The organism is Prosthecobacter sp. Pr1, assembly GCF_057652315.1.
The window spans coordinates 1-57,671 of the sequence record NZ_JBYFBS010000004.1; the positions used below are offsets into that span (position 1 = coordinate 1).

At 58.5% G+C, this 57,671-nt stretch carries 48 protein-coding genes (1 of these 48 running past the window's edge); 36 read left to right on the forward strand and 12 right to left on the reverse strand.

The annotated features are described in order from the left end of the window. Positions 1–170 precede the first annotated feature (170 nt). Together AC24GY_RS07640 and AC24GY_RS07645 are read right to left on the reverse strand one after the other, a co-directional pair. Positions 171–1,349, reverse strand: a complete 1,179-nt coding sequence (locus AC24GY_RS07640; protein WP_422315438.1) for an aminotransferase class I/II-fold pyridoxal phosphate-dependent enzyme — start codon at positions 1,347–1,349, stop codon at positions 171–173. A 20-nt stretch (positions 1,350–1,369) separates the two neighbouring features. Continuing rightward, positions 1,370–1,849, reverse strand: coding sequence for an Lrp/AsnC family transcriptional regulator (locus AC24GY_RS07645; protein WP_397383397.1), 480 nt, complete (start codon positions 1,847–1,849; stop codon positions 1,370–1,372). Between the two features lie 79 nt (positions 1,850–1,928). Here AC24GY_RS07645 and AC24GY_RS07650 point away from each other — a divergent pair, with 79 nt between their 5' ends. After that, positions 1,929–3,281, forward strand: coding sequence for a CCA tRNA nucleotidyltransferase (locus AC24GY_RS07650; protein ID WP_487681695.1), 1,353 nt, complete (start codon positions 1,929–1,931; stop codon positions 3,279–3,281). Positions 3,282–3,474: 193 nt separating this feature from the next. On the opposite strand, the gene AC24GY_RS07655 is transcribed toward AC24GY_RS07650, so the two are convergent. Beyond that, complete coding sequence (locus AC24GY_RS07655) at positions 3,475–4,755, reverse strand: DUF1552 domain-containing protein (RefSeq protein WP_487681697.1); 1,281 nt, start codon at positions 4,753–4,755, stop codon at positions 3,475–3,477. Positions 4,756–4,812: 57 nt separating this feature from the next. Between AC24GY_RS07655 and AC24GY_RS07660 the strand changes: the two genes are divergently transcribed. Together AC24GY_RS07660 and AC24GY_RS07665 are read left to right on the forward strand one after the other, a co-directional pair. After that, positions 4,813–5,037 (forward strand): hypothetical protein, encoded by a 225-nt coding sequence (locus AC24GY_RS07660; protein ID WP_487681699.1) that lies wholly within the window; start codon positions 4,813–4,815, stop codon positions 5,035–5,037. After that, entirely contained in the window at positions 5,027–5,440 is a 414-nt protein-coding gene (locus AC24GY_RS07665; RefSeq protein WP_487681701.1) for a type II toxin-antitoxin system VapC family toxin, read from the forward strand. Before AC24GY_RS07660 ends, AC24GY_RS07665 begins: the two co-directional genes overlap by 11 nt. An 8-nt stretch (positions 5,441–5,448) precedes the next feature. Here the strand turns inward: AC24GY_RS07665 and AC24GY_RS07670 are convergent, their stop codons facing one another. The 3 genes from AC24GY_RS07670 to AC24GY_RS07680 all read right to left on the reverse strand — a co-directional run bounded on the left by AC24GY_RS07670 (position 5,449) and on the right by AC24GY_RS07680 (position 9,899). Beyond that, positions 5,449–7,896 (reverse strand): DUF1592 domain-containing protein, encoded by a 2,448-nt coding sequence (locus AC24GY_RS07670; protein ID WP_487681703.1) that lies wholly within the window; start codon positions 7,894–7,896, stop codon positions 5,449–5,451. 94 nt (positions 7,897–7,990) lie between these two features. Further along, positions 7,991–8,863 carry a subclass B3 metallo-beta-lactamase gene (gene bla, locus AC24GY_RS07675; protein ID WP_487681705.1) on the reverse strand — a complete coding sequence of 291 codons (873 nt, stop codon included), beginning with the start codon at positions 8,861–8,863 and terminating at the stop codon, positions 7,991–7,993. Beyond that, positions 8,856–9,899 (reverse strand): aminopeptidase, encoded by a 1,044-nt coding sequence (locus AC24GY_RS07680; protein WP_487681707.1) that lies wholly within the window; start codon positions 9,897–9,899, stop codon positions 8,856–8,858. The genes bla and AC24GY_RS07680 overlap by 8 nt, the downstream gene beginning before the upstream one ends. A 41-nt stretch (positions 9,900–9,940) precedes the next feature. On the opposite strand from AC24GY_RS07680, the gene uxaC reads away from it, so the two are divergent. After that, entirely contained in the window at positions 9,941–11,347 is a 1,407-nt protein-coding gene (gene uxaC, locus AC24GY_RS07685; RefSeq protein WP_487681709.1) for a glucuronate isomerase, read from the forward strand. A 6-nt stretch (positions 11,348–11,353) separates the two neighbouring features. Here uxaC and AC24GY_RS07690 read toward each other — a convergent pair whose 3' ends face one another. The 4 genes from AC24GY_RS07690 to AC24GY_RS07705 all read right to left on the reverse strand — a co-directional run bounded on the left by AC24GY_RS07690 (position 11,354) and on the right by AC24GY_RS07705 (position 15,304). Further along, positions 11,354–12,007 carry a DUF1294 domain-containing protein gene (locus AC24GY_RS07690; RefSeq protein WP_487681711.1) on the reverse strand — a complete coding sequence of 218 codons (654 nt, stop codon included), beginning with the start codon at positions 12,005–12,007 and terminating at the stop codon, positions 11,354–11,356. Positions 12,008–12,072: 65 nt separating this feature from the next. Continuing rightward, on the reverse strand, positions 12,073–12,279 hold the full coding sequence (locus AC24GY_RS07695; RefSeq protein ID WP_487681713.1) for a hypothetical protein: 207 nt from the start codon (positions 12,277–12,279) through the stop codon (positions 12,073–12,075). A 58-nt stretch (positions 12,280–12,337) separates the two neighbouring features. Continuing rightward, complete coding sequence (locus tag AC24GY_RS07700; RefSeq protein WP_487681715.1) at positions 12,338–13,696, reverse strand: exopolysaccharide biosynthesis polyprenyl glycosylphosphotransferase; 1,359 nt, start codon at positions 13,694–13,696, stop codon at positions 12,338–12,340. 150 nt (positions 13,697–13,846) lie between these two features. After that, entirely contained in the window at positions 13,847–15,304 is a 1,458-nt protein-coding gene (locus tag AC24GY_RS07705) for an O-antigen ligase family protein (RefSeq protein ID WP_487681717.1), read from the reverse strand. 327 nt (positions 15,305–15,631) lie between these two features. Here AC24GY_RS07705 and AC24GY_RS07710 point away from each other — a divergent pair, with 327 nt between their 5' ends. From AC24GY_RS07710 to AC24GY_RS07840, 27 genes are all read left to right on the forward strand, one after another. Further along, positions 15,632–16,627, forward strand: a complete 996-nt coding sequence (locus tag AC24GY_RS07710; RefSeq protein ID WP_487681719.1) for a UDP-glucuronic acid decarboxylase family protein — start codon at positions 15,632–15,634, stop codon at positions 16,625–16,627. Between the two features lie 21 nt (positions 16,628–16,648). Next, positions 16,649–18,028, forward strand: a complete 1,380-nt coding sequence (locus AC24GY_RS07715; RefSeq protein ID WP_422321668.1) for a UDP-glucose 6-dehydrogenase — start codon at positions 16,649–16,651, stop codon at positions 18,026–18,028. Between the two features lie 130 nt (positions 18,029–18,158). Continuing rightward, positions 18,159–19,001, forward strand: a complete 843-nt coding sequence (locus AC24GY_RS07720; protein ID WP_422321667.1) for a hypothetical protein — start codon at positions 18,159–18,161, stop codon at positions 18,999–19,001. Between the two features lie 16 nt (positions 19,002–19,017). Continuing rightward, positions 19,018–20,139, forward strand: coding sequence for a glycosyltransferase family 4 protein (locus tag AC24GY_RS07725; RefSeq protein ID WP_487681722.1), 1,122 nt, complete (start codon positions 19,018–19,020; stop codon positions 20,137–20,139). Positions 20,140–20,141: 2 nt separating this feature from the next. After that, positions 20,142–21,473 (forward strand): lipopolysaccharide biosynthesis protein, encoded by a 1,332-nt coding sequence (locus AC24GY_RS07730; protein WP_487681724.1) that lies wholly within the window; start codon positions 20,142–20,144, stop codon positions 21,471–21,473. Positions 21,474–21,510: 37 nt separating this feature from the next. Then, positions 21,511–22,629 (forward strand): glycosyltransferase family 4 protein, encoded by a 1,119-nt coding sequence (locus AC24GY_RS07735; protein ID WP_487681726.1) that lies wholly within the window; start codon positions 21,511–21,513, stop codon positions 22,627–22,629. 3 nt (positions 22,630–22,632) lie between these two features. Next, the gene (locus AC24GY_RS07740; RefSeq protein WP_487681728.1) at positions 22,633–23,862 is read left to right on the forward strand and encodes a glycosyltransferase family 4 protein; all 1,230 of its coding nucleotides are present in this window, start codon (positions 22,633–22,635) and stop codon (positions 23,860–23,862) included. A gap of 51 nt (positions 23,863–23,913) precedes the next feature. Next, complete coding sequence (locus AC24GY_RS07745; RefSeq protein WP_487681729.1) at positions 23,914–25,131, forward strand: acyltransferase family protein; 1,218 nt, start codon at positions 23,914–23,916, stop codon at positions 25,129–25,131. Between the two features lie 36 nt (positions 25,132–25,167). Beyond that, complete coding sequence (locus tag AC24GY_RS07750; protein WP_487681731.1) at positions 25,168–26,145, forward strand: glycosyltransferase family 2 protein; 978 nt, start codon at positions 25,168–25,170, stop codon at positions 26,143–26,145. Then, the gene (locus AC24GY_RS07755) at positions 26,132–27,037 is read left to right on the forward strand and encodes a hypothetical protein (RefSeq protein WP_487681733.1); all 906 of its coding nucleotides are present in this window, start codon (positions 26,132–26,134) and stop codon (positions 27,035–27,037) included. Before AC24GY_RS07750 ends, AC24GY_RS07755 begins: the two co-directional genes overlap by 14 nt. Before the next feature lie 60 nt (positions 27,038–27,097). Then, positions 27,098–28,306, forward strand: a complete 1,209-nt coding sequence (locus tag AC24GY_RS07760; RefSeq protein WP_487681735.1) for an acyltransferase family protein — start codon at positions 27,098–27,100, stop codon at positions 28,304–28,306. A 56-nt stretch (positions 28,307–28,362) separates the two neighbouring features. Further along, complete coding sequence (locus tag AC24GY_RS07765; RefSeq protein ID WP_487681737.1) at positions 28,363–29,172, forward strand: FkbM family methyltransferase; 810 nt, start codon at positions 28,363–28,365, stop codon at positions 29,170–29,172. Between the two features lie 38 nt (positions 29,173–29,210). After that, on the forward strand, positions 29,211–30,347 hold the full coding sequence (locus AC24GY_RS07770; protein WP_487681739.1) for an acyltransferase family protein: 1,137 nt from the start codon (positions 29,211–29,213) through the stop codon (positions 30,345–30,347). 37 nt (positions 30,348–30,384) lie between these two features. Further along, positions 30,385–31,620 carry a glycosyltransferase family 4 protein gene (locus tag AC24GY_RS07775; RefSeq protein ID WP_487681741.1) on the forward strand — a complete coding sequence of 412 codons (1,236 nt, stop codon included), beginning with the start codon at positions 30,385–30,387 and terminating at the stop codon, positions 31,618–31,620. A 6-nt stretch (positions 31,621–31,626) separates the two neighbouring features. Further along, positions 31,627–32,613 (forward strand): glycosyltransferase family 2 protein, encoded by a 987-nt coding sequence (locus tag AC24GY_RS07780; RefSeq protein WP_487681742.1) that lies wholly within the window; start codon positions 31,627–31,629, stop codon positions 32,611–32,613. Between the two features lie 289 nt (positions 32,614–32,902). Then, positions 32,903–33,325, forward strand: a complete 423-nt coding sequence (locus AC24GY_RS07785; protein ID WP_422315272.1) for an LbetaH domain-containing protein — start codon at positions 32,903–32,905, stop codon at positions 33,323–33,325. Position 33,326: 1 nt separating this feature from the next. Beyond that, the gene (locus AC24GY_RS07790) at positions 33,327–34,775 is read left to right on the forward strand and encodes an O-antigen ligase family protein (RefSeq protein ID WP_487681744.1); all 1,449 of its coding nucleotides are present in this window, start codon (positions 33,327–33,329) and stop codon (positions 34,773–34,775) included. Beyond that, positions 34,772–35,926, forward strand: coding sequence for a glycosyltransferase family 4 protein (locus tag AC24GY_RS07795; protein WP_487681746.1), 1,155 nt, complete (start codon positions 34,772–34,774; stop codon positions 35,924–35,926). The genes AC24GY_RS07790 and AC24GY_RS07795 overlap by 4 nt, the downstream gene beginning before the upstream one ends. Positions 35,927–35,936: 10 nt before the next feature. Continuing rightward, positions 35,937–37,136, forward strand: coding sequence for a glycosyltransferase family 4 protein (locus tag AC24GY_RS07800; RefSeq protein ID WP_422315220.1), 1,200 nt, complete (start codon positions 35,937–35,939; stop codon positions 37,134–37,136). Continuing rightward, positions 37,117–37,575, forward strand: a complete 459-nt coding sequence (locus AC24GY_RS07805; protein ID WP_487681749.1) for an acyltransferase — start codon at positions 37,117–37,119, stop codon at positions 37,573–37,575. Before AC24GY_RS07800 ends, AC24GY_RS07805 begins: the two co-directional genes overlap by 20 nt. Beyond that, complete coding sequence (locus tag AC24GY_RS07810; RefSeq protein ID WP_487681751.1) at positions 37,572–38,681, forward strand: glycosyltransferase family 4 protein; 1,110 nt, start codon at positions 37,572–37,574, stop codon at positions 38,679–38,681. Before AC24GY_RS07805 ends, AC24GY_RS07810 begins: the two co-directional genes overlap by 4 nt. After that, positions 38,678–40,294 carry a VanZ family protein gene (locus AC24GY_RS07815; protein WP_487681753.1) on the forward strand — a complete coding sequence of 539 codons (1,617 nt, stop codon included), beginning with the start codon at positions 38,678–38,680 and terminating at the stop codon, positions 40,292–40,294. Before AC24GY_RS07810 ends, AC24GY_RS07815 begins: the two co-directional genes overlap by 4 nt. Before the next feature lie 38 nt (positions 40,295–40,332). Next, complete coding sequence (locus tag AC24GY_RS07820; RefSeq protein WP_487681755.1) at positions 40,333–41,583, forward strand: glycosyltransferase family 4 protein; 1,251 nt, start codon at positions 40,333–40,335, stop codon at positions 41,581–41,583. 392 nt (positions 41,584–41,975) lie between these two features. Continuing rightward, positions 41,976–42,944 (forward strand): hypothetical protein, encoded by a 969-nt coding sequence (locus AC24GY_RS07825; RefSeq protein WP_487681757.1) that lies wholly within the window; start codon positions 41,976–41,978, stop codon positions 42,942–42,944. Between the two features lie 65 nt (positions 42,945–43,009). After that, positions 43,010–44,236 (forward strand): outer membrane beta-barrel protein, encoded by a 1,227-nt coding sequence (locus AC24GY_RS07830; protein WP_487681759.1) that lies wholly within the window; start codon positions 43,010–43,012, stop codon positions 44,234–44,236. A 20-nt stretch (positions 44,237–44,256) separates the two neighbouring features. After that, on the forward strand, positions 44,257–44,925 hold the full coding sequence (locus tag AC24GY_RS07835; RefSeq protein WP_422315234.1) for a polysaccharide biosynthesis/export family protein: 669 nt from the start codon (positions 44,257–44,259) through the stop codon (positions 44,923–44,925). 90 nt (positions 44,926–45,015) lie between these two features. Next, positions 45,016–47,166 (forward strand): GumC family protein, encoded by a 2,151-nt coding sequence (locus AC24GY_RS07840; protein WP_487681761.1) that lies wholly within the window; start codon positions 45,016–45,018, stop codon positions 47,164–47,166. A 795-nt stretch (positions 47,167–47,961) separates the two neighbouring features. Here AC24GY_RS07840 and AC24GY_RS07845 read toward each other — a convergent pair. Next, positions 47,962–48,672 carry a response regulator gene (locus AC24GY_RS07845; protein WP_422315238.1) on the reverse strand — a complete coding sequence of 237 codons (711 nt, stop codon included), beginning with the start codon at positions 48,670–48,672 and terminating at the stop codon, positions 47,962–47,964. Positions 48,673–49,293: 621 nt separating this feature from the next. Between AC24GY_RS07845 and AC24GY_RS07850 the strand changes: the two genes are divergently transcribed. From AC24GY_RS07850 to AC24GY_RS07870, 5 genes are all read left to right on the forward strand, one after another. Further along, complete coding sequence (locus tag AC24GY_RS07850; protein WP_487681763.1) at positions 49,294–49,926, forward strand: response regulator transcription factor; 633 nt, start codon at positions 49,294–49,296, stop codon at positions 49,924–49,926. A gap of 1,010 nt (positions 49,927–50,936) precedes the next feature. Further along, a complete protein-coding gene (locus AC24GY_RS07855; protein ID WP_487681765.1) occupies positions 50,937–51,656 on the forward strand; it encodes a choice-of-anchor E domain-containing protein in 720 nt (239 codons plus the stop codon). A 96-nt stretch (positions 51,657–51,752) separates the two neighbouring features. Then, entirely contained in the window at positions 51,753–53,258 is a 1,506-nt protein-coding gene (gene xrtU / locus AC24GY_RS07860) for an exosortase U (protein ID WP_487681767.1), read from the forward strand. After that, the gene (locus tag AC24GY_RS07865) at positions 53,255–54,736 is read left to right on the forward strand and encodes a tetratricopeptide repeat protein (RefSeq protein WP_487681768.1); all 1,482 of its coding nucleotides are present in this window, start codon (positions 53,255–53,257) and stop codon (positions 54,734–54,736) included. The genes xrtU and AC24GY_RS07865 overlap by 4 nt, the downstream gene beginning before the upstream one ends. 176 nt (positions 54,737–54,912) lie before the next feature. After that, the gene (locus tag AC24GY_RS07870) at positions 54,913–57,504 is read left to right on the forward strand and encodes a DNA topoisomerase III (RefSeq protein ID WP_422315248.1); all 2,592 of its coding nucleotides are present in this window, start codon (positions 54,913–54,915) and stop codon (positions 57,502–57,504) included. A 120-nt stretch (positions 57,505–57,624) separates the two neighbouring features. On the opposite strand, the gene AC24GY_RS07875 is transcribed toward AC24GY_RS07870, so the two are convergent. Beyond that, a protein-coding gene (locus AC24GY_RS07875) for an acyl-CoA thioesterase (RefSeq protein ID WP_422315250.1) crosses the window boundary here: on the reverse strand, positions 57,625–57,671 show its 3' portion. It continues 379 nt past the right edge of the window; the window shows 47 of its 426 coding nt (coding positions 380–426); its start codon lies beyond the right edge, outside the window — the gene reads right to left on this strand; it ends in the stop codon at positions 57,625–57,627.

The following is a 57,671-nucleotide window of genomic DNA, read 5'->3' on the forward strand; positions in this document are numbered from 1 at the left end:
TGCGTTTTGGAGTGCTCCAGTCCTCTGGAGCTTTTCGCATACCCAAGGCACGCGAAAAGCGCCGGAGGTCCGGCGCACTCCAAGACGCTCTCGCGACTCTTGACGTGCGCAGCACCACCTAGATGCGGCCCGTGCCGTATCTTGCTCACATCTCTTGACGACGTGCAGCGTTACTTCTTCGCCCGCACTTCGTTCACAAACTCCTCCATCAAATCCATCGCCTTCGCGATGAGTTCGGGAGCAGTCGCATAGCAGCAGCGCACAAAGCCCTCACCCGCACTGCTGAAAGCACTGCCAGGGACGACGGCCACACTCTTCTTCTCCAGCAGCTGAATGGCGAATTCCTTGCTCGTCAGCCCCGTGCTACGGATCTCCGGAAACACATAGAACGCGCCCCCCGGATTGAAGCAATGCAGCCCCATGCCGTTGAGCCGGCTCACGATGAGATTGCGGCGCTGCTCGTAGCTTTGACGCATGTCCTCATAGGCAGTCTCACCCATCTTGAGCGCTTCGATGCCGGCCATCTGGCTCATGATTGGAGCACACAGCATGCAGTACTGATGAATCTTCATCATCGCCTCACGCAGCGGTGCCGGAGCGCAGGCATAGCCCAGGCGCCAGCCAGTCATGGCAAAGGCCTTGCTGAAGCCGTGCAGCAGAATGGTGCGCTCACGCATGCCCGGAAACTCAACGATGCTCTTGTGCTGACGTCCGTCATAAAGCAGCTCGCTGTAGATCTCATCCGTGAAGACCAGCAGGTCATGCTTCACCGCCAGCGCGGCGATCTTTGCCAGCTCTTCATGCGGCATGATGCCACCTGTGGGATTCGTCGGGAAGTTAAGCGCGATGACTTTCGTCCTCGGCGTGATCGCCTTCTCCACATCCTCCGCCATCAGGGCAAATTCATTCTCCTCACGAGTCTGCACCACCACGGGCACGCCGTAAGCCATCTTGATGCTCGGTGAGTAGCTCACGTAGCACGGCTCATGATAGATCACTTCATCTCCCGGATTCAACACCGCACGAAAGGCGATGTCGAGCGCCTCGGAAACGCCCACCGTCACCAGAATCTCCGTCTTCGGATCATACGTGGTGCGGAAGTGCTTCGTCACATACTCGCTGATGCCGATGCGCAGCGATTCGAGACCGAGGTTCGAGGTGTAGCTCGTCTGGCCTTTTTCCAGCGAGCGGATCACCGCCTCGCGGATCGGCCACGGGGTGGGCTTGTCGGGTTCACCGACGCCGAGCGAAATGACATCGGTACGACCAATGACGAGTTCGAAGAAATCGCGGATACCGGAGCGCGGCAGATCGCGAATGATGTTTGAAATTTTGTTGTCGTATTCCATGGCCTCAGGTTCCTCTCAGATCATGGACTCACTGGCAGGCGCTCTTCATCGCCGCCACCGTTCGCGAGGAACCCGTTTTCCTTGTACGCCTTCAATTCAAAGCGCGTGGCCGTGGACAGCACGCCTCCCAGAGTGCTGAGTTTTTCGGACACAAAAGTCGCCACATCCAGGAGGTCCTTGCCCTCCACGATCACGGCCAGGTCATAGCCGCCGCTCATGAGAAAGCAGTCGCGCACCTGGTCAAATTTCGAAATCCGGCGTGCCAGACGGTCAAAGCCGCCATCACGCTCCGGCGAGATGCGCACCTCGATCAGGGCCGTCACGCGGCGGTCCCCCGCCTTCAGGCGGTCCACCACGGCGCTATAACCCAGGATCGTGCCATCCGCCTCCGCCGCGGCAATGCGGGCGGTGACTTCGGATTCGGCGAGCCCCAGTGCGAGAGCGATCTCTTTGGGGCTGCGGTTGGAGTTATTGCGGAGCAGTTCGATGAGCGGGTCCATATAAGGGGGAGCGACTGTAACGCGAGTCCCCGATTTGAACAGCGGAAAGCAGAATCAACATTGAACATTCAACCCGGCCATGGAACATCCCGGCATGCGCGCCACCGCCATCCAGATCATCGAAAAACTCACCCAGGCCGGTCACAAGGCCCTCCTGGCAGGCGGCTGCGTGCGGGACATGCTGCTGGGGCGCGAGGCCAAAGACTTTGACGTGGCCACCAGCGCCACACCCGAGCAGGTGGTGAAGCTTTTCCCCGGCGCCCAAACCGTGGGCGCCCACTTCGGCGTCGTCATCGTCCGCCTGAACCATGTGCATGTCGAGGTCGCCACCTTTCGCAGCGACGGCAGCTACAGCGACGGCCGCCGCCCGGACAGCGTCACCTACTCCACCCCGGAGCTCGATGCCCAGCGCCGCGATTTCACCATCAACGGCCTCTTCTTCGATCCCCTCACAAACCAGGTCATCGACTACGTCGGCGGCCAGGTGGATCTGCGCATGGGCCTGCTGCGTGCCATCGGCGTCGCCAAAGACCGCTTTGAAGAAGACCACCTCCGCATGCTGCGCGCCGTGCGCTTCGCCACAGTGCTCGGCTTCGACATCGAGCACGCCACCTGGGAGTCCATCTGCGGCCTCGCCCCCAAAATCAAGAGCGTCAGCATCGAGCGCATCCGCGAGGAATTCGTCAAAACAATGCTCCATCCCAATCGCGTGCGCGGCTTCGATCTCCTCGTCAACAGCGGCCTCATGGAGCAGTTCCTCCCCGAGATCCTCGTGCTCCAAGGCTGCGAACAGCCGCCGCAATTTCACCCCGAGGGTGATGTCTTCATCCACACCCGCCTCATGCTCAGCCTCCTGCCGGAGAAGGTCTCGCTGCCGCTGGTGATGAGCGTCCTCCTGCACGACATCGCCAAGCCCGCCACACAAACACTCGACGCCGACACCGGCCGCATCCGCTTCAACGGCCACGACAAACTCGGTGCTGAAAAAACCGGTGAGATCATGCGCCGCATGAAATTCCCCAACGATGTGATCGAACCCACCGTCGTTGCCGTGGAGAACCACATGGTCTTCAAGGACGTCAAAAAGATGCGCATCGCCAAGCTGCGCCGCTTCATGGCCCGCCCCTCCTTCGACGACGAACTCGCCCTGCACCGCGTCGACTGCCTCGGCTCCAACGGCTGGCTGGACAACTACGAGTTCCTCCTCGCCAAGCGCCAAGAACTCGCCAGCGAACCCATGCTCCCGCCGCGCATCATCACCGGCGCCGATCTCATCGCCCAAGGCTGGCACGCCGGCAAAGCCCTCGGCAAACTACTCACCACCCTGCAAACCCTCCAGCTCGAAGGCACCCTCAAGACCAAAGAAGAAGCCCTCGCCTGGGTGGCCCAACACGCGCCGGTGCCGGACGTGTTTGATGCGGTGGAAGAGTAGCCGCTGAAGTACGACAGACACTCCTGTCTGTCGGCCAGCGCTTCGCCAGCACCAACAATCCACGAGTCACCTCTCGCCCCGCTGCTGCAGCGGTCTGCCGGTCAGGAACAACCCGCAGACCCGGGAGATTGCGGTAGCGCTGATCGACAGACAGGAGTGTCTGTCGTACCGCGCCTTTCGCACCCCTGCCACCCTAAACCACCAGCCCCGGCAAACTCGTCCCCGTACTCGATCCAAACTCATTCGTCTCAATCCCCATGCGCTGCAGCATCTGCACGAAGAGATTGCACATCGGCTGATTGTTCTTCGGATCAAACGCCAGGTGCTGGCCATGCTTGAACCCACCCCCCGCAAACACCAGCGGCAGGTTGTGCCAGTCATGGCTGTTGGCATTTCCCAGATTGCTTCCAAAGAGCACCATGGTGTTGTCCAGCAGGCTGCCATTGGCCTCCTTCTTCGCCTTCAGCGAAGTCAGCAGCCCGTTGAACGCCTCAAACTCCGCGCGCTCGATGCGCTGCAGTTGTTCGATCTTCATCGGATCCTGGCCGTGATGCGACAGATTATGGTGCGCCATAGTCACCCCATTGATCAGCGGCACATCCCCCCTGCCCTGCACCAGCACCGTAATCGCCCGCGTGCTGTCCGTTTGCAGCGCCAGTGGGATCAGGTCAAAAAGCAGCTTCATGCGCGCGATCAGATCGGCCTCGTTTTCCACATCCGTCGGCGGCTTCGCATCCACCTTGGGCTTGGGCTTCTGCACCCACGCTTCAGACTTGAGCATTCGCTCCTCCATCTCACGCACGGAGGTGTAGTACTCATCCAGCTTCTCCTTGTCCGCCGCGCCCACACGTTTCTCAAACCGCTTCGCTTCTGCCTGCACCGTGTCCATGATGCTGCGTCCCTCCTTAAGCTTGCGCATCTGGTTGCTGATCTCACCCGGAGTTCCATCGAGGAAGAGCTTGGCGAAAACCTGCGAGGGCTTCGACTGCGCCTGCACCATCACACCACTGCGCGTGTAGCTCTGGCTGCTCTGCCCCGCCGAACTCAGCACCAGCGAAGGATACCGCGTCTCATAGCCGATCTTCTCCGCCACGAACTGATCAATCGACACCGTGTTGCGGAAACCTCCAAGCCCCGGCCCCCGCGCCGAAGTCAGCCACGTCATCTCCGACGTATGCCCGTCCGCCCCGGCCTGATCCGGATGGCAAACGCCCGAAAGCACAGTGAAGTCATCCCGATGATCTTTCAGCGCTTCCAGATACGGCGTCAGCGTGCAGCCACGCCCCGTCTCTTTAGGAAACAACGAAGGCCCGTAAATGCCCAGCGAAGCACAGGCAAAGACCATGCGCTTCGGCGGCGTAGCTGCCGCCGCACTGGACAGTCGCGGCATCATCGCCTCCAGAAACGGCAGGGCCAGCGAGACACCGGAGCCGTGCAGAAAAGCGCGGCGGGAAATGGCAGGGCGTGTGATCATGGGAGGCGGCGATGGGAGTTGAAAAGACCGGATCTGGTGGGATAATGGGAATGAGCTATGACAGCAACCTTGGAAGAACGAGTCGAAGCCCTTGAGCGAAAACTTGCAGAAATGCAGGCGCAGACTTGGTCTTCGCCTCCCGTGAAGAAGGACTGGCGGGCAACTGTCGGGTGGGCCAATAACTCCAAGCTGCATGAGGCCGCCACCAAGGCAGGCGAAGAGTATCGCCGCAGCCAAACCTACGAAAAGGAGATCGAGGCCCGTGGTGGTATTGGACACTAACCACCTGTCTGCATTGAGTCGAGATGGACCTTCTGCCGAACGGCTGACCCAGCGCCTGAATGCCGCACGCGAGGAAGTCACCACCACCGTGGTAAATGTTCAGGAACGCGTCGAAGGTTGGTTGAAAGAAGTCCATTCCACCCCCGATCCGCTTCAGCAGATTGATGCCTATCGTGAATTTTATTGTCTCATTGAAGCCTACGCAGCGTGGACAGTTTTGTCTTGGGATGAAGATGCAGCGAACCTCTCCCACTCGTTTCGCAAGCAAGGCATCCGTATCGGCACCATGGACCTCAAAATAGCCTGCATCGCCATCGCTCACGAAGCGCTTCTCCTCACTCAGAACTCCGTGGACTTTGCCAAGGTGCCTGGGCTGCGGTTTGAAGACTGGTTGGTGGATTAACATGGCTCTTACTTGCTCAAAAACAGCGGAGACTGCACGACGGCATGGACCAGTGAACGCAGCCCCGAGCCATCAGCTTTGGCCTGTTTTGCGATGGCTTCGATCGCGTCGCGATCCGCGAACTGGATACCCGCGCCCGTGCCGTAAGTGACCAGATTCCCGGCCAGCGCACGCATCACTTGATCCTGCTGATCGAGCAGCAGCTTCTTGAATTCCGTGATGCCCTGAAACTTGCGGCCATCCGCCAGCTCGCCGCTGGCATCCACCGGCAGGCCTTCCTTGTACTGCCAGATGTTCTGGCCGCGAAGTTTGCGTTTCACATTCGCCCCTTTCTCATTGGAGCGGTAGTTTTCACGGAAACCGCCAATGACATCAAAGCTCTCCAGCGCAAACCCTGGCGGGTCTATCTGCCGATGGCACGACGCGCAGCTCTCACTGTCACGGTGCTTGGCCAGTTGTTCGCGGATGGTGGTGCTGCCGCGTGTGTCTGGCTCGATGCCCGCCACGTTGCCCGGCGGTGGTGGCGGCGGTTGCCCCAGCAGATGCTTCATCACCCACGCACCACGAATCACCGGCGATGTGACCGTGCCATTCGCCGTGACCTTCAGCACACTGGCCTGCGTCAGCACTCCACCACGCACACTGTCCTTCGGCAATGACACGCGGCGGAATTGCTCACCGGCAATGCCCGGCAACTCGTAATGCTCCGCCAAGCGGTTGTTCACCATGGCAAAATCACTGTGGATGAGATTGCTCACCGGCAGGTTTTGGGTCAGCAGCTCATTAAAAAATGCTTCCGTCTCCGTGACCATGCCCAGCTTCAGCAGCATGTCGTATTCAGGATACAGCTTCGTGTCCGGTGTGGTCGCATCAATGTTGCGCAGCTCCAGCCATTGTCCCACAAAGTTGGTCACGAACGTTGCCGCCTTCGGCCCTTTGAGCAGACGCTCGGTCTGGGCTTTCAGCACCGCCGGTTGACTCAATTTTCCGGCGTCGGCCACCTGCATCAGCTCATCATCGGGCATCGAGCTCGTGAGGAAATACGCCAGCCGCGTGGCCAAAGCGCGATCACTGAGCCTGCCCGGATGCTCTTCCAAAAGCAGGAAGGCAGGTGACGTCAAAATGGCGCGCAAGCCCACGCGCATCGCCTCTTCAAAGGTGCCGCCCGCATCCACCGACTGATTGGCCAGCGCGATATAAGGTGCCGCTTCATCCTGCTCCAACGGCCGCCGAAACGCACGTGCCGCAAAGCCATTCAGTCCGCTGGCAATCGCCTGCTTCACATCCGCAGGCGCAAGTTCATAGCCGAGTTGCTTGCCATCGCGAAACTTCTTCCGCTTGTCTCCCAGCTCGGTCAGCGGCACATCCCCCAGCGCCTTCTTCAGGCTCGCAGGCGGCCACTCAGCGGAGAGCGGCCCCTCCACTTCGATCCACTGCATGGCCAGCCCGGTTCCTTTGAATTCAGCCGCCCCTGCGTTGTAGATGCTCTGCCCTTTTTTATCGCGGCCCACACGGTCGCAGTTGATCACGATGTGCTCTGTGCCATCCAGCCGCGTGGTGAATTCAAACTCACGCGGCTTGTCCGCCGGCAGCTCGCAGTAACTCAGCAGGCGCTTCTGCTTGTAGTTGTTGCTGTAAATCATGAGCGTCAGCGGCTCGCCCTCGCTCTGGAAAGCGTTGCCGGAGATCTTGATGCGGTAGTTGCCCGGACCGGGCAGGCGGCACTGCTTCAGGCCCACCAGGTAGTCCCCCGTGGTGAACATGATGACCTCCTTGTCGTTCTCACGAAACATCACACGGTGCCCGCTCTTCGGATTGGTCTTGTCCGACAAGGTGCCGGGCGGCGTGTCGAGGTTTTTGCGAATCCCCTGCTCGTTTTTGTAGCTGTAGCGCTGGTTGATCCCCACCGGCCTCTTGCTCAGCACGATGGCGGCATCCAGCGCGGCATCAGCGGCCTCCAGATACTTCTCGATTTGAAGCTGCGAAAACCGCAGCCCCTCCGCCACGGTGTCAAAACCATGCAGCGGCGTGTCCTCTGGCAGGATGTGCTTCAGCGGCAGCGAGATGCCCAGCAGGTCATGCACCGTATTCTCATACTCCGTGCGGTTCAGCCGGCGCAGCACCGTGCGTCCGTTCTTCGCCTGCTGCCCCAGTTCATAGTCACGCAGCGGCGTCTTGAGCGCCATCTGAAAGGTCTTCAACGCCCCAGCCTCAGGCCGTTCCTTCTTCGCAGGCGGCATCTCCCCTTTGCTCACGCGATCATAGATCTTCACCCACCGGTCAAAGTTCTTCCGGTCCTCCGGCTTGAACGAGAGCGCTGTCAGATCCAGCCCGCCCTTCTTCACATCGCCATCGTGGCACTCGGTGCAGTGCTGCTCCAAAAAAGGAGTGACAGGCGGCAGCGGTGCGGCACTTGCCGTACTGGCGAGGATCAAAGAAACGAAGAAACGTTGCATGGCTGAGACGAAAGAAAGCACCGATTATTGACGGTTTCGCCATGCATACGCAAGCTTTCCGCTTTGTTTCATCCGCTCCTCCCACAGGAGCCGGTCACTTCGCCTTCTTCTGTTTCTCCCATTCGGCAAGAAAGGCCGCTTCCCTGTCCTCCACGTAGCGGAGATAACCTGCAGGATCGATGAACGGATTCACGTCACTCTTGCCCAGCCGTGCATGCTTCGCCTCCATGCCGTAGTATCCGCCATGGGCTCCTAGAAACAGATCCACTGGCAGTGCCTTCAGCACACGAAAGGTCTTCTCATAATCCGTCGCGATGCCCGGGTAGTTCTTGTTGCCCACCAGCACGTAGCCGGGATTCACATTCGGACTGCCAATGATCACCGCATTCAGCGGCTTGCCGTTGTCCATCACCTGCATCGTCCACGTCGTGCAGCCGGGCGTGTGACCAGGCGTGAGATGCGCCACCAGCACCGCGTCTCCGAGTTTGACCTCTTCGCCGTCCTTCAATCGATGGTCCACCTTGGCAGGCGGAAACTGCGTGTAGTCTCCCTTCCCGATCCGCGGCTTCTTCGCACCGCCGTTTTCCACCGCATCGGCATCCTGCTCCATGACCCAATACTTCGCCCCCGTTTGCTTCACGATCTCCGCGCTGCCTGCACAATGATCCGAATGCGCATGGCTGATGAGCAGGATGCGGATGTCAGTAAATTTAAATCCCAGCTTCTCCACGCTGGCACGGATCAGCGGCACTGATTCCTCCAGGCTGCTGTTGATGAGCACATGCCCCTCCGGAGTCGTGATCAGATAGGAGGCCAGATCACGCGACCCGACATAATACAGATTCCCCGCGATCTTGTGCGGAGGAAACGGCTCCGTCCAGCTCGACGTGTCCTGCGCGGACGCCAAGTTGCAGCCTAGCAGCAGCAGGATGGCGAAAAAAATGTGAGAGCAGAGTGGGTTATTCATGGCTGGCCGTGGTTCCGAGAATCTTCATGCGCTGCTCATTGGTCAGCTTTCGCATCGAGGCAACTTCACGATGAAACGCCTCCAGATCGCCACCTTTTTCCTTCAGCAGCCGTTCAAAGCCGGGCACCATGGTGTAGTAGGTGGCCACCGTGTTGAGTCGTGCATTGTTCCAGAAACTCGGCTCATGATTGATTTTGATCCGGGCTTGGGGACTGACGTCCGCAGCTTCCTTCAGCATGTCTTCAAAGACCCGCTTTTTGGCCAGCCTCTCCGTTTCCACGCTGCGATAAGTGCGGGCATAGACAGCCTTCAGCTTCTCACGCGTGCGCAGCATCAGATGCACGGATTCGCGGTTCTTCTTCAGATGTGCCTCATACTCGCGCAGCCCGCTGAGATTCTTTTTCGAGCGCATCCATCGTCTCACCCCCTCCTGCCCGTTCGCGGTGGCAAAGGCTTCATTGAAATCGGTGTCACCGGGTATGAACACCTTGGCATGCGTCAGTTCATGAAAGATGAGCTCGGCCAGTTCGCCATCGCTGCGATGCAGAAAGGTGTTCAGCACCGGGTCCGCCAGATAGCCCAGCGTTGAATAGGCCTCCACACCGCCCACGAACACATCATACCCTTTTCTCTTGAGCCGTGCCGCTTCCACGGTGGCATCCTTCTCATCAAAAAAACCGCGATACTTCAGGCTGCCCACCAGCGGGTACCACCACTTCTTGCTTTCCGTGGAAAACTCCGGCGCGGCATACACCACCCACACCACGAAGGGCCGCTTGAGGTCGCAGTACTTGCCAAAGCTCTTCGTCGGCAGATGCAGGTCGCTGGCGGCAAAGGCCCGCAGCTCTTCGATCAATTGCAGGCGTTGTTTGACGCGCTCCGCCACGCTCGGATCCGCCAGCGCCTCGGCATTGGGCCGCGATTTGCGCCAGATTTCCGTCTGTCCGCTGATCGCCTGGGTGTAAAACTGCACCGTACTGCATGCGCACAAGCAGAGGAGGGGCAGCAATGCGAACCAGTTGCGTGTTTTCGTCATCCTGCCAGTGTAGACATGCCACCACCAACCGACAAACAGCAATGTCCTTCATCCACGACGATTTTCTTCTCTCCTCCAAGGCCGCCAGCCATCTCTACCACAGCTTTGCCAAGGACGAACCGATCCTGGACTACCATAATCACCTGCCGCCTAAGGACATTGCGGAAAATCGTCAGTTTAAGAACATCTTCGAAATCTGGCTCGAAGGCGATCACTACAAGTGGCGCGCCATGCGCTGCAACGGCGTCCCGGAAGAATTCATCACCGGCAAGGCCAGCCCCCGCGACAAATTCCTCGCCTGGGCCAAGACCGTCCCGCACACCCTGCGCAACCCCCTCTACCACTGGACGCACCTCGAACTGAAGCGCTACTTCGGCATCGACACCCTGCTGGATGAAAAGACCGCCCCCGCCATCTGGGAGCAGACCGAGGCCGCCCTCGCCAAACCGGAGATGAGCGCCTGCGGCATCCTGCGCACGCAAAAAGTGAAGGCCCTCTGCACCACGGACGATCCCATTGACGATCTCGCCCATCATCAAAAGTGCGCTGCCGATGGCTTTGAAGTCGGTGTGTATCCCACCTTCCGCCCGGACAAGGCCCTCGCCGTCCACCTGCCCGAAGCCTGGAATTCTTGGTGCGACAAACTCAGCGCCGCCAGCGGCATCGAAGTCAAGAGCTACGCCGCCCTCCTGGATGCCCTCAAGCAGCGCCACGACTTCTTCCACAGCGTCGGTGGCCGCCTCAGCGACCACGGCCTGAACTACTGCCACGCCAATTTCGTCAGCGATGCCGAGGCCGAGCGCATCTTCCAAAAAGCCCGCAGCGGCACCGCCGCCAGCGCGCAGGAGCAGGATCAGTTTGCCAGCAACATCATGCTCCACGTAGGCCGCCTCAATGCCTCACGCGGCTGGACCATGCAGCTCCACCTCGGCCCCGTGCGCAACAACAACAGCCGCCTCGCCCGCGAGATCGGCGCAGACGTCGGCTGCGACAGCATCGGCGACTGGCCGCAGGCGGAGACGCTCTCCCGCTTCCTCGACCGTCTGGACACCGAAAACGCCCTGCCCAAGACCGTCCTCTACAACGTCAACCCCAACGCCAACTACGTCTTCGGCACCATGGCCGGCAATTTCGCCGACGGCACCACGCCCGGCAAAGTCCAGTTCGGCTCCGCCTGGTGGTTCGTTGATCAAAAAGAAGGCATGGAGTGGCAGATCAATGCCCTCAGCAATCTCGGCCTCCTCAGCCGCTTCATCGGCATGCTCACAGACAGCCGCAGCTTCATGAGCTTCCCCCGCCACGAATACTTCCGCCGCACCCTCTGCAATCTCCTCGGCGCAGACGTGGAAGCCGGCCTCATCCCCAATGATGACGCCCTCGTCGGCACCATGGTGAAGAACATCTGCTACCCCAATGCCAAAGCGTATCTGGGCCTGAAGGTGTCTTGATCCAGTTCATCGCTGCTTGTATCGGCCGCGTGGTTCTCGGTGATCCTCAAAAAGCGCTTGCTTCAACATGTGGGAATACTTCCACTGTTGAAGCCAGTCGTACGCCGCGAACTGGTGGATGCAGATGATCAACCAGAACTCGAACTGGTAGCTGATTTTGGAGCACTTGTGCCGCAGCCGGCGCTGAGCCACCCACGCGCCCGGCCAGCCGCCGGCAAGTTCCAGCAGATGGAGCAGCGTCTCAGGCGTGCGCCATGCCTCCATGCGCGCCTTGCGCTTGTCGCTTCGATAAGCGGCATAGGTGATCAGAGACATGGCACCGACATAGGCCGCCAGAATCCACATTTCCCAGCCCGTCTGCCGCCACGCGTAGGCGGGCAGCGCCAGCAACGCACCCAGGAGACATAGCCTCACCAGACCGACATCCGAGACTTCACGCACCTGCACGGCATTTTGGGCGCACGGGCGGCACTGGGCATCCAGCCCCCAGTTGAAGCGTATCTCCTCACCCACTCTCGGCGTGTGGTGAAACCTGGAAAAATCACGACGATGCAGAAACAGTCGTTTGTCGCCGAACTGCAGCCAGCCAAAGCCCTTGTCCGCATGCCATTCAGCGACTCGGGCAGTGTATTCAGGCTTGCGCGTTTGGGCGGAAATCATTGTGGAGCTCACGGCTATCTGCCCCTGCATTCACCAAAGGGCAAGCCTCTCCATTTGCAGACCGCTTACTCCTTCCACCGCATCAGCAGCAGCGTCAGCACCGCACCGCTGGTCCACAGCAGCCAGCTTTCAGTAACGAGGTAGGAGCAGCCCAGCATCGCCGCCCCAAGGCCCATTTTGACCACCGACCCCACCGACTTCCCATACAGCAAGGCCCCCAGCCCAGTGGCTCCGAAGATCAGGGAGCCAAAAAAGTCAGAGGCGGAAGGCATGGGAATCGAACGAAGGTTCATTCACCAGCCTTGCGCCTCTTTGCACCAGCCAGCCCTCTTAGCAGGACTTGGCATGGAAGGAAAACACATGCAGGAAGGTCCGGGCGATGATCTCCAGATCCAGGTAGAACGACCAGTTCTGGCAGTATTCAATATCCGAAGTCACGCGGTGCTTGATCTCGCTGGCATCATCCACCGGACCCCGATGACCACGCACCTGGGCAAGTCCCGTCACGCCGGGCTTCACCGTGTGGCGCATCGCATACTGGCTGCATTCCATGGCAAACAGCACGTCGTGCTCCGCCATGTGCGGTCGTGGTCCCACCACGGACATATCACCCAGCAGCACGTTCAGGAACTGCGGCATTTCATCAATGCTCAGCTTCCGCATCAGCCCGCCACCGGTAAAGATGCGCGAGTCATTGGCACGAGCCTGCACGCTCTCCTTGCCATGGTTCACCGTCATCGTGCGGAATTTGAAAATCTTAAACATCTGGCCATCCGCACCCGAACGCGACTGCTTGAAAAACAGCGGACCTGGAGAGAACAACCGATGCACGATCCAGACACCAGCGCACAGGAATGGCAGCACCAGCACCACCACCGGCAGGCTGATGGAAATATCCAGCACTCGCTTCAGGAACCGATGCGCAGGGCTGACCAGAGGATGCTTGTGCAGACTGATGAGCTTCATCTGCGAGTATTCCGTGAGCTGCACGGATCCCATGTCCCCGACAATCGGCTGCAGATCCACCGCCAGGTGCGTGCCATGCGATTCTGCAATCACCCGGATTCGCTCCGTGCGGGCGGCATCCGTCGGCAGGCGCCAGATCAGCAGGTTCGGACGCCCATGTTTCAGGGCTTCTTCAAGGCGATGCTCCAGGAAGGACTCATGGCTCGCGTCTGTCTCCATGGCCAGCACATCGCAAAGATGAATGCCCAGCATCGTTTTGTTGGAAAACCACTGCCTCGTCGCTGCCTCACCCTCTTCATCACACACCGCGAGAATGCGCAGCCGGGGTTGAATTTTGGCGCCCAGGACCTGGAGCAGTTTCATAAACAGGATTTTTCCGATCATCAGGCAGGGCCCCAGCGTCAGCACAAACATCAGCAGCAGCTTGCGTGACACATCGTAGTTCCGCCACATGCCCATGTAGATGAACAGAGTCAGCGCCAGGAACAGCACCTGCGCAGCGCAGATGCGCAGCTTGCGGCCGTTCAGCAGCTGAAACATGTAATGACCATCGCGCGACCAGATGAGGGTGTGCAGCAGCAGTCCGATGATGCCCAGCGCCAGAAGCACCCCTTCCTTTGCCGGGGGCGACCATTGCAGGCTGAGCGTGTCTGGTGGCAACAATTGGGATATGACGAACGCTGCGATGTAGGCGCTGGCAACGGAGATTCCATCCACCAACACGAAAAAAGGTGTCCATCCTCGAACTCTTTGGCTTAGGGCGTCTTGCATGTGGAAACTTCCACCGCGCAAACCATAAATTCCAGAATGTGAGGACTTACATTCCAATCAGTAATGCTTTAGGTCACCCTCAGACAAGTGGAAGTCAGTTTCTCACTCCCATGCCCGTGTGCCTTGCTCTTTTGTATCGCGCCTCGATGTGCTGGCGGATGTACTCGTCATCGCGAGCACGCATCCCACCAGGGCAGCAAAGAGGGGCCGGATGGCATTTATCTGCAGCGGGAAATCCACCACGGCATGCAGCAGCACAGAAATAATCGCAGTGGAGAAGCAGATAAGTCCCGCCCGTCGCTCAAAAGACATCCGATAGCGACCGTCCTTTGAAAAAGCCTGTCTCAAGGCATTCACCAGGCGTCTGCCCGGCCACGCCAGCAAAAAAACAAAGAAGCAAGCCCCCGGCCAGCCCCATTCAGCGAAAAATTCAGCATAATCATTGTGCGCATGCCGCCACCGCCCCTCCTGCAACATCGGGTCCAATGGTGTATAGTGTGCAGCCACCCATTCGAAGGTCCCCGGCCCCGTACCTGTCCATCCATAATCGGTGCCGATTTGCAGCGCCATCAGAGCGGCATGCCGTCTGGCTGGATCATCAAAATGACGTTGCGAAAAGTTGTCCCAGCGCCCGAGCATGGCTCCGGCACCGCTCAGCCAAGCGCCAAGTACCAGCAGCCCCACGGCAATGAGGACAAACAAAGCCACTCTCTTCTTACTAAACGGTAAATTTTCGAAATGGGGCCTCCACACCACAACCCCCGCCACAACCAAGAGCACGACCTCAAAAATCAATAAAAAATGGCCCACTTTGGAAATAATCACAAAAACCGCGATGATCTGGACCATCACCGCAACCATTAGGAAGGCCAGTGCCATCTGCTGACGGAAGGTGCGCAGCCCATGATGCAGCAGCAGCAGGCACAGCCACACGCCCACCGGCCACGATAAATTCAAAAAAGCCGCTGTGTTGCCATGGTACCAAAACAACCCAAAAACGAATTTGGGAATGTGCTTCACCTCCCATAGCGCCGAGAGATCTGCTGAAGTTTGAAGCCATAGCCCCGCCACAGCCGTGACAAACCCTCCAAACGTCACCGCCAAGGCTAAAACATACCGGCCCGTTCGCTCAAAGGCAAAATCCAGCGCCACCACCAGCAGCATCAGCGCGGACGTTATAAAAACCATTGCCTGCACTGATATTTCTTGATCCAGTGTCCCAAACGCAAGCCACGGGCTTTTGTCCAGATCGAGAATCGCACCGCTGGCCCGGTCCACCAGCGCATGAGGGAAACTGGTGACCACCCAGCCGTACACGCTGATCAGAAGGGTGATCCACCAGACTGCCTTTTCATGTGGGCGGGGGGATCTCCATTCCAGGATCCTGGCAAGCAACCAGCAAACAAAAGCCGTGCATGCCAGCCACGGAATCAAAGCGTGCGTTGACCCCGGCAGTTTCACATTGGCCCAGGGAAGAATGCAGAGGCACAGCGCCATGGTGGCGAGAGCAAGACTGCGAAGAATGGTTGGAAGCTGATTGATCCACCAGTGTGCCTCCATTCAGGCCGCTAGGTCAAGATTCAGAGAGCTTAACTAAACTAAGACATGCCTTACCGACATCTGAACCGTGAGTGAGTGGAGTTCTTCTAATACCAGCGGATTCTTATGGAAGTTCAGAAACAGGGTGGGGGGAGCACAGACTCAACCAATGGCGGCAGCTTGTTCAGATTTACTCACTGTTCATTACAACATGCCCGCATTAATTATGAAGCTGTCTTTTGACTCTGGTATCTCAAGGGCCAATCATACACGCTTCCTTAGAACGCTCCCGAAAAATCTTCTGCCCGCTAAATTTTTTCCTCAAAACCTAAACACGAGCATTAATCCATGAAAAAACGCATTCTCATCACTGGCGGAGCCGGGTTCCTGGGCTCCCACCTCTGCGAACGCCTGCTGGAACAGGAAAACGAAATCATCTGCGCGGACAACCTCTTCACCGGGCGCAAGCAGAACATCGCCCACCTGATGAGCAATCCAAACTTTGAGTTCATGCGGCATGACATCACCCAGCCGATCAACGTTGAAGTGGATCAAATCTACAACCTCGCCTGCCCCGCCTCGCCTCCCCATTATCAATACAACGCCATCAAGACCATCAAGACCTCGGTGATGGGTGCCATCAATGTCCTTGGCCTCGCACGCCGTCTCCAGGCCCGGGTCTTTCAGGCCTCCACCTCGGAAATTTACGGTGATCCCGAAGTTCACCCGCAGCCGGAAAGCTACTGGGGCCACGTCAACACCATCGGCCCCCGTTCCTGCTATGACGAGGGCAAGCGTGTCGCTGAAACCCTCTTCTTTGACTACCACCGCCAGAACGGCGTGGACATCCGCGTCGTGCGCATCTTCAACACCTACGGTCCACGCATGCTGCCGGATGACGGCCGCGTCGTCTCCAACTTCATTGTCCAGGCCCTCAAAGGCAACGACATCACCATCTATGGCGACGGCCAGCAGACCCGCAGCTTCTGCTATGTCGATGATTTGATCAGCGGCTTCATCAAGTTCATGGAAACCGACGACTTCACCGGCCCCGTCAACATCGGCAATCCCGGCGAATTCACCATGCTGGCCCTCGCCGAGCAGGTGCTCGCCAAAGTGGACGGCAAATCCAAAATCGTCTTCCGCCCCTTGCCCGCAGATGATCCCAAGCAGCGCCAGCCGGACATCACTCTCGCTAAACAGCGCCTCGGCTGGGAACCTAAAATCCCGTTGTCTGAAGGACTCGACCGCACCATTGCTTACTTCGCCCAACTGCTCGCAGGCCCGGTGGCCAAGCAACCTCGGCCGATGAAGGCCCCGTTAAAAAAACTGACCCTTAACTGATTTACCTGTTCTAAAAACCCTATGAGAATTTGTTGCATCGGTGCCGGCTATGTCGGCGGACCCACCATGGCGATGATCGCCGCCAAATGCCCTCACATCCGCGTCGATGTGGTGGACCTCAATGCCGAGCGTATCGCCGCTTGGAACTCCGACGAACTCCCCGTCTATGAGCCAGGACTCGATGACCTCGTGCGCGGCTCCCGTGGGAAAAATCTGTTCTTCTCCACCGAAGTCAAAACCAGCATCCAGGCAGCCGACATCATCTTTGTGAGCGTGAACACTCCCACCAAGACCTTCGGAGTCGGAGCTCACAAAGCGGCGGATCTGCGCTTCATCGAAGCCGTGGCCCGCACCATCGCCGAAGTCGCTGATTCAGCGAAAATCATCGTCGAAAAAAGCACCATCCCGGTGCGCACCGCTGAGGCCATCAAGACGATTTTGGCCTCCAGTGAGAAAGGCTTGAAACATCAGGTGCTCTCCAATCCGGAGTTCCTCGCTGAAGGCACCGCGGTGGTTGACCTCACCAGCCCTGACCGCATCCTCATCGGCGGTGAGCAGACCGAAGGTGGGCTGGCCGCCATTGAGGCACTCGTCAGCGTTTATGCCAACTGGGTGCCGCGCGAGCGCATCCTCACCACGAACCTTTGGTCCTCCGAGCTGTCCAAGCTCGTCGCCAACGCCTTCCTGGCTCAGCGCATCTCCTCCATCAACAGCATCTCCGCGCTTTGTGAAAAGACCGGCGCAGATGTGGATGAAGTCGCCCGCGCCATTGGCTCCGACTCACGCATCGGGCCAAAATTCCTCAAGGCTTCCGTCGGCTTCGGCGGCTCCTGCTTCCAGAAAGACGTGCTCAATCTCGTCTACCTCTGCGGTCACTTCGGACTTCCGGAAGTCGCCGCCTATTGGGATCAGGTCATCATCATGAACGACTGGCAGAAGCATCGCTTCGCCGAGCGCGTGCTCCGCACCCTCTTCAACACCGTCACCGGCAAACGCATCGGCGTCCTGGGTTTCGCCTTCAAGAAGGACACCAACGACACCCGCGAATCAGCCGCCATCTTCGTCTGCCAGGATCTCATCGAGGAGCGCGCCAAGCTCTCCATCTACGATCCAAAGGTCGGCTCAGTCCAGATGTGCAAAGATCTCGGCATCGAAGGAGATCATCCGAATGTGGAGTTCGCCACCAGCGCCGCACAGGCAGCTGCTGGAGCGCACGCTCTTCTGGTGCTCACCGAGTGGGATGAGTTCCGCCAGCTCGACTTTGAAGCCATCTATCAGTCCATGGTGAAACCCGCCTGGATTTTCGACGGCCGCAGCCTCCTGGACCACAAGAAGCTCCGTCAGATCGGCTTCAAGGTTTACAGCATCGGCAAGCCGCTGCCTCAAGAAGTGACAGAATAAAAAGTGCGCCGGCCCGCACAGGGCCGGCAGCAGCAGCTTCCAAAGATGGAAGCCGCGTAAAGATCGTTGCAAACGCCCAGGCAGGACAAAAATCTGCCTGCCTGGGAAGCAACTTTGAGACTTTGAGTCAATGAACCAAGTCCTCTCCAAGATTGGCCAGGTAAAGGCCAACATCGACATCTCCGGCGCTGCCTCCGCGCGCTCCGCCAGTCTGCTCTGTGAACTGGTCGAACTGCAGCTCATGCAGAATGTGAAGTATCAGCTGCCGCAGTCCCTGATGCCCTTCCGCCAGAAAATCTTCTCGCACTATGGCCAGGACGGCATCCTCGCAGAAATCCTCCGCCGCATTGGCGATGGCAGCAGACGCTTCGTCGAAATCGTTGCATCTCCTGCACAGAACAACACCAACCTGCTGCTCCTCAAAGGCTGGCGCGGCCTGTGGATCGATGCTGGGCTGGCCAAAGATGAAAGCCTTTCCACAAACCTTCAAATCCTGCTGCGTGAGGGCAAATTGAAAATCAGCCGCAAGCTCGTGAACCGTGACAACGGCCGCACGCTTCTCTCGAGCCGGGGATTCGCCGAGGATCTTGATCTCATCAGCATCGGCATCGACTACAACACTCATCACATCTTCACTGAGCTCCTGTCGCTCCAGCCGCGCGTGTTCAGCGTCGCCTACAACGGCATGCTGCCGCCCGATCTCGACTGGGCCGCTCCTTATGATGCGAAAGCCGTGTGGGACGGCTCCACCTTGTACGGAGCCACGCTCGGAACCCTCAGCGCCGCAGCCGAGGCAGGCGGTTATTCACTGGTCGGGTGCGAGCTCTCCGGCACCAATGCCTTCTTCGTGCGTCATGATTTGCTCCAAGGTCAATTTTTGCGGCCTGGAGATGCGATGTTCCACTGGGAACCACTGCGCATGCACCTTGGCCAGATGCAGCGGCTTCGCAGCGCGATGCCACTGCCGGCATGATTGGAAACCGGGTCGTATGAAAATCGCCATCGCATCCCATGTGCATCCGACCGCCGTCGGTGGTCTCGCCGCCTATCAACGCGAACTCGTCGCCGGTCTGCAAAGCTTCAGCCGCATCAACGGAGAGTCACTCAGCGTGCAGCAACTGCAGATGAATCAGGATGACAACAGTGCTGACTTGAAACGGTCCCGCTGGGTCAGCCAGTTCGCCTCTCGTGGCCCGCTGCTCCGTCTCGCAGACAGTCTGAACCGTGTGATGCACCATCACCCGTCCTGGACCTTGGCCGTCAATACAGCGGATGTCCTGCACTTCATCGGCACAGGCTCGGAAATCACAGGGCATCCGCTCTGGCGCGAAGCACGTGAGGCGGAGGTCCCCTTCACCGTCTGGCCCGCATTGCATCCGGAAAATTGCGCCGAGGAAGCTTTCGACCTGCAGCTTTATCAAGAAGCAGAAGCCGTCTTTTGCCAGTCTGATCATGAGCGCGAACTCCTCATCACAAAAGGCGTCGCTGCCAGCAGACTGATCCGCTGTGGTCTGCCGCCGATGTGCCATCCGAACGGCACCGGCACACGCCTCCGCTCCAAGCTCGGCATCGGCATGCGTCCTGTCGTGCTGTTTGTGGGTCGGCGTGATGAAGGGAAAGGTTACCCGGCCCTGCTTGAAGCCTGGCCGCTGGTGATGCGCCAATGCCCGGATGCCGTGCTGCTCCTCGCCGGACCTGGCGACGCAGATGAATCCAGACTCGCCAAAATTTCGCCTGAGAGCGTTCGCGATCTCGGCTGCCCATCGGAACAGGACAAGGCAGACGCCTACGCTGCATGCGACGTCTTTTGCCTTCCTTCAGCCTGCGAATCCTTCGGGATTGTATATGTGGAGGCCTGGTCCTACGGCAGACCAGTCATTTGTGGAACCGCTCCAGCAAGCCGTGAACTTGTGGAGCATGATGTCACAGGTGTGTGGGCTGATCAACAGCCGCAGCCATTGTCTCATAGCCTGCTGCGGCTGTTGATGCACCCGGACCAGCGCCACCGCATCGGCCTCGCAGGCCTGCGGCATCAGCTGATGAATTTCACGACCGAACAAATGATCGGCGACCACCTGAAGGCATGGAAGATCACGGCCCCCAAGTACTGAGCATGGAAGCCTCCGCGGAAACAACCAACGCACCAGGCCAGGGCCTGCGCCTGCCATTGCTGAAAGGTGTGTGCATGCATCAGGTCCGCCGCATCGTGGGTCTGATCGCATCATATGCTTCGCTCAGCATCCTCAGTCGCGTCGTGCAGATGATCACGGCGTTTCTCGTCGTGCGCTCGCTTGCCAAAACTGAGTACGCCTGGTACTCGCTGGCAAACAATCTCGTCGGTGCCCTCGTGATCTTTACTGTCACCGGCATTGGCTCAGGCCTCATGCCGCTCGCGGGTGAAGTCGCACATGATCCGCTGAAGCTGGGATCCGTGCTGGCCTCGGCGCGTCGTTTCCGCGCCGCCCTGCTGTTCTTCGGTTCGCTCATTGGGCTTCCTGTCTTCATCCACCTCCTTCTGCGCAGTGGCTGCCCGCCGCTGAGCATTGCCCTGCTGGTCGGCTCCGCCATCGTCTCCCTCATGGTGAGCATCAGCACTCAGATGATCGCCACGCCGCTGAGCCTGGCACGCCGCTATAACATCCCTCAGTGGGAGAACATCCTGAGTTCCGCTCTGCGGCTGGTGTGCATTGTCTCTCTCGTCTTCGCGGGATTTGCGGACGCTGTCACGGTGATGCTCATCACCGTGCTCGCTCCACTTCCCACCGTGTGTGGCTGGATGCTGCCCAAGGCGCGCGAACACGCCGCCTTCGGGCAGCCGGCCGATCCCGCCGCCACACAGCGCCTGAAGAAGTACTTCATCATCGGCCTGCCTGCCAACATCACTCATCTGTTCGAGGCCCAGGTCGCCCTGTTCATTGTAGGCTGGCTGGGCAACATCGACAAAGTCGCTGATCTCGGGGCCATCTGCCGTGTGGCATTGATTCTGCAGATTCCACTGGCGGTCGCCTCTGGCATCATGCTGCCACGCATGTCCACGGAAAAAAACATTCAGCGCCTGTGGAAGATGTGGACAGGCAGCAGTCTTCTTTCCGTGGTCATTGGCGTCGTCATCGTGGCCTGCGGCTGGCTGCTGCGCCATCAGCTCCTCTTCCTTCTCGGCCCTGGATACGCAGGACTGGAAAACGAGCTCGTCCTCTATCTCGGCTTTCAGGCTTTCTCGTTCTTCGCCACCGTGACCACCATACCGATTCAGGCCAAAGGCTGGGTCCGCCACTCATGGGTGCGCCCAATCGCGGTCTTTGGCTCCCAGGCTTTGGCCGCATTCGTGCTGGATCTTTCCACCGTCAGCGGTGCCATCGGCCTCATGTGGGCGGGCTCCTTGGGCAACATGCTTTTGGACTCCTTCCTGCTCTTCAATGGCTGGCGTGGACGCGCCAGCATCTGACCCACTCCGTCGGAAATATTTAATCCCCGGTTCAATCATGCGCATTGGATTCAACGCTTCTCTCTTTGGTTCCCCCGAAATCCGTGGCTGGACTCGCTACGGTCTCAACCTGATCAACGCGCTCGACCGCGAAGGCCACGAGATCACACTTTTCACGCCCTACGCCATCAACCAGGAGATCACCTCGCGGTTGTCTCCAGGCGTCCGGATCGTCCACACCCAGACCCCGCGCTACTGGCGCTGGCTGTCCATGGACCTGCCCAAGCTGCTGAAGCGTGAGAAGATCGAACTCTTTCACACGCCTCATCACTTCGGACTGCCGCTCAACTCCCCCTGTCCCACGGTCGTGACCATCCATGACGCGATCGAAATGCAGGACCGCAAAATGCGCTTCTCTGATCTGCGGCAGATGAGAGTGCTGCCAAACAAGATGGACCATTGGCTGACTGAAAAGGTGGCGCACCAGGTGATCACAGTCAGCCAGTACAGCCATGACCGCATTGTGGAGCAGCGTCCGCATTGGCGTGGCCGGGTGCAGGTCATTCCCAATGCCGCCGATCCGCTCTTCAGCCCTTCCTTCACCCCGCTGCCGCAGGAGATTCAGGACAAGTTGAATGAGGCACCTTACTTCTTCTATGTCGGCGGGTTTGAGCAGCGCAAAAATGTTCCCTTCATGCTGAAGGCCTTCGCTGAATCGAATCTGGACAGCACTCGGTTGGTGATGGCAGGCGGCATCGCCACACACGAGTCCACTTTGCAGCCCCTTATCAAGGAGCTGAATCTGGAATCACGCTGCCTGCTGCTGGGACGCGTCGACGATGCCTGGCTCCCGGGCCTTTACGCCGGTGCCCTGGCCTTTGTTTACCCCAGCCTTTACGAAGGCTTCGGCCTGCAGATTTGTGAAGCCTTCGCGATGGGCTGCCCGGTGATCGCCGCAGATGCCACCAGCCTTCCCGAGGTGCTCGGCCCAGGAGGCGAGACCTTCAAACTCGACACCACGCAGCAGTTGGCCGGACTCATGAAGCGCATCGCCTGTGACGAGTCCTATCGTGATGATTTGAAAAAGCGCGCAGTGACGCGCTCCGCGACTTTTAGCTGGGACGAAACAGCGCGGCTCACCGCACGAGTCTACTCGAAAATCCTCTCCCAGAACTGAACCATGAAGCTGAAGTACGTCTTCCCTGAGCCTCCCCTTCCCTTCCTGGGAGCCGCCGCACGACTCTCCCATCTCCTCCTTTCGGAGGCCATCCGCCGTGGTGTGGATGTCGAAGCCTTCATCGAGTACTTCGATGAAAAAGACGCCATCGCGATGCGCGAGATGTTCAATGCACCGAACTGCAAGCTGCGCCTCTTCTGCGCCAAATCAGTGCCCAAAACTTTCCTGCGCACCACCCGCAGCCTCTTCTGGCAGGGAGCCTTTCTCTATGACGCAGCCTTCATGGCGGCCCTTGACGAATCCATGCGCGATCCCGAAGCCGTGCTGCATCTGGAAACACATTCCGCCTGCTGGCCCGGCCTCAAACACCTCGACCGCACCGTTCTCAATCTGCATTACCTGCTGAACGCCGACATGCGTTCGGAAAAGCATCATGGACTGCGGGTGAAATGGAATCTCAATCGCGAGCGCCAGATGCTCAAGACCTTCAAATACATGGCCGCTGTGACCCCGGCGCTTGCAGAAGAAGTATCGTTGATCAACCCAGCAGCACAGCTTCACCCCGTTCAATTTGGGCTCGATTTGTCCGGCTACCCGTATGCTGCGCCATCAGCCTCGGAAGGGCGGGCATTGAACATCGGCATGATCGGCAGCTATGCCTGGGCTCCCACCCGTGCCGCCGCACGTCATTTTCTGAAGCTCTGGCCCCGCATCAAGCAGGCGGTGAAGGACGCAAGACTCTTCCTCGTCGGCCGTGGTGCTGAACGCATCCTTGGAGAGGATGCCCGGGCCGCCGATCCTGAAGCCCACGTCGTTCAAAACGTGCCGGACATCATTCCCTACTTCCGAGAACTCGACTGCATGGTCTATGCGCCTGAACATGCCTCGGGAATCAAAGTGAAGGTGCTCGAAGCCTTTGCACTCGGCGTGCCGGTGGTCACCAACCAGCACGGCATCGACGGCATCCCGGTCCGCCATCGCGAACATTGCATCGTCTGCAGCACCGACGCGGAGCTTGTCGAGGGCGTGCGTTATCTCACCGAAAACCCCGAGGCGAAAAGACAGATGACCCAAGCGGCAAGGAAGCTCGTCGAGGAAATCTGCGCGCCATCAAACGTCTTCGACCAATGGCTCGCCGTCTATGCGCAGATGAACTCACGCAAAGCGTGCGAGAATGCAAAGCAACACATGCCGGGCGCAGCGGCATCGCCCACGGGGCTCGCTGTGACTTGAATCAGCAGTCACGGCACGTTCACACTTTTAACCTCAAGCCATTCCCACATAATGAGCTCCCATCTACAAGACACTGCGGATTGTCAGTTCGCTCTGGAAGCTTGCATTCCAGCCGGGGCGGCAATCACCGCTGCTCCGGCCAGCGCGGCCCTGACTTCCCGCCTGCCATCGCTAGATGGCTGGCGTGCCCTCAGCATTCTGATCGTCCTCGGCGAGCATAACATCCACACCAAAGCATTTCCCGAAGAGCATCGTCATCTCTTCACCCAGTTGTTTGACGGGCAGCTGGGAGTGCGGTTTTTCTTCATGATCTCAGGGTTTCTCATCACATGGCTGATGCTCGGCGAGGAGCACCGTACAGGCACCGTGAGACTGAAGAATTTTTATGCACGTCGGGCCCTTCGCATCCTTCCTGTGTATCTGGTCTTTCTTGGGGTGCTGGCTGCTCTCCAGGCCTTCACCCCCTTCCACCAGAGCGCCAGCGCCTGGTTCGGCAACCTCACTTTCACGCGCAACTTTTTCTACGATCACTTCACCAGCAACCACCTCTGGTCCCTGTCGGTCGAGGAACAGTTCTACCTCGTGTGGCCCGCTCTCTTCATCTACGCCAAGCCGCAGTCGAGCTTGAAAAAATGCCTCTCGCTGGTGGTAACGACAATCGTGCTGGCGATGAGCGTCCGCTATTTCTTCAGCTTATGGGATCCAGCCTCCATTGACAAAATGAACCGGATGCAGCGGGCAATGATCGGTCCGTGGTCGTTCTTTAGCAATGCTGACACTCTCGCTATTGGCAGCGTTTTTGCCGTGCTGCTGGCTCGGCAACGTGAACTGATCAGCGAATTCCTGAGCACACGCCCACTGCTGGTTCCCGGCTGCGGCCTGTTTTTGCTCTTCGCTCCGGTGCTGCTTCATCTTGAAATCCTGCAGACCATCCCCGATTTCGCCCATCTTTGTCAGAAGGTGGATGTCGTCACCGGACGGTCCCTGCAGTCCCTGGGCTTCGCGCTGCTGATGATGCAAAGCGTCGTAGTGCCACGGCTTCCGATCTACCGCATTCTGAATCTTGGCCCGGTCATGCAACTCGGCGTGCTCTCCTATTCCATCTACATCTGGCAGCAGCTCTTCTGCACCAAGCCGGAAAGCTACGGTATTCCCGACGCCTGGTGGAACACCTACCCCCTCTGGCTGGCACCAGCACTGCTGGTGGCCGTGGTGTCTTACTACGGACTGGAGCGACCGCTGCTGAACCTGCGCCATCGCTTCCGATGAGTTCATCCTTCTTCACCCTCATTCCCACCCACAACCATGGCACATGAAATCTCAGCTCTGATCATCTGCAGTGACCGCCTCGAGGAAGTCACCCGTTGTCTGGCAAGCCTCTCCAAACTAGGCGATCAGTTGCACGAGGTGCTGCTGCTCAAAAACGCCCCGAAGCAACCCTGGCGGGACAACTGCTTCGATTCCGTGCCTGCCGGAGTTCGCAACCGCCTGCAGATCATTTCCACAGACAAGCAGGTCTTTCCCACCACCGGCCGCAACATGCTGGCGGCGCAGGCCACGGGCTCTGTTTACTTGTTCCTCGATGACGATTCCCTCGTGCTTGAGCGCAAGGGCATTGAAGACGGCCTCCACATCCTGAAAAACGAACCGACCATCGGTTCGATCGCCTACCCGCAGTCCACTGAAGATGGAAAACTGGGGCCCTACATGCAGCCGGCGCCGGTGGAGCACCCATGCTTCACCTGCGGCTTCATGACCTGCGCTGCACTGACTCGCGCAAATGTGTATCATCAGATCGGCGGTTTCCAAGATCTGCTGCAAATGGCGCACGAGGAGAACGAATTCTGCAAACGTCAGTGGGATGCGGGCTTCGCCGTTCTCTATCTTCCAGAGCGCTGCATCTGCCACAACCCCAGCCCCAATGCGCGCAACAGCCGCCAGCGTGCCAAACTGAACGCTCGCAACATCTGGTATCAGGCTGTGCTGCATGAACCAATCTGGATGCTCACGCTCAGCTTCGGACCGCGCGTCCTGCAAGGCGCGCGCTATCTCCGCCAGGCGAACGACTGGACCGATGGAGACTGGCAGCCGCTGCTCAAGGAGGCACTGGCTGACCTGTGCCGTGACCTGCCGCTCCTCTGGAAAGCACGCAAGCCACTCAAGCTGCGCACCATCCGCCGCTGGCAGCACATGAAGAAGCATTTCCCGCCTTTTAACACCACCTCCGCCAAATCAAGCCCTTCGAATTCACCCTCCACCCTCATCGAATATGCCCACTGCTAACACTGTTGTTATTGGAGCCATCAATCATCACGAATGGCCCGTGGTCGCGCCATGGATTCGCTCCCTGCGCGGCACAGGCTTTGACGGCCGTGTCGTTCTGGTGGCCTACGAAGACATCAGCGACCACGTCATTGACGCCATGCGTCGTCAAAACGTGGATGTTCGGCGCGCAAAAATGGAAATCTCCGTCAATCGCGGACGCTTCAAGGACTTTGAAACCATCCTGGCCGAGATGCCTCCTGAGACGCTGGTCATTGCCACGGATGTGCGAGATGTGGTGTTTCAAAGCAATCCTTCGCAACTGTCTGAACTTCTCAAGCCTGCCGAGGGTCTCGACATCGCCGTCAGTTCCGAAGGCTGGCGCTACTGCGATTCGGAATGGAATCTGAGCACGTTGCGGAAAGTTTTCCCCAGCTATGAAACCTCGATGCATGGTGAGGAAGTGTACTGCTCCGGAGTGATCGTCGGCACTGCTGGTGCACTGAAGCAGATGTGCGCCAGAATCTGGGAGATCAGCCGCACGGCCCCTAGCTTTAATGGCGATCAGGTGGCGATGAACATCATTTTGCGTGAACCTGCTTTCGCACATCGCGTCAATCGTCTGGATGTGCGCGATGGCAGAGTTTTTCACGCACGTGCAACGTGGCTCCGCCGCATGCAGGGAGGTTCCGTGACTGGTGAGCCTGTGTTCTCGCTGCTCACCGGCATGGCCCGTCGTGCAGACGGCAGCCTGGTGAGCGTGCTGCACCAGTACACGGAGAGCAAATGGGAGCGTCTGCGTGTCTTGATGCGCTACGACAGCCTCTGGATTGGAATCTGGTACCGGCTGACGCAGCGGTTCCGCTCTTCGGCGAACGACAATGTCTACTGGAAGACCAAGCCTGCCACCTGACTTTTCGTGTGTCGGATCCGGCAATCCAAACAATAAAAATCACCCGTTCTGCAACACTCCATGAGCCCGACAACACTTGCCGAACCACTGGACTTTCCGCCCCAGGCAGAAAAGGCCATCAGAAGCCATGCGGCGCCGGTGGCGGCCAGAGACGCGATTCTGACGCGCCTGCCATCACTGGACGGCTGGCGTGCGCTCAGCATCGTTCTCGTGCTCGGCGCCCACACTGCACTGACCACTGGTTTTCCGGAGCGGCTGGCGAAACCTTTCCATCATCTGTTCGACGGTCATCTCGGCGTGCGGTTTTTCTTCGTGGTCTCAGGACTGCTCATCACCTGGCTGATGCTGGATGAGGAACGCAAGACGCAGAAGGTGAACCTGCGCAACTTTTACGCCCGGCGTGCGCTGCGCATTCTGCCGGTTTATGTGGCGTTCCTGATTGTGGCGGGTGTCATCCAGTATTTCACCATCTGTGACCATGATCTTACAACATGGATCGCCAACCTGACCTTCACGCGCGATTTCTACCCGGGTGGAAACAACCTCAGCAACCATTTCTGGTCCCTCGCTGTGGAGGAGCAGTTTTATCTGATCTGGCCGTTTCTGTTTGTTTCGCTGGCTCCGGCAGTGCGCACGCGGATCATGCCTTTTTTAGTAGTGGCCGCCATCGTGGTGGCCTTCATCAACCGCTGCTTGTGGCAGTTTCCCTTATCGGAGTCACCGCTGTGGAGAAATCTGTTCCATGAGTGGTCCTTCTTCAACAATGTGGACTCGCTGGCGATCGGCTGCATGGCGGCCATCTGGCTGGCTGCGGACGAGCGCGGGCTGCGATCATTTCTCACCTCACGGCCACGTCTGGTGATCGCAGCCAGCGTGCTCATGCTGGTGGAGCCGTATGTCATGCACTGGATCACCGACCGTGCCTGGATGCCGGCTGGGCTGAAGAGCCTCGGCTGGGCAAGTTGGGCGGGTCTGGGCCGGACCTTTCAGTCCTTCGGCTTCGTTGCTCTGGCATTGCAAAGCATCATGCTGCCTTCGTGGGGCCTCTACCGTTGTCTCAACTGGCGCCCGGTGGCCGCGCTCGGCATGCTCTCCTACTCCATCTACGTCTGGCAAAACCTCTTCTGCGCGAAGCCTGAAAAGTTCGGCCTCACTGATCCCTGGTGGATGACCTACCCGATGTGGCTGGTCCCCACCTTCGCGGCCGCCATCCTCTCCTATCACTTCCTGGAGAAACCTTTTTTCAAGCTACGTCACCACTTCCGCTGATACACCGGCGGCGCAATCCCCCCTGTCAATCACCCTCATAAACAAAACAAACGAACATGAACACACTCAAAAAATCAGTCAGACCCGGACTCCGCCACTGGTGCCTTAACACCCACCCCAAAGAAATTGGAGCATGCGTGAAATGGGCGCTGCGCACCCGCCGGGTGGAAACGCAGATCGAAGACAACGGCGTCAAACTCTGGCTGGATCCCATCAGCCCGCTGGCGGATGCCCTGGCACAAGGCAAGTATGAAGAGAAGCTGGAAGAGTGGCTCAGATCCACTCTCGACTCCACCGGCACCTTTCTGGATGTGGGGGCGAATGAAGGCTACTTCTCCATGTTTGCCGCCACCACTCTGAAGGCTGCACGAGTGGTCTGCGTGGAGCCCAACGCGGCGCTGTGGCCTGTGATCCTGCGCAATGTGCAGCTTAACCGCAGCAGCACCTGCACACTGGCTCCCTTCGCCATTGGTGATTTCGAGGGCAGTGCGAACTTTGTCGTCCAGCCCTCCACCAACAGCGGTGCCTCTTCGCTGTGCACACGCCCGAGCCGGCTTGACCGTTTCCGCGAACGCCGCAGTGTACCGGTGGTCACGCTGGACTGGCTGATCGAGTCCAACGGCCTGAAGGAAGTCTCCGCCATCAAGGTGGATGTGGAAGGTTTCGATGAGAAGGTCATCGCAGGCGCACGGGAAAGCCTGAAACGCCGCATCATCAAATCCATCGCGATCGAGATGCACAACACGTCGGAAAGAACGCTGGAAAAGGCTGCCGACGACATCCGCAAGATGATGGCAGAAGCAGGCTACACTGAGAGACCGTCGGACAATTTCCGCTGGATCTACTTTGACCGGCCCGCCGCCTGATATCCTCCACATCAAACTTCCTTCAGACCCTTGCAGCCATGAAATCCAACGATAGCAACGACCGTTTCCCGCAACTTGATGGACTTCGTGGCCTGCTGGCTGTCTATGTGGCGTTCCACCATCTCATCATGTTTTGCGGCATTCCCTTTCTGGGCGTTGCCGCCCTGCTGGGACGCGGTGAAAAGGCCGTGCATGTTTTCATCATCCTAAGCGGCTTTGTGATTTTCCATCTGCTTCATAAATCCGGCATAGGGTGGTGGACATTCATGGTCCGCCGCTTTTTCCGCCTGTGGCCCCTGCTCGCCGTGGCGGTCATCCTTGCTTCATTCGTGGCACCGCTTGAAGTCCAGGTCTGGCAGCATGGCCCGCCGGAAACCGCCTATCGGCAGGAACGCATCATCCATTTCATGGATCACCCCGCTGCGTTTCTGACATCCACCCTGATGATCGTTCATGGGATGATTCCTGAGTTTTGGCTCCCGAACGCGCATGCAAACATTCTGCCACCGGCCTGGAGCATCGGTCTTGAATGGCAGTTCTATCTCATCGCGCCCCTCTGTCTATGGATGGCACGCAGCGGCAGGACGTGGCTCCTGGTTCTTGGCATCTTTGTGCTGGCGCTGGGGGCGGCTGGTGGCGAGCGCTGGAAGGCATGGAATGATGCCTTTCTGCCTGCCTACACCGGCTACTTTGCCATCGGTGCCTTTTGTCATGCCGCGTGGTGCCAGATGCAAAAAAACATGACCTCCGCCACGGTCGGAACCGTGGCATTCATGCTGGCGGCCATCGTCTGGTCCAAGGACACAGCGCTCATCTTATGGTCCTTCGCCCTGTTGTCCGCCCTGCCTGCCGGTCACGCCTTTGATGCGCTCATCCGGCCGCTGCGGAGTCTTCTCGCCAGCCGCTGGCTGGTCTGGATTGGTGACAGGTCGTACAGCATCTACCTGCTCCATTGGCCGCTCATGATGGTGTGTGTCTGGTGTTTGCAGGACGCCGCATGGGCTGCCCATTCGAAGTGGGCCTTGTTTGCGGTTTCAAGTCTCGTCGCGGCTCCGGTGGTGCTGATCGCGAGTCATCTGACCTACACCTTTGTGGAACTGCCGTTCATCCAACTCTCGCGCAAACTGACGCGGCGTCCTGCGGCCATTGCGGGTGCCGCGATCACGACAGCCTAGAAGCAGACTCGCACCGGGCAAATCACTCTCGAACCCCATGAAAATCGCCGTCAGCGGATATGTCTCAGCCCAGGAGGGCAGCGTGGCTTCGGCCAATGCGCTGCTGCTTCGTTCACTTCTTGAAGACGGGCACGAGGTGGACTTCTTTTCGAAGCCCTCGTTTGTCGATCCCCGCCCCTGCGTGGGCGAGCATGAGCGTTTCCGCTTTGTCTGCACTGACAACGTGGGCCCGGACCGCTTCCGCGCCAGGGTGCAGAAGGTGCCGGCTCTGGGCTTCATGGCCTGCCGTGTGGACTGCGCCACCTATGAGCGTCTGCTGCTGAAAAAGATGCGCCAGCAGCATGCCACACGCCATTATGACCTCTGCCTCTGGCTCGGTGACTATGCCCCGGGCCGTGTGAGGAATCTGCCGATGATCAGCTTTGCCCAAGGCCCGCCCGGTACGGATGCGCGGTCCATTGTGTCCCGCTTTGCTGAGATCAAGAAACTCGCAGGCCCGCGCAAGGCGCTGCAATGGCTGATGCTGGCGCGCATCCGCCTGTCGTCCATCGGCCTGCCAGGATTGAAGTACTCGGACCACATCATCGTGGGCAGCCAGCAGTCGAAGAAAACGCTGACTGAAGTCTATGGCATCGAGGAAGAGCGCGTGGACACGCTGCCTTACCCGATTGATTTGAACATGTTCCGCCCGGCAGAGGAAACGCCGGCCACGAAAGCGGAACTGCGCGTGCTGTGGCTGGGCCGCATCATCCCACGCAAGCGGCTGGATCTTTTCCTGCGCGGGCTGGAACTGGCCATCCGCCAAGGGCTGCATGTGCGCGCCACCATCGTGGGCGGCACGGGCTTCGTGCCCGGTTATGAAAAACTGATCGATTCCTTCCCTTTCCCCGACCGCCTGAGCTGGATCAAATCCATGCCCCGCACGGAGGTGCCCGCGCTGCTGCGCCAGCATGATGTGCTGGCCCAGCCAAGCGACGAGGAAAACTTTGGCTCCTCTGTGGCCGAGGCGCAGGCGTGCGGACTGCCCGTGATCGTGGGCCATACGAACGGCAACGCCGATTATCTCTGCGACCGTGACATCCACCTGGCAGACGACCGACCGGAAACTTTTGCCAGCGCGCTGATGCGCCTCGGCCAGCACCTGCCTGAGGCGCCAGTCAAATCCCGCACGGTGGCCGAACGGTATTTCGATCTTGGCCGCGTGACCAGCCAGATCACCACGATTCTCGAGAACGCACTGCGCTCCCCTTTCAAGAACCTTTCACCCGCCTGATCCATCATGGAAAAAATCGACGTCATCATCCCCACCCTGAAGCGGCCCGACCACCTGCGCCGGTGCCTGGAGGCACTGAAACTGCAGGAGAAGCAGGCAGACCAGATCGTGGTAGGCGTGCGCGCTGATGATGATGTCACGCGTGCGGTGATCGAAGAATATGAGGCCGTGCTGCCGGTGCATGCCGTGGAAGCGCGCGGCGTGGGTGTGGTGGGCTCGATGAACTCCAGCCTGAAAGAATGCCAGGCGCCGTGGATCGCCCTGCTTGATGATGATGTGGAGATCCCTCCGCACTGGCTCAGCACAATGCTGGCGCATGTGAAGTCCCGCCCGGACGTGGTGGCGGCAGGCGCCCGCGACATGCTGATGGACTACCCGGAAATGCGCAGGACCGAACCGCTGGAAGAGGACGTGGGCAATGTGCACTGGTTTGGCCGTGTGACGGGCGGACACCACCGTGGCGGCGGCAAGGCAAGGCTGGTGCAGGTGCTGCGCGGCTCGAACTGTCTTTTCAAGGGTGACTTCCTGCGCGCGTGCGGCTTTGAGAGCGGCCTGCGTGGCAAGGGCGCGCAGGTGAACTGGGAGCTGGCACTGGGCCTGCAGGCGAAAGCCCAAAACCTGAAGATGATCTTTGATCCCACCGTGCAGATCATCCACAACGTGGCTCCACGACATGATGGCGACACGGTGCATCGTGGCATTTTCAATTTCGAAGGCACGAGTGACATCGCCTACAACGAAACGTTTGTGGCGCTGAAGCATGGCACCGGTCTGGTGCGCTGGACGATCCCTTTGTGGCAGGCGCTGATCGGCAGCCATGTGTGCCCGGGACTGGCCCGCGGAGTGGATTTTGTGCTGCGTCCGAGCTCTAAACCGCGCCAGCGATTTGCGGCCACCCTTACCGGACGCCTAGGCGCCTTTAAGGCATGCCTTAGCCGCACTCAGACAACGGAGAGGTTAATGTCTGAGCAGGCAGCCACGCCAGCCCCTTGATGGGGCGTGTGCAGGGTGTCTGACCAGACTTCGGTTTTCCTACATCCCTATGCTCGCCTATCTTTTTCAAAACCGGCTCAAGCCCCGGTTCCTCAGCCCTACATGGGTGAAGACCTGGCTGAAGCGTGTGTGGACGCTGCCGAGCCTGCTGGGCTACAGCTGGCAGTCGCTGCGCTGGACCCTGAAGGGTGCGCGCATCGCACCTTCCACGGTGATCTCCAACCTGACGCTGCATGGCGAGGCTTCGAACCTGAGCATCGGCAAGGGCTGCAGCATCGGCATCACCCGCATGCAGGCCCATGCGGAGATCAAGATCGGCAACTGCGTGGTGATCAATGACGGAGTGCGGCTGATCACCGGCTCCCATGACATCAACTCCCCCACCTATGATCACGTCTTTGCGCCGATCGTGGTGGAGGACTACGCGTGGGTGGCCACGGATGCCATGGTGCTGAAAGGCGTGACCATCGGCCGCGGAGCGGTGGTGGCAGCCGGGGCGGTGGTGGTGAAGGATGTGCGGCCCTTCAGCCTGGTGGGAGGCAACCCTGCCAAGGAGTTCGGCACCCGCGGCATTGAGCGATTTGAATATCTGCCCGCGTCATGGTTTGGCCCCGTGATGGCCTGGACCGGACGCAATCCTGTGACGGCATCCACACCTGCGAAACCCGCCAGTGAGCCTGAGTGCCCGGCCGCAGAACCTCTGCTGCAATAGCATGGAATACTTCATTGCGCTTCTCATCGTGCTGCCAGCCGTGGTGCTGGCTGCGCAGCGCTCCACCTACCTGCTGGACTATGTGTTCTTTGTGTTTTCACTGAACCGCGGCATCCGCCGCCTGGTGGACTACTACATCAATGGCGCGTTCAATCCGCTATCGAGCATCAGCCTCACGCCGCTGGTTGTCAGCGCGATTCTGCTGGTGCCTGCGATGGCACGCTTTGGCCAGCTCACAGCGAGCAGCCGGAATGTGGCCACCCTCATCATGGTGGCGCTGGGCCACGGACTCGTGATCGGCTTTGTGAACGCGGGCGTCGGGGCCTTCTACTCACTGGGAGAATGGATGGCCGGCTTTGGCGCCTTTCTCTACGCGGCAACGGCACCGATCACCTCCCAAACGGCGGACCGCTGGATGAGATCCTGCGGATATGCCGCACTCATCGTGGCGGTGTACGGCTGGTATCAATACTACACGATTCCCGTGTGGGACGCCTTCTGGGTCACCGAGGTGAAGTTCGTCGGCTATCTGGGCCAGCTGAGGCCCACGGAGATGTCTGTCTTCTCCACCATGCATGAGCGCGGACCGTGCGCGAGCTTCCTGGCCTGGGCGGCGATACCGATGATCCTGAACGCCCGCTGGCGCATCATTGGCAGCTGGGCCACCGTGCTGCTGCTGCTGTCCGTGGTGGTGCTGACGCTCACGCGCAGCATGTTCATCATCGTGGGTTTGGTGGCCATGCTCCAGCCTGCACTTTCCAAAGGCAAGGGCATCGGCCGCGTCATTGTCCTGGCCGTGCTGCTGGGTGTGGGTGCCACCGTAGGCCTGCAATACATGCCGGGATCCGAGCGCATCACCAAGCGCTATGACACGATGAAGGACATGCAGAACGACGGCTCCTTCAAAGGCCGCATGAGCATCCTCACCACCGGCCTGCCCTGGGTGGTGCAGCATCCGCTGGGCCTGGGTCTGGGCAGCTCTGGCTTTGGCGCGGGGCGCATCGGCGGCGCTGGTGGGGAAAAGGAAGGCTTTTGCGACAGCGGCTACATCGAGGTCTTCAGTCAGTTTGGCTGGATCGGCGGACTGGCCTTCTTTGCCGCCATGGCGCAGATCTGGAGCGAGCTGAGCCGCCGCATCCGGCTGGGAGGGCATGACCCTTTCCTCAACACCGGACGAGTGGTGCTGGTGGGCTGTCTCGTCTTCCTCGCGGTGGGAAATGTGTTTGGCGGATTTTCCCTTTTCTGGGTCTTCCTGGGGCTCTCGCTGAACAACATGACACTCCCCTTCTCCACTCCGCAGTACTGGATGCCGGAGACCTACCAGCCCGAGTTCCAAGATCCCATGCAGGTTTGGGAAACACCTGCTCCCGGTCTCCCACCCACTGCCGAGCGTGCCACGGCTGCCGGACAAGATTTTCACTCTTCAAACCCTCACTTCCGAATCATATGAAAATCGCCTACGCCATGATCAACTGCAACCGCCGTGATGGCAGCGCGCGCGCGGTCAATGAAGTCGCTGAACGACTTGCCAAAAAACATGAGGTGCATCTCTATGCGCGAAAAGCGGAAGATCTGGACCTGTCCAACATCGCGTGGCATCGCGTGCCTGGAGTGAACTGGGCGGAGGTGATCGACTTCGGCAGCTATTACTTTGAAGTGAACCGGCGCGTACGTCCGGGACAGTTTGAAATCGTCCACACGATCGGCTGCAACACGCAGCGTGGCAATGTGGTGACGATTCAAAACATCCAGCCTGCAAAGAAGCTGATCCTCGACCGGCTGGGGCGCTCCGAGAAAGTATCGCCAGCACGCCGGCTCACGCGCTGGATGTATCTGAACGCGACGTGCGCGGCGGAAAAGCGGCTGTATCAACACAGTGAGGGGCACAAGGCGCCGATGTTCCTGCCAGTGTCACGTGGCGTGGCTGCCGAGCTGAAGAAGCATTACAACATTGGTCCGGCGCAGGTGCGCATCGTCCCCAATGCGGCGGACACTGTGCGCTTCAAACCGCTGAGCGCCGAGGCACGCAGCGCATGGCGTATGAAGCACAACGTGCCTGAGGACCGCATCATGGCGATCTTTGCAGGTGGCGAGTGGGCGCGCAAGGGACTGGACTTTGCCATCCAGGCGATGGGACATCTCAAGGATGTGCCGCTGACGTTGTTTGTGGCGGGTGATGACCCTGACCGTGCGAGATTCACCCAGATGGCACGTGATTCGGGCGCTGCCGATCACATCGTCTTTGGCGGTTTCCGCAAAGACATGCCTGAGGCCCTGGGCTCAGCGGACTTCTTCCTGTTTCCAAGCTGGTATGAAGCCTTCAGCCTGGCGACCATCGAAGCGGCCGCGTGCGGCCTGCCGGTGGTGGCGACGCGCATCAATGGCACGGAAGACTTCATCTCCCCCGGTGAAAATGGGGACTTCATCGAGCATGACGCAGCGCAGGTGGCCACGGTGCTGCGACGCCTCTGCGAACATCCACACCACCTCAAGATCATGGGCGCGAACGCACGTGAACGTGTGGAGATGAACTACACGTGGGACCGCATCGCGCAGATGACGGAAGACGCCTACCTCGCCCACCTCAACAGCTCCAACTGATTTCAAAGCCATGCATATTCTCATCGTCAGTCATTCCTCCGCCACGGCCCTGAACCAGGAAGTGTATGCCCGCGTCCAACGTGAGACGGGCTGGAAGATCACCCTCGTGGTGCCGGACAACTGGCACGACGAATTTGGCAACGCGCTGCGGCAGGAGCCCTGCAAGGGGCTGGAAGACGCCGTGATCCGCTGCGCCGTGTGGAAAAACGGCAGCATCATTTTCCACGTGTATCGCATGCGGTGGCAGCGCTTTCTGCGCGAGCTGAAGCCGGACGTGATCTACATGAACCACGAGCCGTATGCGCTGGCCACGGCCCAGGTCTGCCACGCGAACAACAGATCGATCCGGGTGCCGTTTGGCTTCTACTCATGCCAGAACATCAACAAGAAGTATCCGGTGCCGTTCTCATGGCTGGAGAAGATGGTGTACGACTCATCGAGCTTCGCACTGCCTATCACTGACCGTGTGGCGGAGGTGCTGCAGGCAAAGGGCTACCGTGGCAGGCAGACCGTGTGCGCTCTGCCGCTGGATCCTGAGCGCTACCATCCGCGGCTGAAAGCCACGCCGCCGGAACGCTTTCCGCAAACCAACGTGCCGGTGATCGGCTATGTGGGCCGACTGATCGAGCCGAAGGGCCTGCGCACTCTTGCTGCGGCGCTGGGCCGTGTGCGTGATCTGGACTGGCGCATGGTGCTGGTGGGCACGGGTGAGTTTCAGGCGGAGTTTGAAAAATTGCTGACGGATGAAGGCGTGCGTGACCGCATCTACTTCGCGGGCTATGTGCCGCATGATGAAACGCCCCGCTGGCTGGCCTCCATGGACATGCTGGTGCTGCCGTCTGAAACCCAGCCGAACTGGGAAGAGCAGTTTGGACGAGTGATCCCTGAGGCGATGGCCTGCGGCGCGGCGGTGATCGGCTCTGACTCCGGCGAGATCCCGCATCTCATCCGCCAGAGTGAAGGCGGACTGATTTTCACGCAGCGTGATCCGGCGGCGATGGCGGTGCTGCTGCGGCAGCTGATCAGCGGACCGAAGCTGCGCCGCCAGCTGGCGGAAAATGGCCGCCACTGGGTGGAGCGTGACATTTCAATCCCTGCGGTGGCGCAGAAGATGATCGAAGCATTCACCGCCGCAGCGAAGAACCCGCAGGCCGGGCAGGTGGAAAAACAACCGTCGTTTAACTCAAGCCATGCGTTTGCACAGTCCTGAACTGCTCTGGAAGTGGAGCCGCGGCCTGCTGCGCCGCGGCTGGAAACTTCCTGCGCGCATCGTGAAGACGGTGAACTTCACGCTGCACAAGTGCCTGCTGCCCGCTGAGGCGGAGGTGGGTGACGGCGTGATTTTAGAGCATTATGCGGTGGGCATTGTGATGCACCCGCAGGTACGGATCGGCAAGCGGTGCCGCATCTACCATCATGTGACACTGGCGGCGGAAACTTGGATCGGCTCTCCGCACTTCATCACGCTGGAGGATGACGTGACGATCGGCGCGCACAGCATCGTGGTGGCGCGGCCGAACACGCCTCTGACGATCGGCCAAAAATCGGTGCTCGGCGCGGGATCGGTGCTGACGAAGACCATTCCTCCTTTTGAAATCTGGGCCGGCAATCCGGCACGCAAAATCGGCGACGTCGCCCAACCATCATGATTGCACAACTTGGCATGAATTTGAAAGCCTCCGCGGGTGGAGTGGACCGCTACTTCAGCGGTCTGAACAACGCGCTGGTGCGCCAGGGTGTGCGCGTGACTGCGTATGGCTTTGGTGACTCTGAAAAAGCGGCCTGCCTGGGACCGGCGAACAAACCGCTGATGCAGCGCTGGAAGGCGGTGCGCGAGGCGGTGGTGCCACGGCGTGGCAGGCTGCTGGCGTCTCACTTTGCGCTCTATGCGCTGCCTGCGCTGCTAGGCCGACGCTGGGACGGGCATGTGGTGCATTTTCATGGGCCGTGGGCCAGTGAATCACAACGTGAAGGCGGCAAGATGCACACGGTGATGTGCAAGCGCATGCTGGAGCGTGCGGTGTACAACCGGGCAGATCGATTCATTGTGCTGTCAAAAGCGTTTCGTGATCAGCTCTGCCAGGGCTACGGCGTGGCGGCTGACCGTGTGCATGTCATTCCTGGTGGTGTGGAAACGGATGCGTTTCAGCCGCTGGATGTGGTGGAAGCGCGGCAGCGCATGCTGTGGCCGCAGAAGCAGAAAATCATTGTCTGCGTGCGCAGGCTGGCGCGGCGCATGGGACTGGAAACTTTGATCGAGGCCTTTGGACAGGTGACGGTGCAGCATCCTGATGTGAAGCTCATGATCGGTGGCCAGGGTCCGCTGCGTGAAGAGCTGGAACAGCAGGTGATGCGTGCTGGATTGTCCAAGAGCGTGGAATTTCTCGGCTTCATCCCGGAAGCCACTTTGCCGACGGTGTATGCGGCTGCGGATCTTTCGATCGTGCCAAGCTCGGCTTTGGAAGGCTTTGGATTGATCTCGCTGGAGTCACTCGCGTGCGGCACACCGGTGCTGGTGACTCCGGTGGGTGGTCTGCCGGACACGGTGGAGGGGCTGGGTGAAGACTTGGTCTTGAAAGGAACGAGCACCGAACACATCGCCGATGGATTGGGCCGGTGGCTGGACGGGACTCTGCGCCTGCCAACGCGTGAAGCCTGCCGTGAGCATGTGATGAAGAGCTTCACCTGGGACCGGATCGCCAAACAGGTGTGTGAAGTTTACCGCGAAGCAGGATGGCGCCCCCAAACATCATGAAACGAATCGCACGCATCGCACTGCTGCTCATGCTTGCCGCTGGACTGTGGCTGGCCCTGAAGCCGACGCTGGGAAACCGACGCTTCACGTTTCTGCCTTTCAGGTGGTCTGAGTACATCGACCTCATGGATTTCTGGCTGAATCTGGGTGCCTTTGGCATTCTGGGCATGACGGTGTGGCTGGCATTTGGAACGCTGGAGAAAGCATTCAGAAGCGTCTTGCTGATGACAGGATTCATCACGCTGCTGAACATTATGCTGGAGCTGGTTCAATCTTCGATCCCGGGCCGGGCGATGGACATGGCGGATGTATGGGCGGGTTTGTTTGGATGTGTGGGAGGCCTCTTTTCCGGCATGGTGTTGCAGCTGCTGAGCATCCGGAAAAAAACCGGAAGCAAGGAGCCGCAGGTGCTGTTTCTTGATCAGACAGGACGACTGGGAGGTGCTGAACTGATGCTGCTGGACATCGCCGCTGCACGCGCTGCGGACAGCGAGGTGATTTTATTTCAAGACGGTGAGTTTCGCACGGCCCTGGAAAACGTGGGCGTGAAAACGAGCGTGATCGAACTGGGGGATGAGGCATCGACGGTGGACAAGCAGGCGGGATTGAAACGTGTGCTGCGGTCCATCCCGGGCATCCTGGAACTGATACTGCAGCTTGTACAGGCGGCGCGGTCCTTTGATGTGGTGTATGCGAACACCGCGAAGGCTTTGATCATCGGCGGCCCTGCGGCGCGACTGGCAGGACGCCCGCTGATTTTTCATCTGCATGACATCATTGCGGACGGCCACTTCAGCGTGCTGAACCAGCAGGCGCTGGTGCATTGCGCGAACTTTTGTGCGCAAAGTGTGATCGCGAATTCTGAAGCGACGAAGGCGGCCTTCATTGCGTGTGGTGGTCGCGCAGAGCTGTGTGCGGTCATTCCGAACGGGTTCCGCATTCTGGCAGAACGATCGGATAAAGCCAAGGTGGAAGGCTTGCGTGAGAGTCTTGGCATTCCGGCTGGCGCCTGGACGGTGTTAATGGCGGGACGGCTGGCGCACTGGAAGGGACAGCATGTGCTGCTAGAGGCTCTGAAAGCGGTGCCTGCGGCGCATGCGGTGCTGCTGGGAGATGCGCTCTTCACCGATGAGGACCGCCAGTATGCGATGCAGCTGCATGCGCTGGCGGATGCGCCGGAGCTGGCTGGCAGAATTCACTTCGCTGGATTTCAAAAGGAGACGATGCCGTATTTCGACCTGGCTGATGTGGTGGTGCATGCCTCGGTGCATGCGGAGCCTTTTGGCCGTGTGATTGTGGAAGGCATGCTGGCGGGCAAGCCGGTGATCGCAGCGCGCGCCGGTGGTGCGGCGGAAATTGTGCAGCATGAGCAGACCGGACTGCTGGTGGATCCTGGTAGTGCGAGCGAACTTGCAGATGCCTTGAAGCGCCTGCTTAACGATTCCAAATTTGCGCACGACATCGCCCGGCAGGCGCAGCAGACAGCGCAGGACACTTACGCACTGGGAGCAGTGCAGGAAAAAATCGAATCTGTGATTCAGAAGACAGCGAGCCGTGAGTTCCGTGAGGAATCCGAGACGGCTGCAAACCACCCCATTCAACAGGCGGCATGAACACTGCCCCAAACTCCCCTACCCCAACAAACACCGTCATGAACAGCTCCCCATCCAAGCGTCGTATCGCCATCGTCCACGACTGGCTTCCTGTTTATGGAGGAGCCGAACGAGTTCTGGAGCAGATGCTCAAGGTGTACCCGGAGGCTGATGTCTTCAGTCTGATCGACGCCCTGGACGATGAGAGCCGGAAATTTCTGAACGGCAAGCCGGTCAAAACATCGTTTGTGCAAAAGCTGCCCGGCGGCAAAAAGTACTATCGTCATTGCTTCCCGCTGATGCCGCTGGCGATCGAGCAGTTTGACTTCAGCGGGTATGACATGGTGATCACGAGCAGCTATGCGTTTGCCAAGGGCATCATCACGGGACCGCGGCAGCTGCATCTGTGCTACTGCCACTCGCCGATTCGTTATGCGTGGGATTTGCAGAACCAGTATCTGAAGGAATCAAAGATGGATCGCGGGCCGCTGACGTGGTTCGTGCGCAGCATGCTGCATTTCATCCGCATGTGGGACAGCCGCACGGCTGCGGGTGTGGATGCTTTCATGGCGAATTCACGCTTCATCGCGCGCCGCATTGAAAAGGTTTACCGCAGAGATGCGACGGTGGTTTATCCGCCGGTCAACATTGAGCGGTTTGACACCTGCCATGAGAAGAAAAATTACTATGTGACGGCATCGCGCCTGGTGCCCTACAAGCGGATGGATCTGATCATTGAGGCTTTCAACGGGATGCCTGAGCGCGAACTTGTGGTGATCGGCGACGGGCCGGAACTGCCGAAGCTCCGGCGTCTTGCGGGACCGAATGTGAAGGTGCTGGGATGGCAACCGCAGGCGGTGCTGAAGCAGCATCTGGAGCAGGCGCGTGGATTTGTGTTCGGCGGCGAGGAAGATTTTGGCATCATTCTGCTGGAGGCACAGGCTTGCGGTACGCCCGTCATTGCTTATGGACGCGGCGGTGCGCTGGAGACGGTCGTGGAGAATAAAACCGGACTGTTTTTCGGAGAGCAGAGCGTTGAATCGTTGCAGGGTGCCATTGCTGAATTTGAAACACGTGAGTGGAACGCAGTCACCTGCAGGAGCAATGCGGAGCGTTTTAGCACAAAGATTTTTCGTGATCGATTCCAACAGTTCGTCGAAGGCGAGTGGGAACGGTTTGCGGCGGCGTCCACAGCGGTGGATTCCGAGGCTGAAGGACATAGGGACTGGCGGCAAAGCATGCCGCAGGAAGAGATGTTCGACGAAGTGCCCCAGGTGGTGAGGAGACAGCAGCAACTGCTGCCGGCCTGAGCGGAACGAAGGAGATGCGCTCTGCGGGCAGGCGGCTGACGTTTGCTGCGCATGGCATGACTGATGGCGGAGCCATGCCATCGAGGGATAGAATCGACAAGGAGTCCCCGGAATAGAGAATGCAGCAATTGCTGTCATTCTAAAAGGAACGGAGAGGGACTCGCCTCTGGTGGGCGGCGCTGCCATGACTGGTAAATAGAGAGCAAATGATGGCGGAGCCATGCTCTAATTCCTAGAGGCTCAGTCTATTACTTTGGATTTATTTGGTCCGGGCCTTCTCAGAAGTGGGGCTGTCAATAAGCATAGCCTTAACCAGATTTAAGCCACGCAAGCGTCTCTATGGAGATTCCTGTGCTTTATAGTTCATGATGATTCTAAACAATCGTGTTTTCATGGCAAATGACAAAGCTGAGCCGGGCACCCACCTGATAATGCAGCGTCATCCTCTTTCTTTGTGCTGGCTGCTGGTATTTCTTACTGCGGGATCGCTCCTGGCGCAGCAAGGCACCCATGTGTCGGCGCGGTTTGCGGCCGTTAAAGGAGTGGTGATGGTGTCCATCGGCGGCCTGGGTGAAAAGCAGGTACATAAGGGTGACAGTGTCCGATCTGGAGCAGTCATCACCAGTGGTGCTGAATCCGGGGCTTCGCTGAAGCCACTGGCAACGCTGCATGTGGTAATTTATCCCGACACGAAAGTGCGGTTTGACGGAGCGGACACCAATTCCGATGGCGGCGGCAGTGTGATGTGCACCATCCTTGAGGGGAAAGCCTTGTTTCACATGGACCAAGTTCCGCAAGGCCCGGAAGGAACAGCCAAAGAAACCCAGCCAGCGATCAAAGTGACGGTGGTCACGGATGAAGGTGTGATCGTCAACAAGATGGGCGGGCCGCCGGAACCGAACGACGGCACACAGCCAACGGACAAAACGACCCAGCAGATCACCGCAGCGACCTGGACCGTGCAGCACGATGAAGGCAGAACGGTGGTGGCCGTGGGCGAGGGCCTGAGCCAGGTCAGCATTGGCAAAGGAGCATCGGCCAGCGGTGGCGATGTGGCCGGACAGGTCAAGGTGCCGCAGGGTTCGGTGATCTGGCTGTTCAACCGTGGTGGTAAAATCGAGGCTGATCTGGTGGATACACAGACGGGCAAGGTCACCAGCCTCACCGGTGGCACACCTTCAGGCGATCTTCTGACCCAATCCAAACAGCAGCTGGTCACCCCCTCCTCCAGCGGCACGACGACAACGATTGGCGGAACCCCCACAAACACACCCGGCACGCTTCCGAACAACCCTTCATCGAACCCCGATCTGTCCACCCCGCAGAAACCCCTTCCGGTCGTTTCAGCCGACACCCCCTAACTCAGCCGATGAAAATCAAAAAAACAACATCCCTTCGCCTTTCGGCCGCACTGCTTGTGTGCAGCATGATGCTGCACGCCGTGAACGCTGAAGGCCAGGAGACACTGCGTGATGCAGCCGCCGGCACCCAGGCGTCGCTCGCTTCACCAGCGTCCGAAAAGGTGCTCGACACGCTCGATGAGAATGACTCCGAAGATGTCTTTCTGGATGAGTTCATGAACTACCAGATGAAGCTTCTGAAGAACTGGAAGCTGCGGGTGTTCACCTCCGGCACGTGGCGCTACGATTCGAATGTGTTTCTGCGAAACACGAATGTTGAGAGCGACACGATGTACAGTGTCAGCCCGGGCTTTCAATACTCCTATGGAGATGAGCAGGCCAAGCTGCAAGTGCTGGCGGACTACAACGCGCAGTTCAATTTCTACGACAAGTACAGCCAGCAAGACTCGCTGAACCATTTCCTGCGGCTGTCACTGTCCTACCGGATGAAGAAAACTTCGATCAAGCTTTCGGGACTCTTTCATCAAGTGACCGGCGGTGATCTGGACGTGGGCGGACAGGCATCGCGCGTGCAGTTCTCCCCGCAATTGCAGGTCATGTATGAAGTTTCGGAAAAGGTGCGCGTGGGTCTCAACGGACAGCTTCAGCGGACGCACTATGATGCACTGATCTCATCCACCACCTACCGGTTCGGCGTGTTTGCAGACTACTCTTTTTCACCCCGGTTCCGGCTGGGACTGCAGTTCAATGAAATGCTTCAAGAGGTGGACAGGACGGGCAACCAGAGCGGTCAGGATTACCTCGGCCGCCTGGAGTATGAGGCCTCCAAAAAGCTTTCGCTCACGGGTTCCGGCGGGGTGCATGTACTCCACACGACATCTGCGGGTGATGCCACGCTGCCGCTGGGAACGCTGGGGTTCAAGTATGCGGCAAGCCCCAAAACGACCCTGTATGCCAACCTGTATGCACGGGCGCAAAACTCCCCTTCTCTGGGCGGGCAGTACTTTCAGTCTGAAGGTATGCAGATGGGCATCCAGCAGCAGCTGGGCAGCAAAGTCACCATCGGCGCTGACTTCGGCTACGATTTCTCCGCCTATCATTCCTATGTCGCCGGAGTGTCGAGCACACGTAAAGACAATGTCCGATTTGCACGGCCCTGGATCAAGTACGCGCTGCAGCGTCATCTGTCGCTGGAGGTTTTCTATCAGCACACCACGAACGACTCCACCGGCGTCGGATCACAGCCATTTGCGCGTGATCTCGTGGGGGCCGGCATCACGGGCTCCTGGTAAGCGCAAACACCTCAACTTTTATGATCACACACAAGCATCTCTCATTCATTCTTGGCAACGGCTGCCTGCGTGGCCTCTGCCTGGCGCTGTGCTGTGCTGCCGCCAGCCCGGCACTGAACGCACAACAACAGGGCGCCTTTCCATCCAGCGCCCCATCCACTCAATCCTCACAAAAGAGCATCGTACCACCCGACTACCAGATTCGCGAAGGCGACATGGTTCAGGTTTCCGTGTTCGATGAGCCTGAGCTGACCGCAGGCGGCAGGGTGCGGAATGATGGGACGATTCAATGTCCGTTGATCGGTGCCGTGAAGATCCTGGGGCTGAGCCAGACGGCGGCCGCGAGGCTGATCGAGGCGGAATACCGGAAGGACTATCTGGTGCATCCGGAGGTGAACCTGTTCATTTCCCAGTTTTCCGTGCAGCGCATCACCATTCTGGGCCAGGTGCAGCGGCCAGGCTCGCATGAGCTGCAGGCGGAAAAAAACCTGACCATCCTTCAGGTGCTGGGGCTGGCCGGCGGTCCGACACGCATCGCCAATCTCAAGAAGGTGCTCGTGAAGCGCGTGGTGGAAGGCCAGGAGAGAATTTTCAAAGTGGACGTCCAGAGCATGGCGTCCGGAAATCAAACCATGATGTTTTATGTCCGTGAGGACGACGTCATCACCGTGCCTGAAAGCTTCTTTTAAATTATGCAAACAGCCCCCCTATCCCTGCACCAATCACCTCTTGTGATGCCGCAACGTCTGGGACCAGACGCTGAAGCACCACAGTCATTCATGAATCCGGCGCAGCTGGTGGACGGAGTACGCCGTCACAGCTGGATTCCCATCACGCTGGCCCTGTTTGGACTGATCCTGGGCTATGCCTACTTCAAGCGCCAAAAGCCGGTGTATGAAGCCGTCAGCGTGGCACAGTTTGGTTCCGAGCAGAATTCCCTGCTGGGTCTGAACGGCGTGAGCACGCCCGGGCTCGGGGACGAAAAATCCGTCAACACGCTTATCCAGGCCGCGAAAAGCCGTGAGGTGATCGGACGTGTGGTTACCGAACTGAATCTGACCCGGCTCGCCGGGTTTTCAGGCGGGCACCCCAACAATTCCAAAGAAGCCCGGGAAAATGCGATCTCAACCGTGAGTTCCATGGTCAGGATCAGCCTGCGCAAAGACACACGGTTGATCGACTTCACTGTGACCGGGGCCGATCCGGAACAGGTGGCGTCTTTGTCGAACCAGGCGGTGCTGAGCCTGGTGGCCGAGCTGGAAAGTCAAAAAAGCAAGACCATGCAGGGAGCCGTGCAGGCCTTGGTGGCCGAAGGGCAGCGCCTGCAGGACAAGCTGACCAAGTCAGAGATAGCGATGCATGACTACAAGCGCTCCAACCAGGCCATCTCGCTGGACGAGCGCAAAGACCTCGTGCTTACGAAATTGAAGGAACTGGGTTCTGAGCTGAACCATCAGTCCAAAGAACGTCTGACGCTTGAAACCCAGCTCAAGGCCTGCAAGGAGGAGAAGCTTCCCCGCGATGAACTGCTCAGCCTGCCAACCATCGCCAGCCATCCCAAGGTGTCGGGAATTCTCACTCAGCTCAGCAATCAAAAATCAGCGCTGGCCCTGCTGGCGGAGCGTTACAAACCCAAACATCCCAAGTACGAGTCGGTGCAGGCGGTCATCAACAATCAGGAGCAGCAGCTCACCACCATCCTTGCCGATGCGGTGCACATGCTGGAATCCAGCTGTGAACATGCCAAGGAACTGGAACGCCGGCTGCAGGAGCAGCTCAAAAAGCAGGAGTCCGAAGCACTCGACCTGGAGCAGCTGGCCGTGCAGTACAATGTGCTGAAACGTGAGATGGAGTCTGACCAGGCGGTCTATGAATCGGTCCTGACGCGCATCAAGCAGGTGGATGTTTCCAAGGGAATGGAAACGCCTCCCATCTGGGTGCATCAGCTGGCCATGGTGCCCGGGGAACCCGTCTCACCGAATGCCAAAAAAGTGGTGGGCAGCTCCACCGCCGGTGGTTTCATGCTTGGCCTGGCCATCATCGGTCTGATTGTGATGCAAGACCGCTCCATCCGCTCTGTGGAGGATGCGCGCCAGAAACTGCGCGTGCCGGTTCTTGGGATGATCGCCAATCTTCCGCATCATCCTGACACCAAAGACCAGCGTTCCAAAGAGCATGATTACTCCCAGGGGCTGACGCCTGCACTGATAGCCCACAAAGCTGTCGCTGAAAGCTTCCGCGAGTTTCGTGCCATCATTGCGCGAATGGCTAAAAGCCCGCAGACCTGCCACATGGTGGTCAGCGCCATTCCCGATGAGGGCAAGACCTTTGTGTCCACGCATCTGGCCGTCAGTCTGGCCAGCCAGGGCTACCGCACGCTGCTGATCGACATGGATCTGCGGCGCTCCCAGCTGGCCCAGGTTTTCGGTATTCCAAGCAGTCGCAAGGGTGTGATTGACCTGCTGCTTGAGGAGGCTTCCTTTGCGGAGGTTTGCCTCAGCGGTGGCATTGCCCATCTTGCCATCATGCCGGCGGGCAAACGTGTGGCCAATCCTGCCGAACTGCTTTCGACCTGCGGCGTTGAGCGGCTCAAGGACATGGCTTTTGCGGCGGGTTTTGACCGCATCGTGATCGACACCGCCCCATTGATCCCGGTGAACGACACGCTGGAACTCGGCGGCCTGGCCGACAGCACTTTCCTGGTGGTCCGGTGCAACCGCACTCCATCCGACATCATTCAGGAGGCGATCCGCAAACTGCAGCAGACGGGCATACCATTGACCGGGCTGATTTTGAACCGCCTCGCCCAGCGCACGCGGAGCTATGATTATTATTACCACCGGTCGTACTACAAGGCGGGTGAGAATGAGGAGTCCGCGCCACTGCGCCCTGTGTCACGTGGGTTTAACCCCCCGCACAAAATGAGCTGAGAGAGGTGTCCATTCGATGTGAACAGACTGTCATGATTTAAGAACGACAATAAAACACACAAGCCGTGTGCGCATTTCCAAATGAGCACACGGTTTTTTTGTGCCTGTGCATTGATGCCCGAGGGAGAATGTGATGGTCAAGCTTGGGGAGGCAACGATGCGACGCCTGCGACAAGGCTGGGACTAGCGCGCGATCACCCGCCCCTCCTTCAGGGGGGCGCGACCTTGGGTGAGCAGGAGGCGTCATGCATGACCCAGAGCTTGCTCCGCTGCGCCCTTGGCTGAGTCCTGCGGCCCTTCAGGCCGCGATGAGTGGGGCAAGGTCCATCTGCTTCCCATCAAGGCGCGATGATTTAAAAGGCTCCTGGCCTTGTTTGAAATACTTCTAGTGAGTAGCTAGGCGCACAACCCATTCATACTCTTCACTTGGAATGAGCTTCCACTTTTGCTGCAGCAATGTCGAGATGTTTGCTGCACTTACTGATCTATTATAACTATGTGAAATGATCAACCTGCTGTGGACTTGGGTGCACGTGCACCCTGGGCGCTGCGGCACGAACCCGTGCTGGGGATTTCCATTTGCGGCTTATCGGTGCTTCAAGCCGCAATGCCGGGATATGAATGACGGACAAGGGACTTCCCACCACTCTTGTGCAGTCCTTCAAGCAGAGTGCTGCTTGTGACCTTGCGGCCAGGCTCGTGCGTTTAAACCAATAGGTTACTCTCAAGCTATCATTGAGAGCAACGCTGCCACTTTACTCCGCATAAAAGATGCGGCGGACTGTCTTAGTTAGTTTAAGCGGCCTGGAAGGCCTGGTTGCCGCCGGCGAGCAGACCGTGCTCAACGCAGTAGCGGGCGATTTTTGCCCCCGAATCAATGCCTGTCTTCTTCCAGATATTGTGCTTATGAACTGAGACGGTCTTGGCGGAAAGGCTGAGATCCAGGGAAATGGCTTTGAGACTTTTGCCGTGGGCAAGCTGGAGAAAAATTTCGAATTCACGGCTGCTCAGCACTTTGTGCAGTTCTTTGCCGCCCGCCGGAAGTCTCACGGCATTTTCAGCAAAGGACTGCGCGACACTGCGTGAGAGGTATTTTTTTCCACGGAGAGCGTAATTGATGGCGGTGACGATCTCACCCGGGGGTGAATCCTTGGCAACGTAGCCACATGCCCCGGCCTTCAAGGCACGTTCAATCCAGAGGGCTTGAATGTGCATGCTGACCACGATGCAGGCAGGAGAAGGCATGACGGCGGCAAAATCCGCCAGCAGTGTCAGGCCAGAGCAGTCGGCCATCTCCAGATCAATAAGAACGACATCAAAGTTATGTCTTGATGACTGTTCGCGTGCTTTTTCCGCGCTTGTAACCACCACAATTTCAAAATCTTTAAACATCAGCCGAAGATATTGACCCAGCGTCTCTGCGAACATGGCGTGGTCATCAACAAGCATGATTTTTTTAGTAGCAGGAGTCATTGTATTTTGAGAGGAGTTGATGCTGATGAGCACCGTGATTTGAAAATAAAGCAATCAGTCTGATTGCTATGGTAGATATATTTATATGAAATATCTTATAATGCCGCTAAATTAAGTTTTATTTATTTAGCTGAACCAAGACTCCTTTTAAGCCAACGTTTAAACAGAAACACCTTCTGGATGAGGGATGGTTTAATGGGAGTTTAGAACTCCTTCGCGAAAAGTCGAAATGCTCGACTGGCTAGAAATTCACTACTCTCATAAATATTTATAGGGGAGCCTGACGTGATTCTTTGGCCCCCAGTTTATTAAGCCTCCGCTTAGGCGATTACAAGAGTGGGCTTTAATGACCAAGAAACATGGAAGTCATAGTATGTGATTGCTTTTCGAATGGTCTGAGGCAGGCCGACAACCGTGAACAACGCATGCATGCGAACCTGCTTCAGTCCCCGCACATTCCTGCCTTCCCTTGCTTATCCCATGCCTCCCTGCGTCACGAATATTTCACCCATGGCAGGCATGAAACTTTCAAGCATTCCAACTGAACATGAGACCAACCAACCCGAGAGCCATCCAGCCACTTTCACCTGAATCTGCCCCCATGGAGTCAGCCATGGGCATGATGGCAGATGAAGAGTCTTTACCCTCATGAACATGCCCAACTGTGTACTTTTTCATCCGAGCGAGTTCACGCGTTCGAGCTGGAAATTATTGCTGAAGAAAATTTTGCCTGAGTGTAAAACGACCGAGGCTTCCAATGTGGAAGAAGTCAGGCAGGCCACACACCACGGTCTGGTGAGCCTGCTGATGATGGAATTCCACCCGCGAGACATGGAGCATGGGCTGGAGGCATTGAAATCCGTGATCGCGCTGACAGGAGGAAAGCACCTGATGCTTATTTGCGGACCGCCTGCGCCGGTGACGACGAGAACAGCAATGCAGGCAGGTGCCAACGTGTGCCTGGGCTGCAATGAGTCCGTGGAAGAATTGAAGCGTGCGCTGCAAGCCGCGCTGGAAGGCGTGCCTTACATGTCGAGTGAGCTGGCCTCTGTAATGGCCAGATCCATCACTCCCGCCGGTGGCTTGCATGAGGAGGATGAGGCCTCGCAGTATGCCCTCTCCCTCCGGGAGGAAGAGGTTCTCGACCTGCTGGTTTCAGGATTGCGGCCCAGCCAGGTGGCCAGCCGTCTGGGGCTGAGCATGAAAACGATCTCAAGCCACAAACGCAATGCCCTGGGCAAACTGGGGGTGTCGAACATTCTGGAAGCTGTGAGAATCTGGATCTGAACGAGCAGACAGCCAACCCATGACGGCTCATCAGGATTGCGATGGAGTTTTGGTGCGCGGTTTCGACCTGTGTTGGGATTTATAGCGGTTCGCAAAACTCATCTGCGTTTGGCAGGCTGTTTCTTGACAGAGGATCATGGGCTTCCCTTTTGGCTTTCCTGCGTCGAGTTGCAAAGGACAGGTCGACGGGGGCTGGCTGAGAAAAGAAGGCGCCACCTGCGCTGGAGATGAGAGTGCCCAGCGCAAGGTGGGGTGGATTGTCCTCAAGCCGCCGCAGAGCGTCTCCACGCTGGCATTCCGGTCTCAGTTTCGCAAAACGCTACACGCAGCAGGCTGACACGATCCGCAATCCCATGTCGAGCGCGGCAGGACCAACTTGCGTTTTGTCCTTTGAGCGGGGCTCCAGGGAAGTGGTGATTTTCACCTCAACGGATGGAATGCTGCAGAGATTGTTTCCTATTCATGCCATAGACGGCACTTCAGCCGGCACCACCGGCTGCATCTGGCTGACAGTGTGACTCATGGAACATCATCCGACATGTGAAGGCGGCGTGCTGCTTTCTTCACCCAAGTTACGAGGGCCGACACGCTCTCTGAGGCCTGCGTTTATTAGTGTGCATTGTCTGCTCCACGAGAGGGCGGAGCAGCTGATTTATCAAGGGTTCAAAAAATACATCACAAGCTGCCCATGCCGCTAAAGGTTTGGCTTTTATTCGTTAAGTTTAAAACTTCCAAGCTGCTGCATATTTTTGCAATAAAGCCAAGGGGCGAAACTTGAACTGGCGGTGTTAGAGGCCGCATGAGCAAAGGAAAAAACGGATGCAGTTTCGGCAGGAAAATGATGTGCGCAAAAGGCGCGTTTCTCTGGGCAAAACCGTTGTTTTTAGCACCTTTTGAAAGCGTGCTTACTCGGAGCAGAAATCCTCTGTTTCCACAGTAAACGACCTATAAGGCTACACTTACCAATAGTGATTTGTTTCTTTCTTCTTCTTGTCGATTGTATGGCCGTTATGAAAATAATCTCTGCTCTACTCATACTTACCTTCTCAACGGCTCTCACCTGCAGGGCTGATGTCATCTCACAAACCGTCGATTTTGGCACCGTCACTGGCGGCAGCCAATTTTACTTCAACCAGTTCAACACGGCTCTGGGGACGCTGACAGGCGTCACGCTGGACTGGACGGTGAACTCCAGCATCTCCACGGCTGAGATCACGAACATGAACGCTGGAACGGTCACGGTGAGCCGAATCAGCTTCACCAACACTGTGGACGGTTTTGTGCCTTCGATCGGCACCTCTGGTGACCTGGTCGCTGAAGTGGCCAAATCCAAATCAGTGACACCCGCCGGTGGCACGGTGACTCTGACGAGCGGCGAGTCCTACACCGTCAACAACATTACCTTCAGCGGTTTCACTCAATCGGACAGCTATACTTCGGCAGACGCGAACTTCTCTGCGTTTCAAGGAACCGGAACGGTGCCACTTTATCTGGCCAACACCTTCGGCGCCACGCCGACGGCCTCGGGCTCAGGCAGCACCACCTCATGGCTGACGAGCATCACGGGCAGCACCACGGGGAATCTGCAGGTCACGTATACCTACACTGCGGCCCCGATCGCACCGGTGCCTGAGCCTCCTTCCATCCTGCTGGGATTTGGCGGGATCCTGGGAATGGCGGGCTTTGCCTTCAAGCGCCGCGCGAAAAACACGCCTGCTGCTGTGGCCTGATTTAACAACTTTTAACACTCCGCTCTCTTGAACTCCCGGAACCCAGCAAAAAGCAGTGCGTTGTGGTTGGTGCCAGCCGCATCGGTTGTCTGCCTTGTGTTTGCCCTTCAAGAGATCTGGATTCGACATCCTGCCAGTCATTTTTTCCCGCTGCCTCTGCTGGCGTGGATCTGGCTGGCGAAACGAGACGGCATGTTCCGGGCCGTCTTGTTTCCGCAAAATCCCACGGCCTTTCAATGGCTGGTCACATGCCACCTGCTGCTGGCGCTCGTCGCGTTCGTTCTGGTCTCCCCTTTCATGGCGGGACTGGCGTTTGTGGTGAGCTCCGCAGCGCTGGCAGTGGCCAAGGGAAAACCCGAAGTGCATGAAGCGCCCGCATGGTCGCTGCCTGCGCTTTCTTTATTTTTCATCCCGCCGCCGATGATGCTGGACCAGCAGGTGCATCAGGTGCTTGCCGGACTGGCGGCGCGGCTCAGCCAGGGATGGCTGGATGCGATGCAGGTGCTGCATGTGGTGCAGGGCACGATCGTCGCGACACCGGAGAAACGCTTTTTTGTGGATGATGCGTGCAGCGGCACGAACACCCTGATGGTGGCGATGTGCGTGGCTTTGATCATCAGCAGTTTCAACAACCGGTCATGGATTCATGCGATGGTGCTGCTGGTGACAGCGGGACTGATCTCGGTGGCATCGAATGTGCTGCGCATCTGCCTGGTGATCGGAGGTTTGCACTACTGGAGACTGGAACTGGATCAAGGCGCCGCCCATGAGGCTGTGGGTGTGCTGTTCTTTCTGCTGGATCTGCTGCTGGTCTGGAGCGCTGACCATGGCTGGCATTTCGCCTTGAACAGCTCGCAGAGCCAACCACGCACATCTCCCTATGGGACAACTGAACCTGCTGCTGTGAGCGGATTGTATGGCAGTCTGAGCCTGGGGGTGGCGGTGATTGGCATGACGCTGCTGCTTGGCCCTGAACTTCTGGCACTGAGCCGTCATTCCAATGCTCCCGTGGCAGCGAATGCACTCGCTGAAGCGGACGAATTTCAACTGCCAGAGGTGCTTGCCGGCTGGGTCCGTGAAGGTGACCAGCCCGTGGAAAATTCGATAATCGGGAATCTGGGCGTGCGCAACCAGGTGTGGCGCTACCGCAAAGGCAGGCAGGAAGCGTTTGTGGCGGTGAATTTCCCTTTCCTGGGCTTTCATGACACGCGCCTCTGCTACTCCGGCCAGGGCTGGCAGTTTCAGAAACAGGTGGATGGCTCGCTGCCCGGAGACACGCAAAAGACGGTGCGCTTTCTGGAGATGAACCAGCCGACGGAGCTCGCCCGCGCCCACCTTTGGCTGAGCGTGCTGGATGAAAATGGCACGGCTCAGACATTCACGAGCGAACAGCCGCTGGATCGAATGGCCGAACGCCTGCTCTCACGCTGGTCCAACCCAAGTCCGGTGCTGAACACTTATGTGCTGCAGATCATGTCCGTCGAACCCGAGAACGACGCCCAGGTGCAGGGAGCGGTGACTGAACTGCTCGCTGAAGCACGCAACCGCCTTGCCCAAGCTCTTGTCAACCACAGCCCCCATGCAGGAAAGGAAAGCGAATGACCGGTCACTTCATTCAAGATTTACGTTATCGACTCAACTCCATGCTGGAGGAGCGCAAGCGCATGGACGGGCTGCTGGGACTGCCTGCTTTGTTCACGCTGATCCTGCTGGTGTTCATGGTGCTGAACTCGCGTGACGACTTCAGCCGTGAGCATTTGCTCCGTTTGGAACGGGAAGCGCAGAGCCATCTTGATCAGGGACATTTCGTGGAAGCGCGCCTCGCGGCGATGCGGCTGATGCAGGACGGCGAGCAGAACTCTCGGGCCATCCTGATCGAGGCGAAGGCCCTTCGTGGCATGGGGAGAGAAAGCGACGCGCTGCGCCTGCTTTCGCGCATCGCGCCCAAAGACGGACCTGGCTATGCGCCGGCCCACGTGATCCAAGCCACCATTTTGCTGGCGCAGCAGAAGAATCCTGATGTGCAGGCGGCTTTTGATCACATCAACAAAGCGCTACTGAGCGACCCTGCGAACCAGGATGCGCGGGAACTGGCGGCACGCTTTGCTGCGGGACAACGGCGGTGGCAGACGGTGCTGACGCATTTGGACAAAATGGAGCTAAAAAAGCGTCCTGACCTCCTGCTGATGAAGGCGACTGCGCTGCAATTTTCCAGCCAGGAGGCGGCGGCGGTGGAATTCGCCCATGAAGCGGAGATTGCGCTGCGGGGGATGTCGAAATCGGCCAATGCCAATGGATCTGAAGTACGCTTTTCGATCGCCGTGAGCCTGAGCCTGCAACGGAAGTTTGAGGAGGCGGTGCAGTGGATCATCGGCTCGACCCATGGCAATCCAACGCAAGAAGAGCGCCAGCTTGTCGGCGGCATTTACTTGTCCTGGAGCCGATACCTCAAGCAGCAGCCGTCCGGCAAGCGCATGGAAGTGCTGAAGCTGCTTGAACAGGGCATCCAGATCAGCCCGGAAAGCCAGGATCTCATCATGGCATTCCTTGGTGACTGTGAGGAGCTGACCAGTGAACCTGAAGAGCGCCAGCGCTACGTGGAACGCATTCTGAGCAACGGAGGGATCTCCACTTCCTTCCTCCACTACTATCTGGGTGTGATGGACTGGAAGCAGGGCAACCGCGAGTCTGCGAAGTCGCATTTTGAGCTCGCCAGCTCACTCAATCCTGGATTTAAGGTGATCGGCAACAATCTGGCGATGGCCATTGCATCGGTTTCCACGGACCGCGCTGAATTGGAGAAGGCGCTGGCGATGATCGATGAACTGCTGAAGGGGGAGCCGAACAATCCGTTCTTCCTTGATACCCGAGGCCATGTGTATGCTAAGCTGGGCAAGTATAAAGAAGCTGTGGGTGATTTCGAGCGTTCGCTGCCCAATGCCCGAGACAAGAAGTCCTGCCACGTCAAACTGGCGGATCTGTATGAACACCTTGGCATGAAAGACCTGGCGTCCAAGCATCGGTCGGAGTCTCTGGTGCACATGGACGATGCACCGGGAGCGAAATCGGCGGCGCGGTAGGCTGATTCGATGAGCGGGAGGCCGGGATCGTGTGGGTTTGTTTGCAGATGAAAGGTAGTCTGAAGTCTGCTGAACAGCGTAACCCATTTGCGGTCTAAAGAGCGCGCACCTTGACATCCGGGGTGAAAGCATGCCCTAAGTAGGCCCATTTTCCGATACAACCTGTTCATACGCACATGCCCAAAGCCCTGATCATTGCCGAAAAGCCCAGTGTCGCAGCCGATCTTGCCCGCGCACTTGCCAAAGCCCCCGGCATGAAGCCCTTCGTCAAAGAGAAGGACTGGTATGAGAATGACACACATGTGATCTCGTCGGCCGTGGGCCATTTGCTGGAACTCGGCATGCCCATGGTGGACGGAAAGAAGATCGGCTGGGGCTTCACCAGCCTGCCGATCATGCCGGAGCAGTTTGAGCTCAATCCCATCGAGCAGAGCGCAGACCGCTACAAACTGCTGACCAAGCTGCTGAAGCGCAAGGACGTGGACAGTGTGATCAATGCCTGCGATGCCGGGCGTGAGGGTGAGCTGATTTTCCGCTACATCATGGACGCGAGCGGCTGCAAGAAGCCGGTGCAGCGGCTGTGGATGCAGTCCATGACCCAAGGTTCGATTCTAGATGCCTACAAGCATTTGCGCACGAATGAGCAGATGCTGCCGCTGGCGGACGCGGCGAAGTGCCGGAGCGAAAGCGACTGGCTGGTGGGCATCAATGGCACCCGTGCGCTGACCGCGCTGAATTCGCGCCACGGCGGCTTCCGCCTCACGCCGGTGGGCCGGGTGCAGACGCCGACGCTGTCTGTTCTTGCGCAGCGTGAGCGTGACATCGCTGCCTTTGTGCCACGCACCTATTTTGAGGCCATTGCGCTGTTTGAAGTGAAGGCCGGGCAGTATTCAGGGCGCTGGATTGATGAGCGCTTCAAGAAGGACGAGAACGACGAGCACAAGAAAGCCGAGCGTCTCTGGGACCAGGGCACCGCGCAGGCGATCGCCGACCGCTGCAAAGGCAAGCCGGGGATCATCGAGCAGATCACCAAGCCGACGCGTCAGGCCCCTCCCCTGCTCTACGATTTGACGAGCCTGCAGCGTGAAGCGAGCAACCGCTTCGGCTTCTCAGCACGGCGCACGCTGCAGATCGCGCAGGCGCTGTATGAAAAGTTCAAGGTGCTGACCTATCCTCGTACCGATTCACGCCACCTGCCGGAAGATTATCTTGGCACGGTGACGGACACGCTGAAGACCTTTGCCAGCCATGACAGCCGCAAACAGGACGCGCTGCCGCATGAACTGGGCACGCACGCCGCCACGGCGCTGGACAAGAAGTGGGTGAAGCTCAACAAGCGCATTTTTGACAGCAGCAAGGTCAGCGACCACTTTGCCATCATCCCCACGGGGCAGATTCCGCCGAAGGAGCTTCCCGAAGCCGAGCAAAAGCTGTTCGACATGGTGGCCCGCCGATTTGTGGCGGTGTTTTTCCCTGCGGCCGAGTTTGAAGTGACCACGCGCATCACGCGGGTGGGCCAGGATGCATTCCAGAGCAACGGCAAGGTGCTCAAGGAGCCGGGCTGGCTGGGCGTCTATGGCAAAAAGGCGGCAGAGGAAGCTGCTGAAGGCGGCGAGGATGCCGCGAAGCTGCTGGTGGCTGCGAATCCAGGCGACAAAGCCGAGACTCTGGATGTCGAGGTGAACGAGCACCAGACCAAGCCGCCACCGCGCTTCACGGAAGCCACGATTCTTTCCATGATGGAAGGCGCCGGCAAACTGGTGGAGGATGAAGAACTCGCCGAAGCGATGAGCGAGCGTGGTCTCGGCACGCCTGCGACGCGTGCTGCGATCATCGAAGGTCTGATCATGGACCGGTACATTGAGCGTGTGCAGAGGGACTTCCACGTCACAGCCAAAGGGCTGGCCCTGATTGATCAGATCAGCGCCATCGGCATTGATGCGCTCAGTTCACCGGAAATGACCGGCCAGTGGGAGTACAAGCTGCGCCAGATGGAGCATCGGGAGCTGGACCGTGCCAGTTTCATGCGGGACATCCGGCACCTGACCAAGCAGGTGGTGGAAAAAACCAAGGCCTACTCCAAAGCGGCCAAGGACAAGGTGTTCCCAGACTTCCAGGCCACCTGCGGCGTGTGCGGCAGCAAGGAAGGCTACAAGCAGACCGAGGAATTCTACGGCTGCAAGAATCCCAAGTGCAAGGTGCGCGTTTTCAAAACTGTGGCGAGCCGCGCGCTGAGCGAAGATGAAATTCGCACGCTGATCGAAACACGCTTCCTCGGACCGCTCGAAGGTTTCCGCAGCAAGAAGGGCAAGGAATTCAGCGCGGCACTGCAGATCAAGGACGACATGAAGATCGCCTTCGTCTTTGGCGACGGTTCAGACCCTGACAGCATCAACTGGGACGAGTGCCCGGTGATCGCTGACTGCCCGGTGTGCGCCAAGAAAGGCCGCAAGGGAGAAAAGATCTACGAAACGGCGGACGCCTACCAGTGCAAAATCAACGCCACGGAGTCATCCAAGTGCAACGCAAGGCTGCCGAAGAAGCTGTGCCAGAAGGACATCACGCCAGAGAATGCGCGCGAGTTCTTCGTCGATGGCAAGACCTCGCTGATCACGGGCATGATCTCCAAACGTGGCCGCCCCTTCAGCACCTTCCTGGTCTGCACGCCCGGTGAGAAGCGCATCATGAGCTGGGAGTTCCCGCCGCGTGAAGCGAAACCGAAGGCGGAGAAGAAGGCGAAGAAACCTGCAGGAGTCAGCGGGCGGTGAGGCCTAGCCGGCCAGAAGAATGGGATCAAGTTGATCCTTCATTTGGAACGGTGGAAGGGGCGGAGCGTGGAGGGATCAAGATGATCCCTCTCCTGCCAGACCAGTTGCGGCGCAACTGATCTACTTTGTTTTTGCCAGGTGCGCGTATTTCGTTTTCCAGTCGTCTG

Bases quoted from the DNA above. Each gene is read 5' to 3' on its own strand.
- AC24GY_RS07645 (WP_397383397.1), bottom strand. From the start codon at position 1,849: ATGGACCCGCTCATCGAACTGCTCCGCAATAACTCCAACCGCAGCCCC.
- AC24GY_RS07820 (WP_487681755.1), top strand. From the start codon at position 40,333: ATGAACAGCTCCCCATCCAAGCGTCGTATCGCCATCGTCCACGACTGG.
- AC24GY_RS07715 (WP_422321668.1), top strand. From the start codon at position 16,649: ATGAGAATTTGTTGCATCGGTGCCGGCTATGTCGGCGGACCCACCATG.
- AC24GY_RS07735 (WP_487681726.1), top strand. From the start codon at position 21,511: ATGCGCATTGGATTCAACGCTTCTCTCTTTGGTTCCCCCGAAATCCGT.
- AC24GY_RS07705 (WP_487681717.1), bottom strand. From the start codon at position 15,304: ATGGAGGCACACTGGTGGATCAATCAGCTTCCAACCATTCTTCGCAGT.
- AC24GY_RS07800 (WP_422315220.1), top strand. From the start codon at position 35,937: ATGCATATTCTCATCGTCAGTCATTCCTCCGCCACGGCCCTGAACCAG.
- AC24GY_RS07765 (WP_487681737.1), top strand. From the start codon at position 28,363: ATGAACACACTCAAAAAATCAGTCAGACCCGGACTCCGCCACTGGTGC.
- AC24GY_RS07720 (WP_422321667.1), top strand. From the start codon at position 18,159: ATGAACCAAGTCCTCTCCAAGATTGGCCAGGTAAAGGCCAACATCGAC.
- AC24GY_RS07655 (WP_487681697.1), bottom strand. From the start codon at position 4,755: ATGATCACACGCCCTGCCATTTCCCGCCGCGCTTTTCTGCACGGCTCC.
- AC24GY_RS07810 (WP_487681751.1), top strand. From the start codon at position 37,572: ATGATTGCACAACTTGGCATGAATTTGAAAGCCTCCGCGGGTGGAGTG.
- AC24GY_RS07730 (WP_487681724.1), top strand. From the start codon at position 20,142: ATGGAAGCCTCCGCGGAAACAACCAACGCACCAGGCCAGGGCCTGCGC.
- AC24GY_RS07815 (WP_487681753.1), top strand. From the start codon at position 38,678: ATGAAACGAATCGCACGCATCGCACTGCTGCTCATGCTTGCCGCTGGA.
- AC24GY_RS07660 (WP_487681699.1), top strand. From the start codon at position 4,813: ATGACAGCAACCTTGGAAGAACGAGTCGAAGCCCTTGAGCGAAAACTT.
- AC24GY_RS07710 (WP_487681719.1), top strand. From the start codon at position 15,632: ATGAAAAAACGCATTCTCATCACTGGCGGAGCCGGGTTCCTGGGCTCC.
- AC24GY_RS07740 (WP_487681728.1), top strand. From the start codon at position 22,633: ATGAAGCTGAAGTACGTCTTCCCTGAGCCTCCCCTTCCCTTCCTGGGA.
- AC24GY_RS07650 (WP_487681695.1), top strand. From the start codon at position 1,929: ATGGAACATCCCGGCATGCGCGCCACCGCCATCCAGATCATCGAAAAA.
- AC24GY_RS07870 (WP_422315248.1), top strand. From the start codon at position 54,913: ATGCCCAAAGCCCTGATCATTGCCGAAAAGCCCAGTGTCGCAGCCGAT.
- AC24GY_RS07865 (WP_487681768.1), top strand. From the start codon at position 53,255: ATGACCGGTCACTTCATTCAAGATTTACGTTATCGACTCAACTCCATG.
- AC24GY_RS07750 (WP_487681731.1), top strand. From the start codon at position 25,168: ATGGCACATGAAATCTCAGCTCTGATCATCTGCAGTGACCGCCTCGAG.
- AC24GY_RS07640 (WP_422315438.1), bottom strand. From the start codon at position 1,349: ATGGAATACGACAACAAAATTTCAAACATCATTCGCGATCTGCCGCGC.
- AC24GY_RS07760 (WP_487681735.1), top strand. From the start codon at position 27,098: ATGAGCCCGACAACACTTGCCGAACCACTGGACTTTCCGCCCCAGGCA.
- AC24GY_RS07840 (WP_487681761.1), top strand. From the start codon at position 45,016: ATGAATCCGGCGCAGCTGGTGGACGGAGTACGCCGTCACAGCTGGATT.
- AC24GY_RS07680 (WP_487681707.1), bottom strand. From the start codon at position 9,899: ATGACGAAAACACGCAACTGGTTCGCATTGCTGCCCCTCCTCTGCTTG.
- AC24GY_RS07780 (WP_487681742.1), top strand. From the start codon at position 31,627: ATGGAAAAAATCGACGTCATCATCCCCACCCTGAAGCGGCCCGACCAC.
- AC24GY_RS07785 (WP_422315272.1), top strand. From the start codon at position 32,903: ATGCAGGCCCATGCGGAGATCAAGATCGGCAACTGCGTGGTGATCAAT.
- AC24GY_RS07770 (WP_487681739.1), top strand. From the start codon at position 29,211: ATGAAATCCAACGATAGCAACGACCGTTTCCCGCAACTTGATGGACTT.
- AC24GY_RS07690 (WP_487681711.1), bottom strand. From the start codon at position 12,007: ATGATTTCCGCCCAAACGCGCAAGCCTGAATACACTGCCCGAGTCGCT.
- AC24GY_RS07745 (WP_487681729.1), top strand. From the start codon at position 23,914: ATGAGCTCCCATCTACAAGACACTGCGGATTGTCAGTTCGCTCTGGAA.
- AC24GY_RS07725 (WP_487681722.1), top strand. From the start codon at position 19,018: ATGAAAATCGCCATCGCATCCCATGTGCATCCGACCGCCGTCGGTGGT.
- AC24GY_RS07795 (WP_487681746.1), top strand. From the start codon at position 34,772: ATGAAAATCGCCTACGCCATGATCAACTGCAACCGCCGTGATGGCAGC.
- uxaC (WP_487681709.1), top strand. From the start codon at position 9,941: ATGTCCTTCATCCACGACGATTTTCTTCTCTCCTCCAAGGCCGCCAGC.
- AC24GY_RS07695 (WP_487681713.1), bottom strand. From the start codon at position 12,279: ATGCCTTCCGCCTCTGACTTTTTTGGCTCCCTGATCTTCGGAGCCACT.
- AC24GY_RS07825 (WP_487681757.1), top strand. From the start codon at position 41,976: ATGGCAAATGACAAAGCTGAGCCGGGCACCCACCTGATAATGCAGCGT.
- AC24GY_RS07775 (WP_487681741.1), top strand. From the start codon at position 30,385: ATGAAAATCGCCGTCAGCGGATATGTCTCAGCCCAGGAGGGCAGCGTG.
- AC24GY_RS07670 (WP_487681703.1), bottom strand. From the start codon at position 7,896: ATGCAACGTTTCTTCGTTTCTTTGATCCTCGCCAGTACGGCAAGTGCC.
- AC24GY_RS07855 (WP_487681765.1), top strand. From the start codon at position 50,937: ATGAAAATAATCTCTGCTCTACTCATACTTACCTTCTCAACGGCTCTC.
- AC24GY_RS07805 (WP_487681749.1), top strand. From the start codon at position 37,117: ATGCGTTTGCACAGTCCTGAACTGCTCTGGAAGTGGAGCCGCGGCCTG.
- AC24GY_RS07835 (WP_422315234.1), top strand. From the start codon at position 44,257: ATGATCACACACAAGCATCTCTCATTCATTCTTGGCAACGGCTGCCTG.
- AC24GY_RS07850 (WP_487681763.1), top strand. From the start codon at position 49,294: ATGCCCAACTGTGTACTTTTTCATCCGAGCGAGTTCACGCGTTCGAGC.
- AC24GY_RS07755 (WP_487681733.1), top strand. From the start codon at position 26,132: ATGCCCACTGCTAACACTGTTGTTATTGGAGCCATCAATCATCACGAA.
- AC24GY_RS07790 (WP_487681744.1), top strand. From the start codon at position 33,327: ATGGAATACTTCATTGCGCTTCTCATCGTGCTGCCAGCCGTGGTGCTG.
- AC24GY_RS07830 (WP_487681759.1), top strand. From the start codon at position 43,010: ATGATGCTGCACGCCGTGAACGCTGAAGGCCAGGAGACACTGCGTGAT.
- bla (WP_487681705.1), bottom strand. From the start codon at position 8,863: ATGAATAACCCACTCTGCTCTCACATTTTTTTCGCCATCCTGCTGCTG.